This window comes from Enterococcus sp. C46 (assembly GCF_040887565.1).
GTDB lineage: Bacteria > Bacillota > Bacilli > Lactobacillales > Enterococcaceae > Enterococcus_B > Enterococcus_B lactis.
In genome coordinates this window covers 113,900-171,570 of sequence record NZ_JBFOGA010000005.1, presented here as the reverse complement: position 1 = coordinate 171,570, position 57,671 = coordinate 113,900, and the positions used below count along the sequence as shown (strand labels likewise).

Below are 57,671 nucleotides of genomic sequence, written 5' to 3'. Positions count from 1 at the left end.
CAAAGATGACTACACCAAAAATAATGACATACGTATGCGGTGTCGATAATTTAGTGAAGTCACGTTTCGGTTTTCCTGAAGAATTTGTTTTCTTCAAATTTATTTCTTCCTTTCTTTTCTCAGTAATTTTGATGAATAAAAAATGGATAATCAAATGAATTATACAGTAAAAATGTCAATTCCACATGAATAATTTATTAGAAAATCACTTTTTTCTATTTTGCTTTTTTTCTCATATGTATGACTATTTTTTTCTTTTTCCATTTATATTGAGTATTTTATTTCTCTGTTTTTCCTTAACATTCTTTTTTTATTTTTAGATTAGCGGAAATCCCGTCCTGATTTTTTCATTTTATAATCGTGAATAAATTGTATTTCATTGCAAAAAAACAAAAAATAATAATAAATATCCATCTCATATCTTTCATTTTTTGTATATTTTCTTTCTATTAGAAAAAGGAATATTCTTCGACAATTTTGTTATATCAGGTAAACTTCATTGCAATAATGATAACAAATGTACTATAATTACGTTGTAAAGAGTTTTGGGGAAGACTCTTTCATCAACGTGTATTAAGAGACAAGAAAGAATCCGAATGGATTCTTTCTTGTCTCTTTTTCCGCTATTTTTTTGTCTATCTAGCATTACATATTTTTGTAGCTCTTTTTTTCTCATTGTGAAACAACTTATAAAAATAACGCACTTTCGAAAAAAAAGGCTGACCTCTGGAACTAAACAAACTTAAAATAACGAAAAAATAAAAAATGATCATTACTGCTCTTCTTTAAAAATCGTTTTCTTTGTTTCAAACACTCCATATTTACGTGGAACACCATTTTTTTTAAGAAAATTTGGTCATTATGTGGAAAACTATTTTCCTCTTGTTTCCTGAACTAGCTGTTTTGCTGTAAAATACAAAACTTGTTGAAGCAAAAAGATCGTTGCAAGAGAGGCTGTTCCACAGATTGCTGGATCTAAATTCGGCAAAGTCAAGACTGCATCATGCAGATTGGCATGGTTATCCAAAACTAAATCAGCAAATTCAAATAATCTCAAACCACTGCTATGCTGGGACTTGATGCTTCGTGACAAATCAAACCCAGTAACAATGATCAAAGGATGTCCATTTTCTTTGATCCATTGAGCCAACTCAATGATTGCTGGATTTCTTCCTTCATTCGAAAGAAGAAGAAAAATGTCTTCTGGTTTGACAGAAAGCTCATCAATAATCGCTTGTCCTGCCCCTTCTAGCGTTTCATAGACACCTCCGGCTGGGTTTTCAATCAATATACTTGGCACAAGGTCCGGTGTTTGATCCCAAAATTCAAATGCTACACCACTTAGTGTGCGGCTAGCATATATCTGCAATCTGCCGCCTTGATTGTTTTGTTTCGCAATCCAAGTTCCTGCTTGAACCATCAACGGCTCTTCTATCCTTAATTTCTCTTCCAATTGGTAATAATAGTCAAAATAACATAAACTCATTTTTCTCTCCCGCCTAGCTATACTTGACATGAATAGAAACAGCTGCCTAATCTAAGGAACTACATAAAAAACAGAAGATAAACAGTAACACATGCGGTCTTTGCTGTTTCAAACGCAAAAAAGGTATTGAACGAATACGCCCAATACCTTGACATAGCAAATAAAACAACGTGCAGACCATAGAAAATCTCTACATAGGGGTAGAATTTTCCCCTTAGATTAGGTACAATAAATAAGGTCGATGCACTGCATTGACTATGGCAAAATGATCGGTCAGGGTGTATGAGTGTGACTGGTCATTCCCTGATTCTTAGCGCCAACTAAGGGTCAGGGAGCCTTTTTTTATTCAGCTGTTTCTATCTGAACTCATTGTAAGTAATCTCTTATTCAAGTGCAAGTACGAAAATACAAAAAAACATTGGTATGATTTTTTTACAAATAAATAACATAAAAAAAAGGAATGACTTGTCCCTATGTAGCAAGCATTCCTTTTTGAAAAGATTCTTTTAAATAAGTAAAAAAAGTTTTTTTTCACCAATTAAATAAATCTCTCAACTCAATAATTTATCCATTCTTTTATCTTTTTTTGCGTATACATACTAAATATTACCGTCTTCTTCTCGCTCTTCTGCTTTGTTCTGGAGAATCTGTACTAGAAAAAGTAGCGGCATGTCTACCTTTTTTTCCGATCCGAGACTTTCTTTTCCTATAAGGAATATAAATGATCAGATACAATACAGCAAAAAATAAGGCAAATATGCAAGCTTCCCAACTACCTAACGCCAGTTCAATCATCAAGCTAGCAACTGCAACAGACGCTGCATACCAGATAAAAATCAGGAATCTTTCTTTTTTTCTGACCATTTTGAACATGATAAATAGACTAATGAGCAATAGCGGTAACACAAATACCCAATTACTTCCTTCCATCAGCCACTTGAGTATATCAAGTAGCGACTGCGCAACAGCGACTAATTTTCCCATAGTGGACACACACCTTTTTTATAATTAAAAAAATTCGCCTTTTTATTCTACTATGAATCTTCTGGATTGGCTTTCATTTCTCTTATGTAATCATTTTCTTTTATGTAACTTAAAAAAAAATTAAACCATTAGCAGAAAATTTCCTAAATATATTCACGAAAGTCTTTTTTTATCTTTCATTTTTCCTCGTCTTCATTCACTTAACGTCAAAAAATAAAAACGACAGTTGCGCAAATGACGCACAAGCTGCCGCTTTAACACCCATTTGATTTTTATTCTCAGCAGGTCACTTATTTCCAGTTAATTTTCTGTTCTTAGCTCTTTGCCCAACTGGATAATATATGCGCTTAACGATGCACCGATTTCCGGATGATGAAGTCCATATTCAATATTTGTCTTCATATATCCTAGCTTATCGCCTACATCATATCTTTTTCCTTTAAATTCTCTCGCATAGACCGCTTCTGTTTGGTTAAGGGTCTGGAGCGCATCCGTTAGTTGTATCTCGTTCCCTGCTCCTGGTTCTTGAGTTGCTAATATCTCAAATATTTTGGGAGTCAGCAGATAACGTCCGATAATGGCTAAATTGCTTGGTGCTTTTCCAAGTTCAGGTTTTTCTACAAAACCATTTACTCTGCAACGTCCCTTTTCGTTATCCGTTTTAGGATTAATAATTCCATATTTAGAGGTTTCATTTTCTGGTACACGCATGACGGCAACAGCAGAAGATTGTGTTTCTTCATAATCCATCATCAATTGTTGAGTCAGTGGGATATCATCTTTCATCAAATCATCCCCGAGCATGACAACAAATGGTTCATTCCCTATGAATGCTTTTGCTTGAAGAACGGCATCCCCCAGTCCTCTTGGATGAGATTGACGGATGAAGTGAAGATTGACATGAGTCGTTTCTTCAACTAAAGCGAGTAGTTCTGTTTTTTCCTTTTCTCGCAAATTGTTTTCCAATTCGATATTTGCATCAAAATGATCTTCGATGGGTCTCTTTTCTTTTCCCGTTACGATCAAGATATCTTCAATTCCCGAATTCAATGCTTCTTCCACAATAAATTGGATCGTTGGCTTATCCACGATTGGAAGCATTTCTTTTGCCATGGCTTTTGTTGCCGGCAAAAAACGTGTTCCTAGCCCAGCGGCAGGAATAACTGCTTTTTTGACCTTCACTTGCTGTTCCTCCTAAACGACGATTACCTGTTAATCATCTATTTAACGAAGAGAAAATTCATTCTCCATTTTTCCGTCACGTAGCATGATTTCTTTTGCGGCTTTTTTAATATCTTCTCCATTATACAAAACATTATAGATGGTTTGAGTAATTGGCATCTCAACACCTAGCTGTTGTGCTAGCTCGACTGCTGCTTTTGTCGTTGCCACACCTTCAACGACCATTCCCATGTTTTCCAAAACTTCTTCCAGTTTATGCCCTTGTCCTAGTAAGTTACCGGCACGCCAATTACGGGAATGAACACTTGTACAAGTAACAATCAAATCCCCAACGCCGCTCAAACCGATAAACGTCAGCGGATTGGCACCCATTGCTACACCAAGACGACTAATTTCTGCTAATCCGCGAGTCATGATTGCCGCTTTTGCATCGTCTCCGAACCCTAGCCCATGGATAGCACCGGCACCAATAGCAATGATATTTTTTAATGCTGCGCCAGTTTCTACACCAATCACATCATTATTTGTATAAATCCTGAAATAATCATTCATGAATAATTCTTGTACATAAGCAGCTGCTTTTTGATCAATACTTGCAGCTGTAATCGTTGTGATATCATGAACTGCTACTTCTTCCGCATGACTAGGGCCAGATAATACGACGATTGCCTGTCGTTTTTCTTCTGGAATTTCTTCAGCCAAAACTTCTGAGATTCGTTTATGCGTATCTTGTTCTAGGCCTTTACTTGCATGGATAATGACGGGCTTAGTATTCATTTTACCAATAAGTTCCTGAGCGACTGAACGGATCGCTTTTGTCGGAACGACAAATAAAATAGCATCTGCGTCATCCACTGCTTCTGCCAATTCTTTATATCCGATAATCGATTCTGGAATCGTCAAATCAGGTAAAAAATGTTGGTTTGTATGATACGTATTGATTTCGTCAATCTGTTCAGGTACATTTCCCCAAATACGGACATCATGCCCGTTTTCTGCCAATGTCTGTGCTAAAGCAGTGCCCCATGATCCAGGACCAAGAACTGCGATTTTTTGTTTCATGGATATTCCTCCAAATAAATAATTGATAATTTCCATTATAGTATACATTTCTTAAAGTTTGGACTAATTTCCATTGTTTTTAAGTGTTTGTTTAATTCTTTTATCGACTTTCACTTAAAATAATCTATTTAATGTTGCAATAGCGTACATTTTAATTTTTTTCTTTTTACACTTGTTATACTTTATTTGTCACTAAGAGAAAGGAGGTTTGACTATGTTTCCATTACCATTACCATTGGGAGGCTGGGAAGTTTCTCCTAACAACCCTTAATTGAAGCTACATACAAGAAGAGGCTGGGACAGAAGCGTTTAACTCTAAGAAATAAGAAGGAATTCACGAAAATTACTTTTCAAATTTTTGTGAATTTCAGCTTATTTCCGAAGGAGTTGCTTCTGCTTCCGCCGGTTATACGTGTTTAGAGCGTGAGACAAAAGTAAAGAACACTTTTGTCTCACGCTCTTTGTTTAAGTCAACACATGGTAGAAATTTTGATAACAGTCGTATCCTCCTTATTCCGAGTAAATGATGTGACATGCAGTTATACATCAGGCTTATCGTTTCTTGATACACAGTGTTCAATCAGCTCACCCTCGATATTAGATTAAAAAACGGCAAAATATGAAAAACTATTTTGCCGTTTTGTTTCTGTAATATTTAGGTCAAAATACTGATTCCACAACCGCTTGATATAAACGGTGTTACAGAAGTAGCCTCTATCACGACCTCATCATCAACTTATTTTTTGCCATAAAGAGAAGGCCGTATCTGGTGCCCAATGTGCGGCTGCAATATGCGCTTGCACGCAACGATATTGAATACCATTATATGTGACTATGTCTCCTACTTGATAAAAAGTACCGACTGTCCAAGAATTTCCTTGGCCGTTCTCGTCTAGGGTTCTTGCCGTGACAGACTGGCTTAGTAAAGAAGCGCCTGTCTGATTGACTGCACGAACTTGATAGCGATACGCAGTAGAAGCTGTCAAATTTTGATCTTCAAATACAGCGGTTTGTGAGGTAGCGATCTTCTTGCCATCTCTGTATATTTCATAATAAAGTACTTCTTCCAATAAGCTGTTTTCTTGCCATACCAAACGAACTGTTGATTGTGTCACATGATTGATGCTCAACCCGTTTGGTATAGAAGGTGCTGGTAAAACTGCTGCTTCTTGAGTGCGAATGTTCAAATCATCAGAACGTGCAGAAATATTTCCTGATGTATCGACAGCTTCAATCGTATAAGAATAAGTCGTTTCTGGTTGTAAACCTGTATGTATATAATTCGTAGTGTTGCTTGTTCCTACTAATCGATTGTTTTCATAAATATTATAATGTGACACACGGACATTATCTGTTGATTCAGTCCAAGACAATGTGACCGTCGTACTTGTTGCTGTTCCTCGAAGATTGGTCGGTTTAGAAGGTTTCTCTGTATCTGGTTCTTGTTCCTTAAATAGATTTTGATAAGCTTTCGCAAATGATTCATTATAAGAAATACCAGCTGAGTTTACCCCTTCGTCCCAGTTCACGCTCCAAGTCATCAAACCTTTTAAAGGTGTACGTTCTTTTTCCATTTGTTCGAATACTTGATAGACAACGGATGGATCTTGCACATAACCGTTGGCTGCCGCATCGTTATTTGCTGGAATCCCCAAAGCCAGACGATCTGCTGGTATCCGAATGTATCCACTCTCTCCGTTATGCAAGGCTTTTGACATACCATATAAGAAATCATATTTTCGACTGTCATTGTTCTGAGCAATCCATTCGTCGCCCACGCTTAATTCGTCGCCCGCCTGATTATATAGTTGTGGTGCAATAAAATCGTACTCATTTTCTAATGCAGTGATATATGGGACATAGCCTCCCGCTGTTCTCAAATAAGGGAATTCAGGTGCCATAGAAATAATAAAGTGTTTTCCTTGCTTTTTATAATGATCTCGCACGATTTTCAACGCTTCTGGAATCACTTGCTGGTTATCACCTGCCGTAATGGCGCTTTGTTCTAAATCAATGTCTAACCCATCAAATCCATAGGTTTCTACCAATCGAATCACTTCATCTGCAAATGCTTGTTCTTGCCCTCGATACAATTCGATATGGGAATCCGCTCCGCCTAGAGAAATGATAACTGAGCGTTCTTCTTCATTCAGGGCAGCCACTTTGCTTCTGAATTCTTCATCACTCATATTAAATGGCTCAAATGTAGGAATCCCTTCGCCTTTCATAAAAGATACTGCGATGACATTATAAAACCGGATTGATCTTTCCTAAGTCTGTCTCTGCTGGTTTCCCACCTCTATATCCCGCACCTTGCTTTGGTACCCAATTATGATAATAACCAACAGCAATTTGCTTTTCTGAGATATCCGGCATCAATGCCGCAGAATCTTGTGCAGCATATATAGTTTGTCCACCTCCAGCGAAACAGCCGATTGCTGCCAATGACAGCCACAAAATTTTTTTCATTCATCATACCTCCTAATATTTGGTAACTATAGTTTATTTTAACAACGACTGTTTTTCATTTTTTGTATGTTATTACAACATAAATAAAAATTGCTTTTAAAGAATGAGCACTTTTTATCAAAAATAGTGCATAATTGACATTTTCGTCCTTAGATAACAGCCTTGTGTTATCTTATATTCATAAAAAACGTATGGAGGTAACTTACATGATAAAACATGCTTCTTTAATTCGAAAACTAAGAAAAGAACGTGGACTGACACAAGCTCAATTAACAGAGGGGCTTTCTCAGCGAGGGACATTAGCTGCTTTTGAATCTAGAGGAACAAAAATCAGTTTTGAATTGTTAGTGGATTACCTTGAACGGATGAATGTTACACTTGAAGAATATCAATTTTTGCTGAACAACAATACTCTTACAGGTAAACAAAAACTTTCTAATTACCTGATCACAACAAAATATTTAACAAAAGAGCAAGAGAATGAACTACTAAAAGAATATAAAAAAACTGGGAATATTTATTATCGCCTGCTATATACGCAACGTATACTAATTGATCAATATCTGGGAAACCGAAAACTCACTCGTTCGGAAACTTTGACAGAAGTTTCTATTATCAAAAAGTACTTGGAAGGTATCGATACATGGGGACACTATGAACTTTCTATTTTTTCCAATTGTTTATTTATATTCGATGACGAGTATATTTATCATTCTTTTCAGCGTAGTGTCACAAAAATGAAAGCATACGTCGATACTGCTCATTATTCCGAATTATTATCAAATTTTCTTTTGAACGGGATACATCTATCTTTTCATCGTTCTTCTGTTTTTCTTAGAAAACTATTTTTAGGAGAATGGAAAAAAGTAAGTGACCGTTATAAACATACGTTAGACTTAGCCCGTTACAAAGCATTCACTGCTTTAGCTCTATTAGCAGATGGCAATGAACGAGCACTAGAAGAAATTGACGAAGCAATCCATTTCTTTGAATGGCTAGGACTAGAGGAAGTGAAAGAAGAGATTATTGAATTGAGAGATTCTCTTTTGAAAAAAACTATACATAAAAATGATAAGGCTATTTATCAATAGTCATTCTTCTAGTTTTTTATTTTTGTTGCAATACCATACAAAAAAATAACATTCAGATAATACATTTTATACTATCTTATGAAAAGGAAACCCTTTCTTAAAATATTTTATCTAACTGGAGGAATCATCAAATGAAAAAAAGTACTTTATTGGGATTAGGAATGTTACTTGCTACAACAGGAATCGCCGCTTTGTCTTCTGTAGATGTCTCGGCTCATGGCTATGTTTCACAACCTATCAGCCGTGGCTATCAAGGTGCTCTAGATAGTAGGAATAATTGGCAAAGTGCTTTTGAAAAGTATGGTCGTATCATCAACGAACCCCAATCTTTAGAAGCACCAAAAGGATTCCCTTCGGCTGGACCTGCAAATGGTCGGATTGCTTCTGCTAATGGTGCAGTAGGTGACTTTGTTTTGGATAAACAAACAGCTACGTTATGGACAAAAAACAACTTAACTACTGGGGCAAACCGATTCACTTGGCATTTCACAGCTGACCACGCAACGACGAAATGGCACTATTACATGACTAAAAATGGTTGGAATCCAAATGCCCCATTGAATAGAAATGACCTGGAATTCATTGGTGAAGTAAATAATCGTGGCAATATGTCTAATACTAATCCGACTCATACAATCAATATTCCTAGCAATCGTCTGGGGTATCATGTCATTTTAGCAGTTTGGGATGTAGCTGACACAGATAACGCATTTTATAATGTGATCGATGTCAATGTTCAAAATCGTAATGCATTAACTGACTTGGAAAACAACTAAAAAATAAAGGGAGCAGTTGTCGCTGCTCTCTTTATTTTTTATATTCTTTTCATCCAATCGATCCTAATAATCAAACTGACGATAGTAGCGGCGTATCTCTAATGGATGACAATTCATCTGTTCGACATGTGCATCGATACGCTGTGTCACTGCATGCATCAATAAGAAAGACAACACACGTCCGCGATATTTTTCGCTGATACCTTCTACTGGATAGTCTTTTGTATCTATCAATGTATAATTACTACAAATTTTTGGCAAAAGTTTAGCTACACGTTCAGATAACACTCTCTGTTCATCTTCGCCTAAAAATAAAGTGACTGGGGTCGTTTCTTCAACGATCTCTAACGTCCCGTGAAGAAACTCGGCAGCATGGATAGATTTCGATGGGAGCCAGCTTTGTTCTTCCCAATAACACATGGCATATGAATAAACAGCTCCCCATTGATTCCCTGCTCCGATAAAATAATGCATGCTATCACGTCGATGCTTTTCTGCAAATGATAAGCCAAATGCATCTGCTTTTTTCTCTGCTTCAACTAACCCTGTTGGCAAATAATGTTCGAGCTGTTCATAGTACTCTGAGTAATCTTCGAATTCCCCATGCAAATACATCAATCGATCTGCTACCATAAAAAATTTGATTTGTTCTGTTCCGGGAGCTGGATAAGTAACCACAAAATCGCATAGTTGAGACAACTTACTCTCCGCTTTATCGATAAATCCAATCAGTGTCGCTCCTACTTTCTTGATTTCTTCTACTGCTTTCACTACTTCTTGGGTTGTCCCAGTAACAGAGGACACGACAACGATAGAATCTTTTGTTAATCTTTTGTTCCCAGTAGTGTAATATTCTGCAGCATGCTGTACAAAGACAGGCAAGTTGCTTTTCCCATTCATATAAGTGACAGCTTGCATCGAAGAAGCATACGTTCCACCGATTCCTAAATAATAGACAGCATCGAATTTTTTCGTATAAAGTTTATCGATGATTTTTTCTACTTGCGGACGTAAAGCTAGTGCCCCTTTTATTGCTTTGATTTGTTCTTCTTCATTGAATTTCAACATGATTTCCACCTCTTATAATTTACTTTTCAAGACTGTATCAAAGTCTTCAAAGATTTTTTTGTTCAAGTCGATTCCTTTAGCTGCTGCGATTTTATAAGCGAATAGTTGAAATGGAACGACAAGTGCTAATATAGACAGATATTCATTACATTCTATTGCTAATCCAAGTGTTTTTTCGTCTCTTGCTTTTTTTGTGGTAATTGTGAGAGTCTCTCCAACATACTGACTCATATATCTCCGCAACTTTTGTGAACGTTCCTTATTTTCATTGTCACCTTCAATAAAGAACAACAAATGGGAAGCATCAGCCTCTAGATATGGGCCATGCATGTAAGCTTCTAACTCAAATCCTTGTGACGGGACACGGATTGTTTCCGTCAATTTCGTTTCTGCTTCTTTCGCTGTTCCCCAGTTTGGACCATAACCAATAGTGATGAAGCGTTGTGTTAAACGAAACAAACTTTGATGTTCATCAAAAAATTCTTCCGTTTTTTGAATAATCACTGGTAAATGATTGATTATTTTGTGTAACTGTTGCATGTAGTTTTGTTCTATTTCTTTGCTGATATTATTTTTACTTATCCCAATTCCTAGCCCTAAGAGTAGTAACTGTAAGACAGTAGCAGAATAGCCTTTTGTAACGAAGCCAACTGTTTCTATCCCAGCACCTAAATCAATAATCTGTGTAGCTTCTAAAGCAAGTGGACTTTGTACGTCATTTGTGACAACAATAATCGGTATTTCTTGTTTTTGGATCATTTTTACTGCTTCAACAGTAGAAGCACTTTTCCCACTTTGTGACACAGCAATCACAGTATCGATTGATGGCGAAAGTTTTCCATAATGAGCAAAATGAAAAGGTTCTTGAATATCGACAGTTAGCTCGCCATAAGATTCCAATGCCGGCTTCGCTGCTAAACAAGCGTTGTAAGAAGAACCCGTTGCTAGCATCAGCAGATTCGTTGTTTTTTTCATTTGTTTTCTTGTCGAAAAATCATTCTTTTTCAAGATCGTACTTAGTACTTCCTTTTCTTCATAAATATAATCTTGCATCGTAACCATTTTCTCTGCTCCTTTTCTAAAAAATCCCTATCCACGAACCAAAAATCCCAAAGAAAGCTAGTCCGATCAAAATCGTTAATGGTTTTACTTCTTTTTTCAATAGATAAAACACTACACCAAATGCACCCAGACATAAGATATTTGGGACAATATCATCAAAAATACTTTGAACAGTCACAGCATTTTCTCCTGAACCGATTTTTAAAGGAATATTGATGGTAATCATCGTGGCAGTCATTGCTCCGACGACCATCAACCCAATGATAGACGCGCCTAATGTCAAACTTTCCATCATCCCGTTTGCCTGAATCTTTTTCAAAAAACCCGTTCCTAAGCGATAACCCCAACCTGTTGCTAGATAGCGGAACAGAATGTGCGGAATATTGAAAATCAAAATGAACAAGATAGGTCCTAAAATATTTCCTTGCATGGCTAAAGAGGTGCCCACACCTGTGGCAATCAATCGCAAAGTTCCCCAAAAGAAAGAATCCCCTAACCCTGCAAGGGGTCCCATCAAAGATGTTTTGATACTGTCGATCGCGGTCACATCAAATTCAGGATCATCCTTATTTTCTTCCTCCATTGCAGCCGTGATCCCTAAAATCAATGTAACGATATGTGGGGTCGTATTGAAAAACTCTAGATGCCGTTTCAAAGCTGCTGCCATTTCTTCTTTCGACTGATATAACTTTTTCAAAATCGGAATCATTGCGTAAACATAAGCCATATTCATCTGTCGTTCATAGTTCCAAGAAAACTCCATTTGAAAAGAACGCCAGAATACATGATTCAGTTCTTTTTTCGTTATTTTGCTATTTTTACTCTCAGAATTCTTCATCTTCTTCGACCTCCCCTACAGTGGTTTGAAGTGGCAGTTGACGGACATTCATGATATTGACTACCACAACGGCTAAAATTGCACCAAAAATAGCTACTCCGGTCACAGGAATCTTTAAGTAAGAAGCTATAGCGAAACCTAAGAAAAAGTATGGTGCAACTTGTTTGTTAATCAGCAAGCGAGCGAGCATCGCGAAACCAAGAGCTGGAATCAACCCTGTAGCTACTGACAAGCCATTCTGAACGAAGTCAGGAATCTTATTGAGTAGATTCCCGATCTTATTGCTTCCCACCATATACGAAACCATTACTACAACACCAAGCATCAAGGAAAGACCGAACCCGGCAAGCAAGTGCATATGCTCGACTCCTTTATAGTTTCCTTCTTCTGCATAACTGTCCGCTTTATGGTTCATAATTGGAATCAAAAGACCTAAGTAAATATTTTTCAATATCAATGTCAACGTAGCAATTGGTAAACCTAGTAAAAGTGCCGTTTCCGTACCAGCTCCAGCTGTGATAGCAAAAGCCGTGCCTAAAATTCCTCCGGTCACCACATCAGGGGGGATCGAAGCACCTACTGAGAATGATCCGATAAATGCTAACTCCAAAGTGGCGCCCATGATGATCCCAGTTTTTACATCACCCAACACGATTCCTGTAAACAGTCCCGTCACAATTGGACGAGAAAGCAGTGATGTCCCTAATGCATATTCTGATTGTGCGATAAATGCAACGATTCCTAATAAGACTGCTTGTACAATCATTGAGTTTCTTCCTTTCTTACAAAACTTCCCTTACGTCCACTTTTTTATCTGCCGGTACTTGACGGATCTCCACTTCTATTTGTTTGTCAATCAATCTTTTCAATCGTTCCTCCTCTTCTGGTAAAATATTCACCGCTTTTCCAATACTGCGAGTACTAGGTTTCGCCTTGATTCCTCCTAAGTTGATGGTTTTGATTTCTGGATACGCTTCTGCCAGCTTATATGCGTCCTCGATTGATTCCACTACGATGAATAGCTTATATTTATCTGTCACCCCGCTTTTCAATGCGGCAATCGAGTCATCAATGGATTTGATTACTAGTTTGACTCCTTGCGGCTTGGCTAATTTGATCGTTGTCTTTCGTATCTCATTAGTAGGCACATCATCATTCGCAATCAAAATACAATCTGCACCTATTGTTTGTGTCCAAGAAAAAGCTACTTGTCCGTGTAATAACCGATGGTCAACTCTTGTCAATACAATCATTCTTCTTCCTCCTAAAATTCATCTTCTTCTATTTCCTGATTGATCCGTTCGTTACAAAACTGGATCATTTTTTTTGAATCAGTTAGCACCTGCTGGATCAAAACAGTTGTCTGTACTTCAGCGTCCAACCGAGATACTAGCTCAATCAAGAGTGGCAAATTCAATCCGGCAACAAGATAGACATGATCCTGATTGATATATTGTAAGAATTCATTGTTGACACTTCCGCCAAAAAGATCCGTCAGAACAATGATTTCTTTATCTTTGTACCTCATAAACAGCTGACTTACTGATTCCGTTAAATCAAAATTCTCATCAGTATAGCAGTCCAATGCAGTAATAGAATGATTTTTCCCATAGATTAGCTCTAATGAATCTAGTATCCCTGAAGCAAATTTACCATGGGAAGCTAAGATAATTTCTCTGTCCACTTTTTCATCTCCTCTTTTTACTTACACATACTAAAAAAGCAAGTTGTGTGCCAAAGTTAGTGGCCACAACTTGCTTATGTTCAAAATTCTTCTTCTATCGAGAGTAACTCTGTACTTTCACTCAAAATATCACAGATATAGGCAATCTCAGAACGAGGGATCATGACACTATAATGCTCTTCAATGACACTAAATGCAGATTTAATGGCAAATATCTCTTCTTTTTGACACTGTTCCCATTTCTCTAATCCTTGATAGGTTTCAATTGGCATTTGTCGAATCAAACGTTCGATTAGACAACTCACATGGACATATAACGCTAGTTTTTTGGGATTACTGATTCTTCGATTCAACTGCACCTCTAATTCTCGCATAAAATGATCGATTTCCTCCATCACCTTTTCTGTATCTAGAATAGTCACAGAGTCCAGTACTTTCTCCAATGAAAAATTGCGAATGATGTTCTGGTTGAATGTTTCCTTATCTGAAACATTCATAGCAGAATCCAACCATTCTGCCAGTACAGACATCTTCTCTCCTGAGATGAGGTCTTCTAATGAAAGATAGTCGATATCGGTGATAGCAGGATCTGCGGTACCTATGATCCCTACGATTTCGTATATGGAAAACAGTGGGTCCCTGTTTTTCTTATCTTTTAATCGCTGATATTCATATGGGATGATTTTCAACTGACAAGTCGTAGGCAAGCTTTTCTCTAGCAGTGCACTTAGGTGAGCCGCCGTGCCGATTCCAGTGAAGCAGGTAGTAATGAGTGCTTTGGGTTTATTTTCTTGTGGATAGAGGAGCCGCCATTCTGGTTTGGTTTGACGAACAGCCTCTTCTGCTATTTCTTCTAATGCTGCATTTTTTTGCAAGCATTCCCCTACTGTGATGGCTAAAGGTGTCGTCACATTATTTAAAATCAAAAGTGGTACAGATAGTTGTTTTTTAAAAAACTGATGGATTTCTTTCAGAGATCCCATATCTACTAATATGATCAATCCATTTGAAACATCGCTGTTTTCGCAATAATCCACAATTTCTGAAGCAATCTGCTGTGGAGTGACATCTAGCGGCATATCAAATGATTCAAATAGATCTTCTTGTAATAAACGATTGACCACATTTGCCATACTGCTAGCAGTTGCATAACCGTGCGCAGCAATCATTGCTTTTGGCAGTCGTTTTTCTTTTGACCATTTTGCTTTTTTTAGATAGATCGTCAGTAAAATCCGATCCATACTAGTGACTTCAATATCTAATTTAATCTTACTCAGTTCTAAGATTCGCTGGACATAATGATAGCTAGATGGATAAGATTGAGAAACCTGTTTTTCTAATTCTTTGATTAGTTGGATAATCGCATGTTCTTCCGGTAACCATTTGACAGTGCTTCGCTGATAAAGATAGTAACTCAAGGCATAGACACTGTTTCCATCGAACTTGATTTGATAGGCAGACTCCATTTGTCGAAAGGTCTCACGGATAGATTGAGTCCAATAAACCAACAGCTCGTGTTTTTCTTGTCTACTGGTCTCAAACAGCAAAAAATCAAATAATTGGATCACTTCTTGTTTTAGTTTTCCTTCGCAAGAATATAGAAGACACTCATTTTTTTTGAAATCAAGCAGGATCTGCTCAAAACTTTTAACGATTCGTTGCTGTTCTGGTTGTTGCTTTTCCATCAATTGTTCTAAGGTCTGGTCTTGCGTGATATAGATTCCTTGCTGTGCTGTATTTTTGGTAATGGGCTCAGCGAGTAGTTCTTTTTGCAAATGATGGATGGTGACATGGATCTCCGACTGTTCACGTTGTTCAGCATACGCTTTTGCCGCTGAAACTTTGACAATATTTTTCAGCTCTCCTATGTTTCCAGATAAGTTTTGACCTGCTAGAAGTGACAAAACTGGGCCACTGACTGACAAAGGGCTCCCCATTTTTCTTTGTTCCTCGATAAAAAAAGAGTAAACCAGTTCTAGCCGTTCATTTCGACTACGCTGATTGAGTGCAGGTAGTTCGATTCGGATAGGTATTCTTCGAATGAAAGTGGTTAAGAAATGACTAGTGGTCTCCTCTGTTGTGGCAAAAAAAAGACGTGTTTTGATCCGCCGTGACACATTAGGTTCTCCCATACGATAAATCACACCTTGATCAAGATAGGTGAATAGTTTTTCCTGCCCTTCTGGTGTTAAGCGATGTACCTCGTCTAAAAACAAGATTCCACCATCTGCTGCTTCGAAAGCCCCTTTTTTATTTTCTTCTGCTCCAGTGTAAGCTCCTTTGACATGTCCAAACAAATTGCTAGTCAACAGTTCAGGATTATCTGCATATTGTGCACAATTGAAAGTGATGAATGGTGCAGAGTCCTCTAGTAAATCATGAAGTAGACAATACTGATAGACTAAATGGACTAAATAACTTTTACCTGTGCCGCTTTCGCCTGTGATCAAAAGTGGCAGTCCGCCATCTGGATAGTAAAGAGCTGTTTTGATTTGTTCGATACTTTCTTTCAAACTGGCGTCGTGTCCGATCATAAAAGAGAATAAATCTTTTGGTTGTGCGAAAAAAGGCTGTTCTTCTTTAAGATCATTGATAGAAAAATAAAAATTCGTACGTAACTGAAAAAATTGTTTTTCAAAAGCTTCTTTGTGGAAATAAACCACTGGACGAGAATTGATTTTGACTAGTAGTTTCTCCTCGTTCAACTGGTTCAAATAATGACTGACTGTGTTTCTTTTTACCCCAAAATGTTCAGCCAATCTTTGTGCTGTAAAGACCTCGTTCATATGGTTGAGATCGAAAAAGGCTGTCTGGTTCTCTAAGTAGCATAAAATTTCGTTTTTTAACAACTTATTCACCCCTACTCCATCATAGAAAACGGATTCATTTTGTCAATAAAATCTTTAATAAAGAGTTGAAAAATATGTCTTGTTATAGACAGCAGCTTACTTATCCCTTATAATTTTTATTCTAAAAACGAACAGTTCCTTCCGGTTTTTATACTGGAATTTCCAAACAATAAAGAAAGAACAAGGAGGCTATGACTATTCAATGAAATCGGATAAATCTAAAAAGAGGAAGTATACTTCTTGGAAAACTTTTCGCGAAATCATCGGATCTTATCTCGCTGTGGTTGTGTTTTTACCTTTGCTTTATATGGCTATGACAGAACAAACCCGTTTTATCGATGTAGATACGCAATATATAGCCGAAACAGGATTTTTATTTATCTTTATCTTGATTTTTGCGTTCTATAAATCCTTCCACACAAAATAGGAGGCACAGCTCTCAATTTTTCTGTCTGCTTTTTGTTATTACAAATCCTTATATCTGGTATAACAACAATTTATTGGCGTAACGAGGAAAAACGAGTTATGATGCTTTCAGAGAGTAAAGAGGTACTGTTGTCACCATCCTTTTTATTGATTACGTACACCACTCTTAGTTTTTTCCCATTGATTAAGAAAACAAGGTAGAAACATCACTGTTCCTGCCTTGTTTTCTTTTTCGTGTGCTGTTTTGATATCAAAATCGCAAACGGCTTTCTACATAGCGATATTGATAATGAGAGGTTGTATTCGTTACACCAAACTTAATAGAAGCGTTTCTTCCTACTCCGATGTTCACCCCTGCATTCCAAGTTGTTGAACCATTATTGAAGAAGTCGCCATTTACAATGTAAAAAATACGGTTAGCATCTTCTAAATGAACATAAACAGTTCCACCAAATTGTTTCGACAAACCATTATATCCGCGGATCATTTCAACTCGTAGGATTCTTTTGATAGCCCTAAAATTTCCACTTTCACTGGTCTCGCAATAAAAGCGCATCGTGGGTCTATAACTAGCATTGACTGTGAAAGATTGCGATAATGTTCTGTATGTTGCTCTTGCTGTACGTGCTTGTCTTGCACTTTCATCTGTGAATCCAAGCTCTTGTTGTGCTTGGATAATAGGGATGCCGTTTTCTTTTGCTACTTCTCGCACCATTTCATCAAAAGTGAGTACGGGACTTATGTTTATCTCTTTCTTTTCATTTGATATGTCGATCACTGATTCATCCACTTCTACAGCAAACACAGGCTGTCCGATATTACTTACCCCCCCCTAAAGTTGCCACACATAATAAACCAATCAACGATTTTTTCATTCTCATATCCCTTCTTTCAACATTAATTAGCTTTCCCACAAACAATTTGTTACAATAACTTCATAGCACAAAAAGAAAACGATTTCAACAACTTTTAAAAAAGGAGAATAAACTATGAAAACAAAGCTTTTATTATATTTAATAACATCGTTACTTTTAATTTTTTCGCCAAAAATAACGATGGTTTTTATGGAAAATGAAGCTTCGCCCTCCCCATTTTATGAGATTTTATTCATTACTAAGATCATTTGCTTTATACTCGCTGTTTTTTACTTAAATCATGGAATCACTACTTTTTTATTTTCAAAAAATAAATAGCGCTCCATTGATGATTCTGTACCTGATCCACCTTTTGCACACGATTCATTTATAAAAAAATCGGACAAAATAGACGTTTGGAGGAATGAAGAGACCGGGATGAATTTCCCGTTCTCTTTCTTTTTTTCTAAAAAATACTCTATTCAATCTCTAAAATCTCTTCATAATAAAACTTTCATTTATGAAAAGGCTTGTTCTCTTTTCATTCTAAATTTCCTAAGCTACAATGTGGTAGTACTTGTTTTTTCAATTGTAGACAAATAAATAATAGGAGGAATCATATGATTCAGTTATTACGTTATGCAAAAGATTATCGTAAGCAAATCATTTTGGGTCCGTTCTTCAAGTTTCTTGAGGCTGTCTTCGAACTTGTCCTACCTTTAATGATGGCTTCCTTGATCGATAATGGACTAAAAATGAATGACCGAGGAAAAATCATTGAAATGGGCTTATGGATGGTCGCTATGTCTGTGATTGGTCTGATTTGTGCTATCATTTGCCAATATTATGCTTCAGTAGCTTCACAAGGATTTGGTACAGAGTTGCGAAATCAGCTGATCAAAAAAATCAATACTTTCTCTCACAACGAGTTGAATCATTTTGGAACAGATACCTTGATCACTCGAATGACAAACGACATCAATCAGCTTCAACTAGCTTTAGCAATGGTCATTCGTTTATTGATTAGAGCACCATTTTTAAGCATCGGTTCAGTAGTCATGGCTTTTGTGATCGACTGGGAAGTAGGTCTGTTTTTCTTAGCATTATTGCCTATTTTCTCCATCATTTTATTTTTTATCATCAGAAAAACTGTTCCTCTCTATCAAAAAGTGCAAGAAAAACTAGACCAGCTCAATGAACACGTCAGTCAGAATCTTAGCGGCGTTCGTGTCATACGTGCATTTGCACAGACAAAAAAAGAAACAGAAAAGTTTGATAAAAGCACAAATGATCTAGCGAACAATTATTTACGTGTTTCCAATATCTCTGCCCTTTTATCACCTGCTACGACCTTGATCATGAATGTCGGAATCATTTGTTTGCTAACAGTTGGCGGGATCAAAGTAAACATTGGGAGTTTGCAACAAGGACAAGTTCTTGCTTTGATCAATTATATGAATCAAATGCTTTTGGCACTGATCGTTGTTTCAAACCTCGTCGTGATCTTCACACGTGCCGAAGCTTCAGGTAATCGAGTAAAAGAGGTTCTAGACACAGAGAATTCGATTCTTGAAGCCGAGATCAGTACTACTCCCGATTTTTCTTCTGAATCGATTCTCGCTTTTGATCACGTTGACTTCCGTTATACTCCTGATTCTGGGCTTTCTCTTCAAGGGATTACATTTCAGCTGAAGCGAAATACGGTCCTTGGAATCATTGGTCCAACGGGAAGCGGGAAAACGACTTTGACTCAATTGATTCCGCGCTTCTATGATGTCAGTTCCGGTACAGTCATAATGGATGGAATGGACGTTCGTTCTTGGCAGCTGGATCATCTTCGTCAGCAAATCGCCCTTGTTCCCCAAACTTCCGTGTTATTTACTGGGACTATTCGTGAAAACCTTCAATGGGGTAAGCAAGATGCCACAGAAGATGAGTGTTGGGAAGCCCTGAAAATCGCTCAGGCAAAAGAATTTGTACGTCAGCTTCCAAATGGTTTAGATACAAAAGTCATGGAAAACGGAAAAAATTTCTCCGGCGGTCAAAAACAGCGACTAACGATTGCAAGAGCTTTGATTGCCAAGCCAGAATTACTGATTTTAGATGACTCTTTGAGTGCGTTGGATTATCAGACTGACTTGGATTTGCGTAAGGCGCTGCAGACTTATCTTGGCAGTACAGTGATCATTATCTCCCAACGTGTCCGCTCCATTCAAGAAGCCCACCATATCTTAGTGATGGATCAAGGAAAGATCGCTGCTCAAGGTACGCATGAAGAATTACTTGCTCAATCAGCGGAATATCAGGAAATCGTCGCATCACAGGAGGAAGAATAGTTATGAAAGTAAAAAAATTATCCTTGCAGACACTCCGTCGCTTCATCCCTTATCTTACTGCTTATGCGAAAGACATTTGGCTAGCTGTATTACTAGGGATCATCAACGGGATCGCAACAGTTGTGATGACGTTACAAATTGGCCAAAGTATCGATCAAATGATCGGAGAAGGACAAGTTCGCTTCAATCGACTATTCCATTTACTGATTCTGTTCGGTGGGATCGTTTTGATCAACGTAGTCAGTCAATGGCTCATCCAAGTATTAAGCAATCGGTTAGCTTACTTGTCCGTTGCAACATTAAGAAAAGATGCTTTTGCCCATTTAAATCGATTGCCACTTCGTTATTATGATCAAAATTCTCATGGAAATATCGTCAGTCGATTTACAAATGATATGGACAACATTTCTATTGCGATTTCTGCAGCCTTCAATCAATTGTTTTCCGGAGTTGCGATTATCCTTCTTTCGTTTATTTTTATGATGCGTCTAAGTCCACTTCTGACATTGGTCGTTCTTTGTTCCACACCGATTATTTTCCTTGTGAGTTGGATCGTTGCTCGTGCTTCGCAAACAAATTTCGATAGACAGCAAAGAATCATTGGGGAGATTTCGGGCTTTGTGACCGAACGAATCGGTAATCAGAAAATCGTGAAAGCTTTTCAGCAAGAAGAAGCTAGTCAACAGCAATTTGAACTGTTAAATGCTGATCTATATCAAAAAGGACAACGGGCACAATTTTCTTCTTCCTTGACAAACCCGTCTTCTCGTTTTGTAGATCACCTTGCTTATTTATCGATTGGTTTGGTTGGCGGCCTATTGGCATTGAAGAGTGGTTCGTCAATCACTGTTGGTGTGATTTCCAGCTTTACGATCTACTCAAGTCAGTTTTCTAAACCATTTATCGAACTTTCTGGAATCACGACACAACTGCAAACCGCTTTTTCTGGTCTAGAACGAGCATTTGATTTGATCGATCAACCAGAAGAAACGCCTGATTTGCCAGATGCCTATGCCTTGGAACCCAAAAATATCAAAGGAAAAGTCTCTTTTGATCATGTTTCTTTTTCTTATGACCCCAAACAGCGTTTGATCGAAGATTTCAATTTTACTGCTTATCCAGGTCAAACCATTGCTATAGTAGGAAAAACAGGAGCCGGAAAATCCACACTTGTTAATTTGCTGATGCGTTTTTATGACACAACAAAAGGAACGATTACAATCGATGACCATGACATCCGCTCTATCCAACGTGATACATTACGTAAAAGTTTTGGAATGGTGTTACAAGATACTTGGCTATTTGACAGTACATTGCGAGAAAATCTTCGTTTTGGGAATCCGGAAGCAAGTGACGCAGAAATCAATGATGCCCTAAAAGCTTCTTATATGTATGAATTTGTTGAACGTTTGCCGGAAAAATTAGATACTAAGATTGGCGGTCAAGGGTTAAAGATATCAGATGGACAACGCCAACTGTTGACGATTGCTCGAACGATGATCAGTAATCCGCCTATGCTGATCTTAGATGAGGCTACTAGCTCAGTCGATACATTGACAGAGAAAAAAATCCAACAAGCCTTCTTAGCAATGATGGAAGGTAAAACCAGTTTTGTTATTGCCCATCGCCTGTCCACAATCAAAAATGCGGACCAGATATTAGTGATGGATCAGGGAGCCATTGTCGAAATGGGCACCCATGATGAGTTGCTTCAAAAAGATGGTTATTACCGACGGCTCTATCAAGCACAATTCACAGCACAATAAAAACAAGCAGTCTTCTGGGATGGGAAGACTGCTTGTTTTTTATTTAGCGTGGATCGCTAAACTTCTTAAAATTTTTTTGTAAGGAATACTACGTCCTACGTAATAAATGGCAATTGATTGAATCGGTAACCATATCACTGTTTTTAACAGGCGGGGCGCCCAAACGACCCAGCTGAACAATGGTACATGGTACATCAACGCAAGCCATAATGGTGTCAAAAATAAGTTTATGATCAGCGTGACACTAAGCGTAGCCAAAATCGCATTTTTCCAAGTGATTTCTTTTCGATAGAAAAAGAATCCGTAGATTGCTCCTTCAATAAATGCATTCAATGTAAATCCAATAAAAAATGTAGATTTTGAGAAGAGAGCCATTCCTACTAAATCAGCTAAAACTGCGCCTATCCCTGACCAAAAAGGACCAAAAAGAATGCCCATGATCACTTGTGGAATAAATGTGACACTGATTTTAATAAATGGGGTCTCGATTGCTACCAGACGGGACAACGTGACCATCAATGCAATCAGTAAGCCCATAATAGCAATCATACGTGCGTCTAACCGGTGTTTCTTCATTTTTAGCATCTCCTTTAAGAGCTGCTACATCGTATCATGCAGCGAATGCGAAAATAAAACCGCGAACATTACGTCCTTCGTCCAAGAGGCAACATCCCATCCTCTTAGCACTTAACGCTTTATTTTCTACTCTGTATTATTTTTGGGATCTTTTCCCACAGAAACTATAGCATATTTTCACATTTACTGCAAACACGAAAAACTAATATTATTGGTTATATTATACAATACGTTCGTATTATATTGCATATTTTCAGTTTGTTTAGCTTTTATAGCTACATATAGACGAACATTAAACGTTATTTTTCCATACACTTGTCCATCAAAATGAAAGTGGACGTTTGTCTATTTCATGGACGATTCTTCGAAAATCTAGGAAGCCGGCTTCCAGTCCTCTTAGCAGCACCTCAGCTGTTCCGATATTCGTAGCCAACGGAATCTCATAAACGTCAGATAAACGGATAAGTGCTGTTACATCTGGTTCATGCGGCTGTGCAGCCAACGGGTCTCGAAGAAAAATCACCAAATCTAACTGGTCCTCCGAGATCATTGCTCCAATTTGCTGATCTCCGCCTAACGGTCCGGATTTAAACCGATGAATGGGCAAGCCGGTCGCTTCCGTGATACGTTGTCCAGTCGTCCCGGTAGCAAAAAGTTCATGTTTTTCCAATATTGTTTTATACGCTGTTGCTAATTTCACCATCATAGATTTTTTTCGGTCATGAGCGATCAAAGCGATTTTCATAAGAGACACTCCTTTTGATATGGTTAACATACTTATTTACTCCAGTGTATCAGTTTTTATTTCTTATGGATATTTATTGAAGCTTAAAACTAGCACATTGACAAAAAAAAAGAAAAAATTCTTGTTCAACATGACATTGAACTTAGTTAACGCTTTCATTTATACTTAAATCAGTTAATAAAACTAAAAAAGAAAGTGTGGAACGTATTATGGTAGAAATGGCTCTGAAAAACGTATATAAAAAATATGATAATGCAGAAAATTATTCTGTGACTGATTTTAATCTATCAATCAAAGACCGTGAATTTATCGTTTTTGTTGGTCCTTCCGGTTGTGGAAAGTCAACTACTTTGCGAATGATTGCGGGACTGGAAGATATCTCTGAAGGAGAACTAAATATTGGCGGAAAAGTCATGAATGACGTGGCACCTAAAGACCGTGATATTGCCATGGTTTTCCAAAACTATGCATTGTATCCTCACATGACTGTTTATGATAATATGGCTTTTGGTTTGAAATTACGTAAATATGATAAAGCAGACATTAAAAAGCGTGTGGACAATGCAGCAGAGATCCTCGGACTGACAGAATACTTGAAACGAAAACCAGCTGCTTTATCTGGTGGACAACGACAACGTGTAGCATTAGGACGTGCAATCGTTCGGGATGCCAAAGTCTTCTTGATGGATGAACCATTGTCAAACTTAGATGCTAAATTACGTGTAGCCATGCGTGCTGAGATTGCCAAACTTCACCAACGTCTTGAAACAACGACAATCTATGTTACTCATGATCAGACAGAAGCGATGACTATGGCTGACCGAATCGTTATCATGAAAGACGGATTTATCCAGCAAATCGGTACACCGAAAGAAGTTTATGATACACCAGTCAATATGTTCGTTGCCGGCTTTATTGGATCTCCTGCCATGAACTTCTTTAATGTGACATTGAAAAACGGTGTCATCACAGATGGACATGGGCTTAAGCTTCGTATTCCTGAAGGGAAAAACAAAGTATTAGTTGAAAAAGGTTATGAAGGAAAAGAAGTTATCTTCGGTATTCGTCCAGAAGACATCCACAGTGAACAAGTAGCCCTTGAAGCTTCACCTGAAGCCGTAGTCAAATCAGAAGTTGTCGTTTCCGAATTACTTGGTGCTGAAACGATGCTTTACACAAAAACTGGTTCTACTGAGTTCATCTCAAAAGTAGATGCAAGAGATTTCCATAAACCAGGCGAAATAGTCGAGCTTGCCTTCAACATCAGCAAAGGCCACTTCTTTGATAAAGAAACCGAACAAGTCATCAAACTTCCCTAATCTGCCCCCTTTAGAGCTACGCCAGAAAATAGTGGTGTGGCTCTTTTTAGGACAAAAAACTCTCCTCTTAGCGGATTTATTATCCGTTAGCAGATGAGAGTTTTTCTTTGATAGTTCATTAGTATATCGTTTTCTTCGCGTACCCTTGAATCGATTCTTTCCGATTTCCTTTTTTTGCTGCCGTAAATACCGGGATATCAAAATATTTGCTGAGTGTTCCTGCTATAAAATAAGCAATATTATAATCAACCAAACTGTGGATGAGTCCACCAATTCCCATCAAGATGAACACTGTATAAAAATACCCTTGAGAGTAATACGTGTCAGGCATATTACCGATGAAGTAAAAGATGCTGACTACTAGCATTTCTACTAAAGAATGAATCACACCTATCACAAAATTGAACCCTTGAAAACGCCAATTAGTAAAAGTAAACTGTCCATTCTTTAAAACGATACTCGGATGCTTCTGCAAGTACCATGCCCCAATCAATGCAAATACAAGATGTGACAATGCGCGCAATGCAATGATAACTGGCGTTGTCAAAAAGAAACCGAATGTCGTACCTAGCGCAACAGCCACTGCAACTCCTGGTGTAAAAAACATCGCAATAAATAATGGCACATGAGACGCTAATGTAAAAGAAGCAGGTGGAATCATGATTTTAGGCATAACCATTGGGATAATGACCCCCATCCCAATCAATAAAGCAGAAATCGTTAGTTTTCGAACTGAATTTTTTCTCATTTTTTCTCTCTCCTAATATGTCTTGACACTTAAATGTCGACTTAGTATAACTTACTTACTAATAACTGTCAAGACACATATTCTTTTCTAAATCCATACAAAATGAGTGTGAGTATCAAGTATAAGAATTTTTGATCAAGAGACAAAAATAGGAGATGTGACAAAATTTGTGTCACATCTCCTTGTTCATAATGGGAATCAAAAGCTTGCCTCAGCGGCGATAAGACCAACCAAATCAAAAATAGGAGAAGCTGTTTTTTGAAATTGCTCCTTGTACCTCAGAGTTAAATGGCAGGCTCACAACCTCTTTTTTTACTGCTTATTTTCTGACATCGCATTGCTTAATGCGGCAAATTCTTGTAATGACAACGTCTCTCCACGACGTTTTGGATCGATTCCAGCCGTTTCCAAGCTTTTTGATAACCATGTTTTTGTCTGATCATCTTTGCCATACGAATGCTGCAAATTATTCCAAAGCGTTTTTCTTCTTTGCTGAAATGCAGCTTTTGTCAATCGGAAAAATGCTTTTTCGTCCGTCACTTCTACTGCCGGTGTATCTCTTCTTGTCAGTTTCAAAATCGCTGAATCTACATTTGGCTGAGGGACAAATACTGTTTTTGGTACGATGAAGGCTAAACTGGCTTCCATATAATATTGAACAGCAATCGATAATGAACCGTATGCTTTCGTTCCTGGTTCAGCAGAGATTCGATCAGCTACTTCTTTTTGCATCATGACGACTAATTCATCTACGACCAAATCCGATTCAAGAAAATGCATCATGATGGGCGTCGTAATATAATAAGGTAAATTTGCTACGACTTTTAACGGAAGCTCTTCATGAAATGTTTCTCTTACGGCTGTTGATAAATCCGTCTTCAGAATATCTTGATGTATGATGGTCACATTGTCATAGGGTTGCATCGTATCAGCCAATACAGGGATCAAACGATCATCAATCTCAAATGCTACGACTTGCTTTGCATGCATCGCTAATTGTTCTGTCAATGCGCCGATTCCTGGCCCAACTTCGATCACGTTCGTTCGTTCATCTATTTGCGCAGTTTCTACGATTTTTCTTAAAATATTTGGTTCAGTGAGAAAATTTTGTCCTAAACTTTTTTTAAATGAAAAACCATGTTTCAATAAAATCTCTTTTGTTCTAGAGGGTGTCGCGATTTCACGATATTCACTCATGTTGTTCCTCCACTATTTTCATTGCTTGTGCGAGCTCTTTCGGCGTGATACGAAACATCTTCAAACGTTTTTTCAATTGTTTGCCATTCGTATAACCGATACGCAACTCATCACCTAGTTTTTCTCGTTTTTCTTTTGCTTGTGCTCCAGCTATTAAACCATAGTCTAAAAGGTCTTGTCTAGTGATTTCAGAAACAGCCGTTTGGGAAATATCTGGCGTCACAACCTTTTTCAATGCTTCTAAAATAGCAGCATCACTTGCATGCTCAACACCAAGACTTCCCTTTTTCTTTGGTTTAGCTTGTGTACGCGGTAAAAAAGCATGTTTTGCTTGGGGAACAGCTTCCATAATGATTTTTCTTATTTTTTCTCCTGAAAAATCAGGGTCGGTAAAAACGATCACCCCTCGAGTCTCTTGGGCATGTTCAATTTGCATCAGGATATCTTCATTGATAGCAGAACCAATCGTTTCTATCGTATCTGCATCAACTACTTCCCGAAGCCTTCTTGTATCGTCTTTTCCTTCAACGACTATAATCTCTTGAATCTTCATCTTATCCATGTTCGCTTAGACCAAATAATCGGTGCGCATTTGACCATGTTTGGGCAGCCACTTCTTCTGTTGGCAGATTCCGAAGTTCAGCAATCTTTTCTACTGTATAACGAGTATAGCCTGGTTCATTTCGCTTTCCTCTAAAAGGAACTGGTGCCAGATAAGGGGCATCTGTTTCCACAAGTAATCGTTCGATTGGTACATTTGTTGCAGCCTCTTGGACGTCTAATGCTTTTTTGAAAGTGACGACACCGCTAAATGATATATGCATCCCTAAGTCAAGAAATCGTTTTGCCCATTCATAATCACCGCTGAAACTATGCATGATTCCACCAATATCTCGAACATCTTCTTCTTTTAGGATTTGATACGTGTCTTCAAGTGCTTCTCTAGTATGGATACTGATTGGAAGGTTCATTTCTTTTGCGATAGCAATCTGTCTGCGAAATACTTTATCTTGGACTTCTTTCGGGTCTTCCATCCAATGATAATCCAAGCCAATTTCCCCTAATGCTACAACCTTTGGCAAAGTCAATTGTTCTTGTAATTTATTTTCGATTTCTTTCGTATAACTGCCAGCCTCTGTCGGATGCCAGCCGATAATACTGTAAATATTTGGATAGTCATGGCTTAATTGCAAAGACTTTTCAATCGTTGGCGTATCGAATCCCACGACCGCCATTTTCGTTACCCCCATTTCTTGTGCTCGCTGAATCGTTTCTGGAATATCTTCATTGAACTGCTCAGCATTTAAATGGGTATGAGAATCAAATATCATGTTTATCTCTCCTTTTCATTCTTACTTTAGCACATAAGCACTGCTTGCAGAAGTAGCAAAAATCAAAATAGAAGAACTTGTTTTGTTGAAATAGAAAAAGCACGAAGATCCAGAGGACTTAGTTCGTACTTTTTCTGTCTGTTGTTGAAATATTTTACTCTTCTGAGCGTTTTTTCTTTTTTTGATAATAGACTGGAATACCAATCAAGGTAACACCTATACCGATCAATGCTAATTTCGTTTGCGTCATCATCGTCATACCTAAAATGAAAATAGCACCGAGAATCGCAATAATCGGAACGATTGGATAAAGTGGTACTTTATATGGGCGTGGCAATTCCGGCGCTTTTTTTCTTAAAATAAAGACACCGATAAAAATCAGTAAACTGAATAGCCACATCACAAAAATCAACATGTCGGTTAAAAAGTCGAAAGAACCAAGGCTCATCATAATACAAGCTACTGCTAACTGGAAAATCGCAGGAACATAAGGTACCGTAAATTTCTTTGAAAGCTTTGTCAGCTGTTTGCTGAAAGGTAGCTCGTCTTCCAAAGCCATCGCATAAGGCACACGAATCCCAGTTAAGGTATACCCATTCAATGCCCCGTATACCGAAATCAAAATCCCAATAGTGACCAGTTTTCCGCCGATTTCTCCAAAAATGACGTCTGATGCTTCAGAAGCTGCGTTCAAATTACCGGCAAGATGATCAATCGGCAGAGTTTTCAAGAAAACAAAATTGATCAATAAATAAACGACAGTGACAAAACTCAGCCCTAGTATAATCGCTTTAGGCAAATCTTTTTCCGGCCGTTTCAATTCACCAGCCATTGCGCCGACGCCTAACCAGCCGTCATAAGCAAACAATGTTGCTAGCAACGCACTGCTCAAGCCTTCGACAAAAGTAACCTCTTTTCCAGCTTCGATTGGAAATAGCTGAACAGTTCCTTGTCCTGGTGTCAATAATCCCCATACGACAATCACGGCAATTGGTATCAATTTAACAATCAGCGTCACTGATTGTACAGACGCACCGACTTTTGTTCCTAATAAATTCAATCCTGTCACAGAAACAGCGGTAATCACTGCAATCAACAAAAGATAGTCGGTAGATAATTGTAATAAGTTCGTCAATTGTGTCGCAAAGATAATCGATAATGCAGCAATATTAGCGGGGAAATAAATCAAGCTTTGCGCCCACCCTAATAAAAAGCTGGGCAGCTTTCCATAAGCTGCTTCAATATATTTGACAGCTCCACCAGTTTCTGGGATCGCTGTAGCTAATTCAGCCACTGTCAATCCAGCACAGATCGTTAAGAAACCACCCAAAAGCCAAGCTAGTAATGTCAAACTTGTAGACTGCGTGCTTGCAGTAACAGCAGCGGTTTTAAAGAAGACCCCTGCGCCGATCACGGTTCCCATAACGGTAGCTAATGCGCCAAACAGATTGATTTCTCGTTTTAGTTTGCCTTTCATTCCCATCCTCTTTCTTCTTTGAAATTTGGTATAATTTTCAGTATAACTGAGAATATTTTAATTTACCATTCTTTTTTCTCCACTTTCAATGAAAAACTCCCTCTTAAGACGGATGTATTTCCTCTTTATTTTGCGTATACTAAACCTACCTTTTCCACGAAGGAGGAACAGTTTATGGATTTTAAGCGTTCTTATCCGAAATTAGCAGATTATTTATCCAACCGAATCGATTTTTCTCGTAAAGAACAGCAGCAGTCCTGTTGGCATTGGTTCACGTTGATTTTATTTGGATTATTGACCATTGCGACATTATCACAAAAATTGATATTGCTGACGGTGTTCATCGCAATTGTTGCATTGATCAAAGGTCCCGTGATGATTTTGTGGGGGATGTTGTATTCCTTTCTAGTGGGGCTATTCCCACCTATCGGTATTTTGCTTTCAGCGATTTTCTTTTTGTTGAACATTGGAACATTTACAAAGAATTGGCGGATGACCTTAGTAGGAATCTATTTTTATTTTTATCCCTTCGGAGTGATGGCACTTCGTGAAATCATGCATTGGAATAATCATTGGTTTTCAGCTGGTGCCTTGCTTTTAGGATTGATCTTGCTTCATGTGATGTTGACGAAACTGTATCAGCGTTATGGTATTGGAAGAACGATTTTCTGGTACGTCTTTTCGATTCCATTTGCACTGCTTACTGCTCTCTTGCCAAGCCGTTTGAAGACAAAAATAAAAGGTTATCATAAAATCAAATAATAGGATTTTTACAAAATAAAGAAAACAATCATCGATTTTGACCTCGATGATTGTTTTCTTTATTTTGAATACTATTAGTAGATGTAAACAAATTATTGCTTTCAAAATCCTTGGATGTAAGAGACAATAAAATAAAAAGGAGTATCCAGATGAATCAATTAAAAACCGCCCGTCCACTTATCATTATGTTGCTTCTTTCTGTCTTTACGATTCCTATTAGCCTTTTTCTTAATTGGCAGACAGATGAAAGGATCACAAATATTTTATTCAACTATTCGCAGCCACTTTTTCTTTTGTTTTTAGGAAGCTGCAGATTCCATCGGTGGGTAAAGCTCGTCCTTCTTTTTATAGGATACAGTTTATATGGTTATATGTGTCTTTATTATATGATTGGCTTCCATAATCACCATTGGGGCAATTGACAGGAACAAAAAAAACTCGCAAGCAGCATTGTCTTGCGAGTTTTTCTTATGATTTTATGCGATCTCTGAGCCATTCGGCATGGATTTTGGTGCTTCAATCACTTGTAAAGAGCCATCTGGTGCTTCTGCGGAAAGGATCATTCCTTGACTGATCTGTCCACGCATCTTTCGTGGTTTCAGATTTGCGACGATCACTACTTTTTTCCCAATCAGTTCGCTTGGATCAGGATAGAATTCAGCGATTCCTGACAAAATTTGACGATCTTGGCTGTCTCCAGCATCTAGTCGGAATTGCAACAACTTATCTGCCCCTTCTACTTTTTGGCAGTTGATGACTTCTGCTACTTTTAGTTCTACTTTTTCAAATACATCAAATTTGATTTGTTTTTCTTTCGTTGAAACAAGTTCTGTTTCTTCTGGATCCCATTTGACTGTATCTTCGTTTGTTTGAGTACCTTCAGACATTTTTTCTTGGATAAAAGCAACTTCTTCTTCCATATCCAAACGTGGGAAGATTGGTGTACCTTTTGCAACTACTTTTGTTCCTGAAGGGAATTCGCCAAAATGCAGTCCTTCAAGATTCATCGTTTCAGAGTCCAATCCTAGTTGATTGAAGATCTTCTCTGGCGTTTCTGTCATGATTGGTTGAAGTAAAATCGCGGCGATACGCAAGGATTCAGCTAAATGGATCATGACACTATTCAATTCAGCTTTCTTTTCTTCGTCTTTTGCTAATACCCATGGTTCTGTTTCGTCAATGTATTTGTTTGCACGAGAAATCAGCACCCAGATTTCAGCTAACGCTGTATTGAATTCCATTTTTTCCATTGCATCATGGTAACGTCCGACAACGTTAGCAGCCGTCGTAGACAGTTCACTGTCAAATGGAGTGACAAGTGAGGCATAATCAGGAACGAGACCATCACAATATTTGTTGATCATAGCAATCGTACGATTCAATAAGTTCCCTAGATCATTTGCCAGATCATAATTGACACGAGAAACAAAATCTTCTGGTGTAAAGACGCCATCTGACCCAAATGGCACAGCACGAAGCAAATAATAACGGAGTGCATCTAAACCATAACGTTCCACAAGCATTTCAGGATAAACGACATTTCCTTTTGATTTAGACATTTTTCCATCTTTCATCAATAACCAGCCATGACCAAATACTTTTTTAGGTAGAGGCAAATCAAGAGCCATCAGCATGATTGGCCAATAAATCGTATGGAAGCGAACGATTTCTTTACCGACCATCTGAACATCTGCAGGCCAGTATTTTTCGAATAGACTTTCATCCTCGGACCCGTAGCCTAGTGCAGTGATGTAATTGGACAATGCATCGATCCATACGTACACCACATGTTTCGGATCACTCTTGACTGGTACCCCCCAAGTAAAGGTTGTTCGTGAAACTGCAAGATCTTCTAATCCTGGTTTGATAAAGTTGTTGATCATTTCATTTTTACGAGATTCTGGTTGGATGAATTCGGGATGTTCTTCATAGTATTCCAACAGACGATCTGCGTATTTGCTCATGCGGAAGAAGTAAGATTCTTCTTTTACCAATTCTACTTCGTGTCCGCTTGGCGCTTTACCGCCGATCACATTACCTTCATCATCTTTGTACACTTCTGCAAGTTGTGTTTCTGTAAAGAATTCTTCGTCAGAAACAGAGTACCAGCCTTCATATTCACCTAAGTAAATATCTCCCTGTTCTAATAAACGATCAAATATTTTTTGAACAGCTGCTTTATGGTAATCATCTGTCGTACGAATGAATTTGTCATAACTGATATCAAGCGTTTTCCATAATTTTTTGACATCAGCCGCCATTTTATCTACGTATTCTTGCGGTTTTACACCTAATTCTTCTGCTTTTGTTTCGATTTTTTGACCATGTTCATCCACTCCAGTGAGATAAAACACATCAAAGCCCATCAACCGTTTATAACGAGCAATTGCGTCACATGCAATTGTAGTATATGAGTTGCCGATATGAAGTTTGCCGCTTGGATAATAGATTGGCGTAGTGATATAAAAAGTTTCCTTTTCTGCCACGGGGCTCTTCCTCCTTTATCGCATGATGCGAATTCGTTTCCTTGCTAGTATACCATAAAAAAAGCATGCTGTTAGCTTTTTTTCAAAATGAAAAAGTCTGGATAAATGACTTGTTCTCTACGATGACTCCCTCCTTCAAAAGGAAGGACAGAGGGAATAAATGCTATTTTTCATCTTGTTTCATGTTTAGTCGGAAACGGCTTTTTATTTCTTTCCTGACTCGTGGTATAATAAAGACTATCTATTTTAGTAAGGGACTGGAACGATCATGCAGAAGAAACATCTTTTTTTTACACTTAGTATTGCTTTTCTTTCATTAGCACATTTGATATTCAGCTATTTTTATATTCGTATGTATGGTTATTTTAACCTTCATGGGCATTTGAACAGTTTCATGACAGTCGCATGGCTTTTACGTTTTGTCATTGACGCATATATCGTTATTTGCGGCTTCTTTGCCGTTCGTGAAGAGCGGTATAAAGTATTGCCGTTTTATCTGCTTTTCTTTTTATTCAATCTAGTACTTCCATTTATTTTTCATATTTAAGGAAGAACCAAGGATTTTTCAAGTAAATCCTTGGTTTTTTTTCAGAGTCTGCTACAATAAGGTAAAAAGTACTTTTAATGTCAACGGAGGTGGTCTGATGAACCGATTTGCTTCTAAAGAAGAAGAAAAATTATATTATGAACATGAAGCAAGTGAAGAAGATTTTCTTAACTGGTATCAAAAACAGGAACGTCCAGAATATGACAAGCCCTCTTTGACTGTTGATATCGTACTGATGTGCTATAACAAAGAAGAAGATCAGCTGAAAGTATTGCTGATCCAAAGAAAAGGGCATCCTTATCGAAATTCATGGGCATTACCTGGTGGTTTTGTTCAAAAGGATGAGTCAACTGGAGAAAGTGTCTTAAGAGAAACAAAGGAAGAAACTGGTGTAGTTATCTCTAAAGAAAACATTGAACAACTGCATACATTCAGCACGCCTAATCGAGATCCGCGCGGTTGGGTCGTCACAGTCAGCTACTTAGCTTTCATTGGAGAAGAACCGCTGATCGCCGGAGATGATGCTAAGGAAGTACGCTGGTTCACATTGGAACGTCACGGCAACAAGATCAATTTATCGAGCGGAGAAGTGGCTATCTCACTTGACTTAGTCACTGGAGAGTCTTCTGGCAAAGATACTTTAGCTTTTGACCATAGTCAAATCATTTTGAAAGCATTCAACCGTGTAGTCAATAAAATGGAACACGAACCGCAAGTTTTGCAAGTTTTAGGTAAAGATTTCACGATTACAGAAGCTCGAAAAGTATTTGCAAAGTTCTTAGGAATCGATTATAAAACGATCGATCATTCCAATTTTAAGAAAGCTATGCTCCAATATTTCGACGAGATTGGCGAACGTCCTGTAGGAATCGGTCGCCCTTCAAAAATCTATCAGCTCAAGCCGGGACATCATGAGTAAGGATTGTGAAGAAAGGGCTCCGTTCTGAACACTCAAGATAAATGGAAAGCCGCTCTTTGTGTTTTGCGTTTTTCGCTCCATACTTTGGCATATCAGTAAAATTCTTCGAATAAAAAAATAACAATAGCAGAAAAAACTCGTACGAATTTTTTCTGCTATTGTTTTATTGGTTTGTCATAATTAGTGAGCTTTTCTTCAAAAGAAAATTCCTAGAAACAAAAGTCAATCAGACTTTTTATTAACAAGGCGAACCCTAACGCTCCTGTCAGTTTCATTCATTTTTTATTCCTTAATGACCGAATGCCTGCCTAGTTGTTCTAACACTTGGCTCTTTCTTACAAAATTGCTTTCTTCTGCTCCGTCGGTATTGATCAAAAGAAATTTTTTATTATACCATTGGGACTTATAACGCAATTTTGTTATTAATTTATGCCAGTCATGAATAGAAAAATCAGCATGTGCATCTTCTTTTGGAAAAGATTCTACAAATAAGTAGTCATATTGTTTGACCAATTTCCCAGATAATTGTTCAAGATAATCTTCTCGCTGGTTCTTTTGTTTCAGATAAAGATCCATTACTTTTCTCTTTTGTTTCTGATAATTGCTTGCCTGATCTAACCTGGTCTTTCTATGGTGAGCGGAGCGGACTTTTACGCTTAATTTCCGCTGTGCATGCTGAAGTTTTTCTTCTGTCTGGTCAAATTTTGGTAAAGTTACTTCTATGGGATGCGATGTTTCGATCAATGTTTTTGGATGATAGGCAATCCCAATCCATTTAGCTGACGATTCTTTTTTTATTGATGAAACATCACAAAGTAGTGCGACATAGAACTCTTCATTATATCGAGCAGAAATCGTAGCGGAACGAATCGTGCCTTCGACTGGACGGTGCTGGTTTATCTTGATTAGTTCTTTTTGTTTTGGTAATTTTAAGTGGCCGTTTTTCAGATAGACCGTATGAGTTTGATTATTCGTCGTATAAGATTGCCACATACTTTTTTTCGTTTTAAGCTTTGGGAAGCTGGCACGTCCCTTGAAATAATTGCGAAAAGCTCGGTCCAAATTAAGCTGTGCATTTGCTAAAGCAAGACTGTCTACCTCTTTTAAGAATGGGTATTCTTTTTTTAACGTAGCAGGCGTGAGCGAAAAATCGACCACTCCTGTTTGTTGCCAACTTTTCTGCCGTTCTTTCAGCAAATGGTTATAGGTAAATCGAACACAGCCAAAAGTACGGATCAATTGCTGTTTTTGTTCTTCTGTCGGATACATACGGAATTTAAAAGCTTTTAGCATCTATGTCCCTCCTAGTTAGCAACCAGAAGAGATTCCTTTTGTCGTTTTAATTTTTTTGCGTAATATGGGACTTCCTGCTCAGTTGCATAGACAAAATGTTCTGGTGCGATTTCACGAAGCTGACGTACTTGTCCGTCATCTGGTTCGGGTTGATATTTGATTCTTCTGCGCTTTCTCTCATGATCTGGATCTGGCAGAGGAATAGCAGATAACAAACTTTCTGTATAAGGATGGACACCGTGATTATAGATTTCATCACTTTTTCCCATTTCTAATAACAAACCGTTATGCATTACACCGATTCGGTCGCTGATATGTTTAACCATTGATAAATCATGCGCAATAAATAGATAGGTCAATTGATGTTCTCGTTGGAGATCTTGCAATAAATTGACAACTTGGGCTTGGATGGAAACATCTAATGCAGAAATCGGTTCATCGCAAATGATAAATCGCGGTTTTACTGCTAATGCTCGTGCAATACCAATACGCTGGCGCTGTCCGCCTGAAAATTCATGGGGATAACGAGTGCCGTGGCTCGGATTCAATCCAACGGTTCTTAATAGATCATCGACTTTTTTGGCACGTTCCTCTGGTGATTTAGCTAACCCATTGACATCAATTCCTTCCGCAATGATATCTCTGACTTTCATCCGAGGATTCAACGAAGCGTATGGATCTTGAAAGATCATCTGAACATCATGTCGGAATTTCGTCAATCCTTTTTTGTCTTTGATCTTCGTTACATCTTGACCGTCGAATAATATCTCACCGTCAGTAGGTTCATTCAAACGAATGATCGTTCGGCCAGTAGTGGATTTTCCGCTTCCAGATTCGCCTACTAAACCAAATGTTTCTCCTTCATAGATGTGAAAGCTGATGTCATTTACAGCATGTACTTCATTCTTTTTTCCTACATTGAAATACTGTTTCAGTCCTTTAACTTCAAGTAGTTTATTTGGCATCAGCAATTCCTCCTTGACCATAAGTATGTTTTTGTTTCTCTTTAAAAATAGCCCAGCGACGTTGGATTTCTCCTGGCGGCGTCACTTTAGGCGCTTGTGGAGCAAGTAGCCAAGTTGCTGCCTTGTGTGTTTTTGATAGTTCAAAAAATGGCGGTTCTTGTTCTGCATCGATTTTCATCGCGAATTCATTTCTTGGGTAGAATGCGTCTCCTTTTGGTGGATTCAGTAAATCCGGTGGAGAACCAGGAATGGCATACAATCGGTCGTTCGCACTGTCTAATGTCGGCATTGACCCAAGCAGTCCCCAAGTATAGGGATGTTGCGGGTTGTAGAAAATTTCTTCGGATGTTCCAACTTCAACGATTCTTCCCCCATACATAACAGCTACACGGTCAGCAACGTTCGCTACTACACCAAGGTCATGAGTGATAAAGATGATTGATGTATCGATTTTTGTCTGAATTTCTTTCAGTAGTTCCAATATTTGTGCTTGGATAGTCACATCAAGTGCTGTTGTAGGTTCATCAGCAATCAGAATTTCCGGATAACATACCAGTGCGATCGCAATCACGATCCGTTGGCGTTGACCTCCTGAAAACTGATGGGGATAACTATTGATACGTTTCTCAGCTTCAGGTATACCAACTAATTTAAGCAGTTCTAACGCAGCTTTTTGTCCCTCTTTTTTCGAAACTTTATTATGCTTTCTAAGTGACTCAGCAACTTGTTTCCCAATAGGCATCGTTGGATCTAAAGAGGTCATTGGATCTTGGAAAATCATTGCTATTTCTTTTCCGCGGATTTTTTGCATCTCTCTTTCTGTCTTTTCAACGATGTCTTTACCTTTAAAAAGGATTTGCCCAGCATCTATATTGGCATTGCTCGACAGCAAGCGCATGATGCTTCTGGTTGTCACTGATTTTCCGCTTCCAGATTCCCCAACGATCGCCAATGTTTCTCCTTTATTTAAATGAAAATTGACACCGCGAATCGCTCGTACCTTTCCAGCATACGTATCAAAAGAGATTTCTAAGTCTTTCACTTCTAAAATTTTCGTCATCGTCCTCACTCTTTCATTTTAGGATCAAAGGCATCACGCAATCCATCAGCAAGTAAGTTAAAGCCAATCATGATAACCGATAAAGTTACTGCCGGAATCCATAATAGATAAGGCAGATACAGGAATGTCTTGTACCCTTCGCTCAACATCGTTCCTAATGAAGCTGACGGAGGCGTAAGACCTAAACCGATAAAACTTAAAAAGGCTTCGAAGAAAATAGCAGATGGGATGCTAAACATCATTTGAATAATAATGACACTGGAGATATTCGGCAAAATATGTTTGAATGCAATTTTCATTCTTGACTCACCTAATGTCAATCCAGCTAGAACATATTCTTGATCTTTTAATTTCATTGTTTGTGCACGAACGATACGTGCCATTGGTATCCAGTTTGTGATGGCCATAGCAGCCACGATGGAAAAAATTCCTGGTTCGAAGACGACCAACATCAAAATCATGACAACGAGGTTTGGAATTCCTGACAAGATTTCCAAAAAACGTTGCATCGCATTATCGACACGTCCGCCTAACAAACCAGATATTAACCCGTAAGCTACCCCAATCGTTACATCTAGTAATGCAGCAATAAATGCGATCAGCAACGAGATTCTCGTTCCCATAAATAAACGGCTTAATACATCACGGCCCAAACCGTCTGTTCCTAAAAAGAAACTTACGTTTGAAGGAACGTTTGCTTGAGCATATTTATCAACCAGTTCTCCGCCGACCATTGCTTTTCCATTCAATCCATCGATATTGATTCCCGGAATACGAGGAGGCAAATTGATATAAGCCACGTTTTGGGCAGTTGGATCATGTGGCGAAACAAAGATCGTGACCACAGAGATCAAAATGATGACCAACAGTAAAAACATTGAAATAACGGCAGCTTTGTTTTTCTTTAAACGGCGCCATGAATCTTGGATAAAATTCAAAGAAGGTGCAGTAATCTGCTCACGTTCTTCTTCGGTATTTTTTTGTAATGGAAGAAACTCATCCGCAGGAATATCTGCGACTGTTTCATAACGCTTGGGTGTCATTTCCATTTATCCTCGGCTCCCTTCTGAAACACGAATTCTTGGATCAACTAGACCGTACAGCAGATCAACGATCAAAATAACAAAAATCAACATAAATGAGTAAAGAATCGTTACAGCCATGATCGTAGGATAATCATTTGTTGTGATCGACTTAACGAATTGTTCACCGATACCAGGAATAGCAAAGATATTTTCTACCACCAGTGATCCGGTCATCAATGCGACAGCCAAGGGTCCTAATAAAGTCATCAATGGGATCAAACTATTTCGAAGACCATGTTTAAAGGCGATTTCCCAACGGCTCAATCCTTTTGCTTTTGCTAATTCCACGTAATCACTATGCAGTACTTCCACCATTTCCGTCCGGATAAATCGAGCAGAATCAGCAAGCGGCGACATGGCCAATGCAATTGTCGGCAAGATCGTGTACACAAATCCATCCCATTTTGCGATTGGTAAAACTTGTAATTTGATTGCAAAGATATATTGTAGTAAAACAGCAAATACAAAGTTTGGAATGGAACGACCTAATATTGCTACAAGTGTAGAAGATGTATCTGCCCATGTATTTTGCTTCATGGCAGAAATCGTTCCTAAAATCGTTCCTAGGACTGTTCCAAAGATAATTGCCTGTAACCCTAATTGCAAAGACGGTCCGATTCTTCCAGCTAACAAATGTGCGACTGGCTGGTTTTTAAATTGGAAGGAAATTCCAAAATCTCCTTGAAGCAAATTAGAAAGATAAATCCCATATTGTACGATAACTGGTTTATCCAAACCGACTTGTTTATTTAGCATCTCGATTGTTTCAGGACTCAAACGTTCCTGATTCGTATATGGCGTGCCCGGCAGCAATTGCATCAAGAAAAAGGTGATTGTTGCAATTAACCAAAGCGTGATGATCATGAAAAAGACACGTTTTAATACATATTTGATATAACTATTCACTAATGTTTCCCCCTAGCTTTTGACTTCTGACAGATGTTTCGCTACATTATTAGATAATGAACCAAAAATAAAGGAGCAATCAAATGAAAAAAAAATCTATCCCCTACGCAGTAGCTTTTCTACTGATTCTGGTTATTTTAATAAAAAACGTCATCAACCATTCCTTTACACTCATTCAATTATCTAATGATCTATTCTTATGGTCATTGCCGTTTCTGATTATCGGCGGTTTTTTATGGGTCTTTTCTTCGGGTTTCTTCGATCATTTTCAGCGATCGGTCCATCTTGCACGAACAAGGAACCGAAAGAAAAAACCAGAATTTTCCTTGCTCTCGTCTGCCAGCTACGGTATGTACAGCTTTTGGCTGATCATTGCCGGAATACTAATTGCTCTTTCTGCTATTTTCATGCTTTTTTCTTTGTTAGGATAAGTGAATATGAGAACGAGGTTGCGACATTTGCCGCAGCCTCGTTTTTTCTCATGCTCACGGTATTAACGATTATTCTTCAACGTATGTCCATTTGTAATCCCATGAAGCGCCTGCAGCATGGTGAACGATACCTTTGATTTTTTCATTCACTAGGTGACCTTCTGCTTTTTGGTACACCGGAACGACACCCATATCATCAGAGATGATCTTGATTGCTTTTTGGAAATCATCCCAACGGGCTTGTTCATCGCCAGCATCTGTTGATGAAGCTGCTTTAACTGCTTCGTCATATTCTGCATTGCTCCAACGACCACGGTTGTATGAATTACCTGTGACAAACAAATCAGTAAAGCTGCTTGGGTCTGCATAGTCAGCAGCCCATCCGCCTAGTACTGCGTCAAAGTCACCCGAAGTTGAGCGGTCAAGACGCACAGAGAATGGAACAGGTGTTGGTTTGACTGTTACGCCATCCAAGTTTTCTTGGATTGAGTTTTGAACATATTCGATTACTTTTTTCGATGAATCATCATCAGAAGCCATCAAATCAAATTCTAAAGAATCAACGCCCAATTCTTTTTTCGCTTTTTCCCAATATTCTTTTGCCTTATCTTTGTCATAAGAAACTAATTTTCCAGCTTCTTTTGCAAAGTCTTCGTTCGTTGTTGGACTTTTTACCATATCTGATGGGATCAATCCTGTAGAGACAACTGATCCGTCACCTAGTACTTGTTTTACTAAAGCTTCACGATCGATTGAATAAGAAATAGCTTTTCTTAGGTTCACATTGTTGAATGGTGAATTCTTTTCACGTTGGTTGAATTCGATATAGCTTGTCCGTGCTTCTTTAACAGAAGTATAAGCTGGATCGTTTGCGTTTTGCTGTGCTAATTCACCAGACAAGATCACATCATCTGCTTGGCCATCTTTGAATAAGTTCAACGCAGTAGAAGATTCTTTTACTACACTGACTTTGATTTCAGAAAGTTTTACTGTGTCTTTGTCCCAGTAATGGTCATTTTTCTTATAAGTCCATTCTGTATCTGTTCCTGGTCCATCGAAATCTTCTAATGTGAATGGTCCATTATAAACAGCTTTATCACTTGCAGATGCATAGGCATCCCCATTTTCTTCCACTACGGATTGTTTTTGTGGGAAAAATGATGGGAAAGCAAGCAGGTATTGGAAATATGGTGTTTGTTTCGTCAATTTGATTTCTAATTCATAGTCGCCAACTGCTTTGATCCCTAGTTCTGATTTATCTTTCTTTCCAGCTGTGATGTCTTCTGCGTTTTCAACTGGCGCATACAGGTAAGCATATTCAGAAGCTGTAGCTGGGTCTACTGTTCGTTGCCAGCCATAAACATAATCCGCTGCTGTAACAGGATCACCGTTTGACCATTTTGCATCTTCTCGTAATTTGATTTTGTAAGTTAATCCGTCTTCACTGACTTCTGCCAACTCGCTAGCTCCTGCCGGCTGTGGTTTGCTGTCTTCATCAAGACGGTAAATTCCTTCATAAACGTTATTCAATGCTGTAAAACTGATTGTATCTGTTGCAACTGATAAGTCAGCTGTAGGCATTTCTTGAGGCACGACTAAGTTAAATACGCCTCCTCCATCTGCAGAACCGCTTTTTGCTGAACTACTGCTTGTGGCTGAACTGCCGCCATAACATCCAGCAAGTACAAGGCCGCATACCGCAACCAAACCAAATGTAAATTTCTTTTTCATTTTACGTACCCCTTTATTGGAATTTTCAGAATAATTAATATTTTCTGAAGTTGTTTAAGAGTTTAATGAATAATTATTAAAAAATCAACACTTTTTTTTTGTCTTTTACATAAAATAATGATTTTTTCGTGAGGTTTCAAGGAATTTTTCAGAAAAAATAGCTTTGTACAAGGTTTTCTATTGCCTTTCAGTAGCCATTAAATAATTTTTGTTATATTGTCTATTATTGCCATACAAAGATAAAAAAGAATAAAAAAAAGGAACTGTGACAAAAGTCTTTTCACAGTTCCTTATCCGAATAAACGGTGTTCTCCTGCCAACTCCTCGGTCACAAGTCACAATAGTCATCAAACATGAGAAGCTGTTTTTTGAAATTGTTCCTTGTGACTCAGAGTGAAACGGCAAGTTCCCGACCTCTGGGTAAACGGTGTTCAATCAGCTGACCCTCGATATTCGCTCAACAAACGGCAAAATATGAAGAACTATTTTTCCGTTTGTTGAGCTAATACTCAGGTCAGGACGCTGATTTCACAACCTCTTTTTATTATTGAGAATCTGGTCGAGGAATAATCGTTTTTGCCATCCAAATATCCGGTTTGTCCCAACCATTTGCATTTGGTAAGACACCTACGATTTTATAACCTAATTTTTCATAGAACTCATACGGATGTTCACGAAGGTTCTGGATGGAAGCCACTTTATCAAACGTATGCTCATACAGGTCCGTTTGACTTAACGTTGTTCCATGGTCTAAATCATCCGTACCTAAATAAATCGTTATTCCTCCTCTGGAAGCTACTTCTTTTTCTAAGTAATTGACTAATCGAGTACCTATTTGGTTCTTTCGTCGAGAGCTTTCTACAACTAATGGATGCAATTCCCAACCTGTGATACCGTATTGAGGGATTGCACCAATAAATCCTACTAACTCATCTTGGTCTACCGCTGCTACCGCGATTCGTTCTGGATTCATCATTTCTTCTACTTCTTCTGCCGAGCTGTCTCCATATTCTTCCGGCCAAGTCAGTCTCAGTAAATCAGAAAGCTGGTCTTTCAATACTGGATTATTACGGTCAAATTCACTGATTATCATACGTCTTCCCCCTTGTTCTTGCTTATTCTAACAGTCCTTTTGAAAAAACGAAATGTTCTCGCTCAAATTCTTTAGCAGTCAATTATTTCTCTAGCAAACTAATCGGCTGCCCTGCTTATAAAGCAAAAAAAACTCCAGAAATACTATTTCTGCTAAGGTACACATATTCTATTGCAGTACGACCTCTAAAAAAAATGGAGGGATACCTTCACGGAGCATCTGTCAGTTATGGTGTACTGACCTTATTGATGATGGATCAGCAGTTCGATTTGTTTGATAAAATCTATGTGTTTATGAAAAAAACAACTTCCAGTATCGTTAACCGACATGAATCTCAATATCACGACCGATTTAGAAGCAATCTTAGATAAAGCCATGACCACAAATGATATCAAACACGTGCCTTATGAAATCTCCCGAGAAAAATTTAAACAGGCCATTCTTGACGTAGAAACTTATCATGCTACACAAGAAAGCCAGCAAGGATATAAGAAAATCAGTTAAATAATTGCTAAAACCCCCATCAAGCAGGCTGTCATCAAATTGACGACATTTCTTTGCTTGATGAGGGCTTTTCTTGTCAAAAAACGCTTTATAACTTTCGCTATAGAATCTTTTCACTTATTTAAGTTGGACAGTTCCTTAATTAATAAAACTGCTCCTTTTATGGTAATTGAAAAAACAAAGCAGGCTACGATTATTTGGCAGCTGTTTTTTTCATTTGCTTGCTTCGCAATTGTCCGCAAGCTGCATCAATATCTGTACCATGTTCTTTACGTATCACACAGTTTACGCCGTTTTTCTTCAATACATCATAAAATCTCAATACATCAGCTTTTGGACTGCGAGAATATTGATCATGTTCACTGACTGGATTATATGGAATCAAGTTGACATATGCTAACTTTTTCTTATCTTTTAATAGATCTGCTAATTGTTGCGCATGCTCTGGTCTATCATTTACTTGATTCAACATGATATATTCAAACGTGATTCGACGGTTTGTTTTCTCTAAATACTCATCCACAGCTTCCATCAATTTCTCAATTGGGAAACTTCGATTGATCCGCATAATCGATGTTCGCACCTCATTATTCGGCGCGTGCAAGGAAATAGCCAGATTTACTTGCAAGCCGTTATTAGCGAATTCCTTGATTTTGTGTGCTAAGCCACTAGTAGAAACTGTAATATGTCGCGCACCAATCGCCAATCCTTTGGCATCATTAATAATATGCAAAAAGTCCATTACATTGTCGTAATTATCAAATGGCTCACCGATTCCCATTACGACGACATGGGAAACACGTTCGCCAAAATTGCGCTCATCAAAATAATGTTGAACCATCATGATCTGCGCGACGATTTCTCCAGCGGTCAAATCACGGTTCTTTTTAAGCAACCCGCTTGCACAAAATGTACAGCCGATATTACATCCTACTTGTGTGGTCACGCAAACGGACAAGCCGTATTCTTGTCTCATTAGTACGGTCTCGATCATATTTTTATCAGGAAGTTCAAACAAATATTTTACTGTACCGTCCGAAGCTTCTTGGACGACCATTTGTTTCAGAGGATTGATGATAAAATGTGCCGATAATTTTTCTATCAATTGTTTTGATAGATTCGTCATTTCTGTGAAGTTACTTACACGTTTTTGATACAACCATTCCCAAACTTGGGCAGCTCGGAATTTTTTCTCACCGTTTTCTATAAACCAATTGATTAATTCTTCATTCGTCAAGCCATAGATGGATTGTTTTTCCAAAGTATTTTCCCTCTTTTTCTCAAAGTTTCGCTACATACTATACATGATTCGTTTAGTTAATGCAATACTTCACAAATAAATCGAATAGAACTTTCATCTCATAAAAATCAAAAAAGACAAAACATCGTACCGTATTAGAAAAGATGGGAAAAAAGCCATTTTTTCTCTTGGTATCATCATGTCTTGTCTTTTTTATATAGTTATTCGTTTTTCAACCGTTCATTGAACAAGTTTTACATATCATTATCTTCCGGCAGTGGTTCTGATGTTTCCTCTTGATCAATGAATACTTTCCGAGGCTTACTTCCTTCTGATGGGCCAACAACTCCATGAGCTTCCAGTTCATCTACGAGTCGAGCGGCTCGGTTGTAACCGATTCGAAATCTTCTTTGGAGAAGGGAGATACTTGCTGTTTGCATTTCAACAACAAGTGCTTTTGCTTCCTCAAACAGCTCATCTTGTGGCTGTTCTGGGGCACCTGCCGTTTCAACTTCATCTGTCGGCATCATTTTCTCTTCATAATGAGCTTCTTGCTGATCTGTAACAAATTGAACGATCCGCTCCACTTCATGGTCAGAGATGAACGCTCCTTGCACACGGATAGGTTTATTCTCACCCATTGGCAAGAACAGCATATCTCCTCGCCCTAAGAGCTTTTCTGCTCCATTAGAGTCGATGATCGTCCGAGAATCTGTACCACTTGATACAGCAAATGCCATTCTAGAAGGTACATTTGCTTTGATGATCCCTGTGATAACATCCACACTTGGACGTTGAGTAGCTAGGATCATGTGGATGCCCGCTGCCCGAGCCATTTGCGCTAAACGAATAATCGCATCTTCGACTTCGTTGCTAGCTACCATCATCAAGTCAGCTAATTCATCTACGATTACTACGATGAATGGTAAGGTTGGATGTTTCGTTCCGTTTTCTAAGTTTTTCTGCTGAACAAATTCATTGTAACCAGAAATATTTCTTACACCAGTTGCCGCAAATTTTTCATATCGTTCTTCCATTTCTTGTACTACTTTTTGTAAGGCTTGTGCCGCTTTTCTAGGGTTCGTTACGACCGGCGTCAACAGATGAGGTATCCCGTTGTACATATTTAATTCAACCATTTTCGGATCGATCATCATCAGTTTTACTTCATGGGGCTTAGCACGCATCAATATACTTGTAATGATCCCATTGATTGCTACTGACTTCCCACTACCAGTCGAACCAGCTACAAGTAAGTGAGGCATTTTCGAAAGATCAGCCGTTTGTACTCGTCCAGAAACATCACGTCCTAAGGGTACTTCCAGTAATTTATCTGGATGGTTTGGCTGAGCTTCGATGATTTCTCTAAAGGAAACCATACTGATCTTTCCATTTGGTACTTCAATACCAATCAGTGATTTACCTGGGATCGGCGCTTCCATCCGAACATCTTTCGCTGCTAAAGCAAGTGCGATATCATCTGTTAAGTTCACGATTTTACTTACTTTTACCCCTACAGCTGGTTGGACTTCGAATTTTGTGACGGATGGGCCTAAACTAGCTTTGACGACCTTAGCATCCACACCGAAACTTTGGAAAGTTTGTTCCAATACACCGATATTTTTTTCAATTTTTTTATACTCATCACTTTGATCCACAGTTGGTATAGAATCAAGCAAGTCAACTGTCGGCAATTCATAATCTTGATTTTCCTGTTCTGCTTCGATCTCAAATTCTAATGAGGTACCGTCATCCTCTGGCAACTCATTAGCATAACCTTCTGCTGTATTGGTCTGTTTTGGTGTATCTGGGACTGGTTTTTCTAGATTCGCAGGATGGATATTTTCTTGAAAACTGTCAATTGGAACAAAACTTAACTGCTCAGGTTCGGCATTTTCTTGTTCCTGCCATTCATCAGGAGTATTTTTCCTTTGCTGGTTCACAGCTTTTTTCTTCTCATATTCTACTGCTTCTTTTTCTGCTGCTTCTTGTGCCGCTAAGCGTCTCGCTTCTTTCGCTTCTGCACGCTGTTTCATTCTTTCTTCCTTTGCCGCTTGCTTTTGAGCTTGCTTGGCAGGATCACCTTCCAATAATTCCTGTACCCGTTCTCCAATTGATTGGATACCATTCAGCAGCTGATAGCCTTCCAAATTACTGAACAAGAATGCTCCACCCGCCAGTAATAGAATGGCTACTAAATAACTTCCAGGCTGTGCAATCAAGAAATAAGTGAAATGATAAAGAATTGCTCCAATCATCCCTCCGCCAACGTTATTATCTACTTGACTTTGTTTTATATCGCTAGCCAATAAGTCCCATGTCGTCCCCATGATATTTGGTTCCCCAGTATGGAGTTTGCCGAATAAATGGGCATGTAGCAATAATAAGATACCGAAATAAAAGAGTATACCGCCAAACCAGCGTCGGTTTTTGCCAATTGAAAACTCTGTATTCTTAATGACAATCCAAAATCCTAATACGGCTAATAAAAGACAGAGGATTTGGTAAGTATTTCCTGCAATGATCCGAAAGCCGTTTGCAATCAATATTCCTAAAAAACCTAATTTTAAAAAGCCGAATACAGCAAATAGAATCAAGGCAAATCCAACACCAATCGTCAGCATTTGTTCTTGCTGCTGTTTTTGCTTTTTCGTTTTTTTCGTCTTTTTCCTTTTCTTAGTAGGCCGTTTCTTTTGTGCCATTTATTATCCCTCATTTCATCAAGTTTCATTATACAAAAAAAAGCAAGGGAACTAAAGTTTTGTTTGAAAGAACTGACGCTTTCTTTCATTTTTCAGCTTATTTTACAGTTTTTCTTAATTTCTAAATGATTTTATCAAAAAAAGGCACGGCCATATCCAGCCGTACCTTCTTGTTTTAAGCATGAGAACTAAAGGTTCTCTCCATTTTCTTCAATCAGTTTTTGGTACCAGTAATAACTGTCTTTCTTATATCGTTCCAAAGATCCTTCTTGTGTTTCATCTTGATCGACATATACAAATCCATATCGCTTTTGATAACCGTTCAGCCAACTCAGCAAATCTGTATAAGACCATGTACAATAGCCTAATACTTCTGCGCCATCCGAAATTGCTTCTTTGATTGCTTTGACATGGCTTTGTAAGTAATGGATTCGATAGTCGTCATGGATTTGTTTGTCTTCTGTCAACTTGTCATATTCTCCTAAGCCATTTTCCGTGATCAGTACCGGCATGCGGTAACGGCTTGTGATACGACGCAATCCGATCCTTAAGCCTTCTGGGTCGATCTCCCAGTCCCAATTTGTTCGTTCGACAAATGGATTCTCAACTTTTTTATACATTCCAGGAACCCCTGTTTCTTCTGATGAACCTTTTTTCCCAGTCGTATTCATTTTTCCTGCTCCAACCCCATCTAATGGATTGAATGCATTCGTCGCTGTTTGATAGTAATTGATCCCAAGGAAATCTGGCTTGGCTGATTCTAGCAATTCTGCATCGCCCGTTACAATCGTTGGCGCCCATCCTTTTTCTTCTAAGAATCTCATAGCAGCAATAGGATATTTACCCCACATGTAGACATCCATCCAATAATTGGCCATCAGATCTTCTGCATTTTCGGCTGCCAGAACATTTTCAGGATTACTGTCGATTGGATAATTTGGCGTATACGCAAAGCTTGGTCCGATTTTTCCAGGCATTTCTAACTCATGGAATTTGTTGATGACAGATGCATTTGCTAGATTTGCGATATGGTTGACTTCATACATTCGTTTTGGATCCGTCACGCCTGGCGGATGTGCTGCTAATAAATAGCCTAATGAAGTAAAGATATTTTGTTCATTCAAACTAATCCAGTAATGGACTTTCCCGCGGAATGCCTCAAATAATGTTTCTGCATAATTAGTGAAATCTTCAATGATTTGACGTGATTCCCAACCATTATATTCATCTTGCAATGCTTGTGGAAGATCCCAATGATACAAAGTCAACATAGGCTCGATACCGTTTTCGATCAATTCGTCGATCAATCTCTCATAAAAAGTGAGCCCTGCTTGATTGACTTCTCCTCGTCCATTAGGAAAAATCCGTGTCCAAGCTACAGAGAAGCGGTAAGCTTTCAGACCTTGTTCTTTCATTAAAGCAATATCTTCTTTATAACGATGATAGTGGTCTACTGCCAGATCACCGTTTGTTCCTTTAAATGTCTTTCCTGGAATCCGAACAAATCGATCCCAGACTGATTCGCCTTTCCCATCTTCTTGCCAAGCTCCTTCTACTTGATACGCTGCAGATGCAGAGCCCCACAGAAAATCTTTTGGAAATGAGGTAAGTTCTTTGTATTCCATTCATCTCTTCCTTTCCTATAACCTTCAATCGTTCCTCTTTTAGAATAACACGAAACCCCTTCCACAACAAAATAAAATTATGTAAAGGAAGTTGTGAAAGAAGTGGTCAGCTTCAAGAAATAAGAAGGAATTTACGAAAATTGCTTCTCAAATTTTTGTGAAATTTCGGCTTATTTTTCGAAGAAGGTACTTCTGGAACACCGTGTATAAGAGGTTGTGAAATCAGCGCTTTGTCCTGAGTATTAGAGAAACAAACGGAAAAATAGTTCCTCATATTTTGCCGTTTGTTGAGCTAATGCCGAGGGTCAGCTGATTGAACACCGTTTAAGAAAAAGGTTGTGAAAAAGTCGCTTAGTTTCGAGTATTAAGAAAAATTTTGTGGAAATGGCTTTCTACATTTTTGCATAAATTTGGCTTAATACCGAGAAACTGGCTTTTGAACACCGTTTAAGGAAGAGGTTGTGAAATCAGCGCTTTGTCCTGAGTATTAGAGAAACAAACGGAAAAATAGTTCCTCATATTTTGCCGTTTGTTGAGCTAATACCGAGGGTCAGCTGATTGAACACCGTTTAAGAAAGAGGTTGTGAAAAAGTCGCTTAGTTTCGAGTATTAAGAAAAATTTTGTGGAAATGGCTTTCTACATTTTTGCATAAATTGGACTTAATACCGAGAAACTGGCTTTTGAACACCGTTTAAGGAAGAGGTTGTGAGCCTGCCGTTCAGCTCCGAGTCACAAGGAGCAATTTCAAAAAACAGTTTCTCATGTTTGTTGAATATCGTGACTTGTGACCGAAGAGTTGGCAGGAGAACACTGTTTATTCGGAAAAAGGGACTGGGACACGTCTTTTGTCACAGTCCCCTATTTGTTAATTTCTCGGCGTGACATCTTCACCAAACCATTTATTGGAGATTTTTTGGAATTCCCCTGTTTTTTCTAATCGATCAAATGCTTCATTTATTTTCTTCACTAACGTATCATCTGACTTACGCACACCAACCGCAAAATCCTCACTTTCGTAAGAGCCTTTTGTCATGTTGAAGTCTTCTAGTTCGTTTCTTTGTTTCAAATAATAGTCCGCATATACTTTATCCATCAGCAAACCATCAATCCGTCCGCTTTTCAGATCAATCAGTGCTTCATTAAAACTATCGTACAAAACAGCATCTTGGTTTTTGACTCTCTCTTTTAACACTTCTGGTTGTTTCGTAAATACATCATAACCAGATGACCCATTTTGCGCACCTAATCTCTTATTTTTCATTTGCTCAAAGCTTGTGATTCCTGATTCTTTAGGTGTGATCAGCACTTGATCATTTTCCATATAAGGTTTTGTAAACTGCACTTTCTTTTCTCTTGCCGGTGTCTTGGAATAGCCATTCCAGATCAAGTCGATTGTTCCATTGTTCAGTTCAAATTCCTTCATCGACCAGTCAATAGGCTGAAAGTCTACCGTAATCCCATATTGTTCAAAGACTGCTTTGGCTAAATCAATATCGAATCCTGTAAGCTTCCCATCTTTATCTCTAAATCCCATAGGAACAAATGTATCGTCCAAACCTATAACGATTTTTTTCTCTTCGTTGATAGCCGCCCAATTATCTGCTGAAGCCTTTTTATTCGAACAGCCTGCAAAAAGAAGAAGACCTACGAGCAAAGCGAATAGAAAACTGATTTTTTTCATCTCTATCTTCTTCCTTTCTTAATGAATTGGGGAAACTTTTAATAGTTGATCACCGACATTTTCTGCAAATACGAGATCATGGGTGACAATGATTTGGGTTACCCCGTCTTCTTTCAATGATAGGATCAAACGCTCGACTTGCTGACGCAACTCAGGGTCTAAAGCACTCGTTGGTTCATCATAAGCCAATACCCGTGGATTCATGGCCAATGCTCTAGCAATCGCTACCCGTTGTTTTTGTCCGCCAGAAAGCTGATAAGGATAGTTATTCAATAAATCGCTAATCCCTAATGAAGCCGCTAATTCTTCTGCTTTTTTGGTGTATTCTTCTTTTGTCTGTTTCAATACCATTTTCGGTGCTAAGGTAATGTTTTCAAAAATATTCAGATGTGGAAATAGCTGGAAGTCTTGGAATACGACTCCTACAACTTGTTCTTTCATTTTAAGTTCGAATGGATTGAACGGTACACCGTCTAAATAAAATTCTCCGCTGTCAGAGCTTTCTAAGCCAGCCAAGATACGTAAAAGTGTGGTTTTACCGCCACCGGAAGGACCTACGATAGCTAATGTTTTCCCATCTGGAATGATTAGATCCAAATCTTTGATTATTTCTTTTTCACCAAATGCTTTGTTCACTTTCTTCAATTCAATCATACTTCTTCCTCCTATCAGTTAGCGGTAATAATTTAATTTTCCTTCAACTTGTTTCATTACGATTGTTAGAATACCAGTCAATGTAAGATAGATGATTGCCACTCCTAGCAAAGGCAGTAAAGTCGCGTCGCGTTCCATCGCGATTTTCCCGGCACGCATTACATCACCCAAACCTAATATATAGATCAAGGAAGAATCTTTGACCAAGTTGATAACTTCATTACCTACAGAAGGTAAAACAATCTTTGTCACTTGCGGGATGACGATTTTCGTTACCGTTTGGAAGGGACTTAATTGCAAAACTTGCGCTGCTTCATATTGACCTTGAGGAATCGATTGTATCCCTCCACGGAAGATCTCTGCAAAATAAGCGGCATAGTTCAAGATAAAAGCAATGAGCGCTGCTTCGAATCGATCAAAAACGATCCCAATCGTCGGCAAACCATAAAAAACAAAAATCAGCTGTAACAATAGTGGCGTTCCCCGCATGATCCATACATATGTTTGAAGAAAGTAGCGTAGCGGCTTAAAATGCAAGGACAATCCTAGTGCTAAAATAATCCCTAATGGCAACGAGCCAATCAAGGTAAATAAAAATAATTTCAATGTTGTGAGTGCTCCTACTAATAATTGCGGCATAACTTCAATTAAATACTCCATCTTCTTTTCCTCCTTTAAAATAAAAAAATCCTCTTGGCAAATGCCAAGAGGACGTATTATACGTGGTTCCACCTCTGTTTATTTTTTCCTTGCAGAAAAAACCTCACACAGTCGTTGCAAATCAGATGAAAACAAAACGTCCTTTGATCCGAAGATCAAAGGACGTTAATCACGTGGTTCCACCTTTTTTTACCGGCTCCTCACGGAAAAGCCAGCCTTACCTGGTCATCTAGCAACGACCGCAGCTGTAACGGGCTCCCCGGATTTTCCTACTATACGCTTCAGAAAATCGACTCCAAGATGTGTTTCACGGTTAACTGTTGTCTCTTTCCACCAACCAGAGACTCTCTAAAAACACCTAACTGCTACTCTTCTTTTCGATGTCATTTGTTTTAACTTTACGTGTAATTTACATGATTATTTTTCATTTGTCAACTCTTGTCAACTCTTTTTTATGATACACTAATAAAAAAAGGAGGGTGATGCGCGATGAATCGTGCAACCGAACAAGAAGCTTATGAACTACTAAGAAAACTAGGTATCTCTTTTCAAAAAGTTGATCATCCTGCGATTACGTCAGTCAAAAATATCCCTTTTTCCCTACCTGGTCCGCAAGTAAAAAATCTATTATTGAAATCAAGAAAAGGAAAAAAAATCTATCTTGTCATCTTGCCTGATGAAAAGCATGCCGATTTAAAACAACTAGCTGAACAATTAAAAGAAAAGCGCTTATCTTTTGTTTCTGAAGAACAGCTTCCTGACCTTCTAGGAATTCCAGCAGGTACAGTGACTCCATTAGCATTGATGCACGACACAGAGAAAAAAATCCAAGTCGTGATCGATTCTGCTATTGATCGTCAAGATACCGTAGGCTTTCATCCAAATATCAATACCACTACGTTGATCATGGATTTTTCCGACTTTGAAAAGATACTTGTTTACTTAGAACATCTGCCAGTTTATGAAAATTTGTAATGATAGAGTAGTTTTCTTAATTCCCAATTCAAGCGTCTTTTTCTTTATTTAGCACAAAATATATCAGAAATTCTTTTAGCCAATCAAACAATGTAACAACTAGTATGAACGCTGAAAACTAGAGTATTCTTCCATAGTTAGCCAAATCCATATTTAATGATTCTACGAAAAGAGGCTGGGACAGAAGCGTTTAACTCCAAGAGATAAGAAGAAATTCACGAAAATTGCTTTTCAAATTTTGTGAATTTCAGCTTATTTCCGAAGGAGTGGCTTCTGCTTCCGCCGTTTATACGTGTTTAGAGCGTGAGACAAAAGTGTTCTTTACTATTGTCCCATGCTCTTTTTGATTATAAAGCGGAATTTTATCCTTTTGCTTTCAGTCATATTTAACAAAAAATATTATATTCTGAATAACAAAAATTATTCTATCTAAACTTTTTTATATTTTTGTAAGAATATCCCTGTACAGATAGTTACTATCAATAAACCAATGATTACAGCAAAACTAGATTTTTTACTACTTGTTTTAGGAAGAATGTTTTTTGATTTATTTGTTATCTGTTTAGGTACAGCTCTCTTACTAATATAATTGGTTCTTTGTTCGCTAGATTCTCCTGTATGAGCAAATATTTGCAATTTTTGAGAGAATAGATTTCTAATTTTCTCTCTCTCTGTCTTCTCTGGAAAATTTTTCCACGGTGTTATATGGCTACCTGGTATAGATATATTTGTTTTGCCCGGTGTATAACTGTTTTTGATGTTATACCCGTCAATTGTCGTACTGTATTCTGGTACGTTGTCTTCCGTTACAGTATAGATGATTTCTTGCCCGTCTTTGTATTTTGGCAGATTTGTGAAACGATAGTGCCAATCATCTTTTTCACTTACTTCTTTATGTTGGATTGGTTGACCGTCGGCTAATAGATTCACTGTGATCGTTGTCGGTCGTTTACCGTCTTGATTCTCATTGTCTTCCCATGTTTTTTGTCCTGAGACCGAAATGACTTCTCTATTCTCATTTGTAACGACTAGCCCGTTTTCAATTTTTTGATAACCTGAAGGGACGTAATCATTTCCGTTTTGGTCTACTTCTTGCACTTTAAACGTATATTCGTTTCCACTATCATCATACTGTTGGATATCTTCCCAAGTCACTGAAGTTATTCCATTATCTAATCGCTTTGTTTCTGCATCAGGAACTGGTTCCCAATTGTTTGTACTTTCTCTGAATAATTTAAAATAAATACTTGGTCTGGGAGTGGTTCCACCGTTCCAAATTTTAGTTGCTGTGATGTTCGTAACCTTTTTCTTGTTATAAATAGGTAAACTGACTCCCTCTGTATCATTTTCATTTATGGAGAATTTGAGTTCATTTGAACTTAGTGGATCAAAATCAATCCAATTGGGTGCTTCTTTTTCTTTTACAACATAATCTCCTACTTGCAGACCTTTGATACTAACTTCTCCCTGTTCATTCGAAGTCAACAGGATACTAGACTGTCCTTGAATAGGCTGTTCATCTGCTCGTCTTAATTCGAAAGTCACATTTGGGATACCAATCTCTGTGCCATTGATATATTTGAAAATCTTCAATTCGCCTCTAACTGTACCGTTGACTCCACCAGAAGCTGAAATATTTTTAACCGTATGATTGAAACCTTCTCCATCAACAGCAGGTTTATTAACTTCTTTAAACCAAGCTTTCGAATGATTCTCAAAACTTGTTTGTTCTGGGGTTTCTATAATCGTCTTATAACTCACCATTATTTTCCTAAGATTGACAAAGTTTTTTGGTATAGTTATTTCAATGTAATTATCATTTACTGAAAAATCAAATGTAGCACCGGGGAAATCTTGTAAAAATTGTTGGATTCCCTCTTCTCCTCTGTAAACTTTCTGTTCACCTAAGTGTATTTGATTAATTTCAAACGTACTTGGATCTAATCTTTGTCCACTTTGGATTTCATCACTGATTTTAACTGGTTGTTCAACGTAAGTGCCGTCATTGTTAATATTCAAAAACCATCGAATGTGCTCAGTATCTTCAGGAAGCATGTCTCCTGTTTTATAATAAAAAACGCTAGAAGAAGAACCAGAAGCTGGCTTTGTCACATTTACAGTAGCCGTTTTGTCACCACTCATCACGGTGAATGGCCCCGTATTTTCTTCACCAGTATCGGTTACGTTTCTGGCCTGGATCTCAAATTGCCCCCACCCTTCTACTGAGTCTATGTTTTTAATATTTTCATTAAATACAACCTGTGCAGAATCTTTTCTGACCGTTAAAGTTCCAACATTTTTATTTTCAATCATTAATGGGATTTCTTTCTGGAATCCTTCACCGCGAATATTTCCTTCACTTGGCCAATTGATCCAAAGATAATCACCTGGCTGGATATCTTGTTTTTTTTCGTCAAACGAGAATTTTACTTTTATGTTTCCTCCATCTGTAATATTCGTTGGGTCCACGGTCAACGAAGTGACGTTACTGCTGATATCTCTGCCTGCATCCGCATAGACATGAACAGGAATCAGTGATGTTATATTAGTAATAATAAATAACATTGATAAAATAATATTTCTACACTTTTTCATTTTTTCTATCTCCCCTATTCTAACTAAAAATAAAACCTACCATATCATCTCTCGAAAATCCTTTCTTCAATTCCTCCCCTACTCATTTCCAATCTTTTAACTAAAAAATTGATAGGTATTTTACAAATATTTATAAAAAATAAATATGCCAAAAAACTGTTTTTACAAGGTTTTTCCTAATGTAAATTATTTTTTCGCATATATTCATTTTATTTTACTTATTGCTTTCATTTTTTCAATCTATATTTCCAATTTTTAACTTACAAAAATGGAACGTGCATAAATAACTATAGTTGCATAAAATATTCTTTTAATTAGCATTATTATTTTATAACAGCTGTTTTTATATTAAATAAAGAATAAAACACAATATAAAAAATACAGACTTTGTTCAAATAAACGAACCTAGCCTGTATTCTGTGATTGACGCTACTTTTTAATTCATTGAGATGAATAATCCATTTTTATAAATGCCCAAAAGTAATCGATGCCGAAGCCATTCCTCGACCTAATTCTTTTTCAAATTTTCCTATTGTTGATATCTCCATATAAAACGGTGAGACTGCTTTAGACAATTCTCCCTTGATTGCTAACGGACGTAAACTACGTTCCAAATTATTCATGACTTTAGGATAATACTGACCTTTTTCTAAGCCTGTTTTTGCTTCTATCAGAAGTATACGTTCCTTTTCATTGATCTCTGGATTTAAAACGAGATCATATAATTTTAGTACCATGTTTTCTATTTCTTCACTTTTAGACATCACGATTTCCTCCCAGAAATATATTTCTCCCCACTACATTCTATACACAAAGTATACGCCATTTTTAGTGGTTTTTAAATCACACAGACATAAAGAAAAAAGACAGATACCCAACCAGGGTATCTGTCTTTTGCTTTATGCCAGCTATAGGGATCGAACCTACGACCTACGCGTTACGAGTGCGTTGCTCTACCAACTGAGCTAAGCTGGCCTTATCCAAAAGAAATTATATACTCTATTTGGCTGATTGTAAAGAGTTCGATGGAAAATTAGTTTAATTTCATGATATTTTTCATAAAACGTGGTATAATTGATGTGAAAGGCAGGTTTTATGAAAATGGCAACTTTTGGAAAATTTGATACAACTATCGTACCATCGGAAATTGGTGAAAAATTCAAGATCAATACTCACGTAATGTTCACGATTCACGGCAAGCCGCAAACTGGAACGATTTCAAAACAATTGAAAAATTCCGCTGTTGTTGAGATTGATGAAACTGCAGAAAATGCGAACTTGATGACGCAAAGCAAAGGTGTAGTAATCGTTAACTACAAAGAACTTAAAAAGATTTGAATTTGACCATCTCTGCATTTTTGGGATGGTTTTTTTATATACAAACGAAAGCTGTGAAAAAGCTGCTCTGCCTCAAACATTAAAAATGACCAAAAAAGGATGTGACAAAAGTTGTGTCACATCCTTTTTCATTTTACTTATTTTGTACCAAACAAACGGTCACCCGCATCCCCTAGTCCAGGAACGATATAACCATGTTCATTCAATTTTTCATCTAGAGAAGCTGTATAGATATCAATATCAGGATGCGCTTCTTGCAAAGCTTTTACTCCCTCAGGTGCTGCTACCAAACAAACAAATTTGATGTTCGACGCGCCACGTTCTTTCAATGCATCGATTGCCATGATTGCTGATCCACCTGTTGCCAACATTGGATCTACTACGAACAACTGACGTGCATCAATGTCTTCTGGAAGTTTGACGAAATATTCATGTGGCTCAAACGTTTCTTCATCTCGATAAAGACCGATATGGCCCACTTTAGCAGCTGGAATCAATTCCAAGATACCATCAACCATTCCGATACCTGCACGCAAGATTGGAATAATCGCTACTTTTTTACCGGACAACGTTTTTTGTGTTGTTTCAGTGATCGGTGTTTCGATCACGATGTCTTCCAACGGCATATCCCGTGATACTTCATATGCCATCAACATAGCGATTTCATCGACTACTTCACGAAAAACCTTTGTTCCGCAGTTTTTGTCCCGAATAATAGTTAGTTTGTGTTGAATCAATGGATGATCGATCACTTGAAATTTGCCCATTTTTTTTAAGCTCTCCTTTGTTCTGTCGTTTCTTTTTAATTGTAAAACAAAATCAAGTGATTGACTAGTCAAACTCGCCATTTTTCCTAAGAAAATCCTTTTTTGAAAAGAAGTTTTCCTGCTGACAAGCAAAGCTTATTCTTTTTCCATGATCCAAGAAGTAGATAATGCCATTGCTGCACGCGTTGCCTTTGTCTGATCCATAGCATTTACCATGACGAAATCATGGATGATTCCTTGGAAGCGTACTTGTGTAACAGGAACCCCTGCATCACGAAGTTTGCGTGCATAAGCCTCGCCTTCCTCTCTTAATACATCCGCTTCT

At 38.0% G+C, this 57,671-nt stretch carries 51 protein-coding genes, 1 tRNA gene, 3 pseudogenes, 1 riboswitch and 1 other annotated feature (2 of these 57 running past the window's edge); of the genes and pseudogenes, 14 read left to right on the top strand and 41 right to left on the bottom strand.

Features of this window, described 5'->3' with window-relative positions:
* The 6 genes and pseudogenes from yfcC to AB3I27_RS09525 all read right to left on the bottom strand — a co-directional run.
* On the bottom strand, positions 1-97 hold the 5' portion of the coding sequence (gene yfcC / locus AB3I27_RS09550; RefSeq protein ID WP_002291032.1) for a putative basic amino acid antiporter YfcC. 1,643 nt of this gene lie to the left of the window's left edge; the window shows 97 of its 1,740 coding nt (coding positions 1-97); the start codon lies at positions 95-97; the stop codon falls past the left edge of the window.
* A gap of 774 nt (positions 98-871) precedes the next feature.
* Entirely contained in the window at positions 872-1,486 is a 615-nt protein-coding gene (locus AB3I27_RS09545) for an SIS domain-containing protein (RefSeq protein WP_104760007.1), read from the bottom strand.
* Between the two features lie 606 nt (positions 1,487-2,092).
* Positions 2,093-2,470, bottom strand: coding sequence for a hypothetical protein (locus tag AB3I27_RS09540; protein ID WP_002291036.1), 378 nt, complete (start codon positions 2,468-2,470; stop codon positions 2,093-2,095).
* Positions 2,471-2,770: 300 nt separating this feature from the next.
* Positions 2,771-3,652, bottom strand: a complete 882-nt coding sequence (gene galU, locus AB3I27_RS09535; RefSeq protein ID WP_002291038.1) for a UTP--glucose-1-phosphate uridylyltransferase GalU — start codon at positions 3,650-3,652, stop codon at positions 2,771-2,773.
* A gap of 42 nt (positions 3,653-3,694) precedes the next feature.
* On the bottom strand, positions 3,695-4,714 hold the full coding sequence (locus tag AB3I27_RS09530; protein WP_002291040.1) for an NAD(P)H-dependent glycerol-3-phosphate dehydrogenase: 1,020 nt from the start codon (positions 4,712-4,714) through the stop codon (positions 3,695-3,697).
* A 731-nt stretch (positions 4,715-5,445) separates the two neighbouring features.
* Positions 5,446-7,183: pseudogene (locus AB3I27_RS09525) on the bottom strand (glycosyl hydrolase family 18 protein).
* A 206-nt stretch (positions 7,184-7,389) separates the two neighbouring features.
* Here AB3I27_RS09525 and AB3I27_RS09520 point away from each other — a divergent pair.
* Together AB3I27_RS09520 and AB3I27_RS09515 are read left to right on the top strand one after the other, a co-directional pair.
* Complete coding sequence (locus AB3I27_RS09520) at positions 7,390-8,274, top strand: helix-turn-helix domain-containing protein (protein ID WP_002310160.1); 885 nt, start codon at positions 7,390-7,392, stop codon at positions 8,272-8,274.
* Between the two features lie 131 nt (positions 8,275-8,405).
* Complete coding sequence (locus tag AB3I27_RS09515; RefSeq protein WP_002335193.1) at positions 8,406-9,050, top strand: lytic polysaccharide monooxygenase; 645 nt, start codon at positions 8,406-8,408, stop codon at positions 9,048-9,050.
* A 63-nt stretch (positions 9,051-9,113) separates the two neighbouring features.
* On the opposite strand, the gene AB3I27_RS09510 is transcribed toward AB3I27_RS09515, so the two are convergent.
* The 7 genes from AB3I27_RS09510 to AB3I27_RS09480 all read right to left on the bottom strand — a co-directional run bounded on the left by AB3I27_RS09510 (position 9,114) and on the right by AB3I27_RS09480 (position 16,560).
* On the bottom strand, positions 9,114-10,118 hold the full coding sequence (locus tag AB3I27_RS09510; RefSeq protein WP_002310158.1) for an SIS domain-containing protein: 1,005 nt from the start codon (positions 10,116-10,118) through the stop codon (positions 9,114-9,116).
* Between the two features lie 12 nt (positions 10,119-10,130).
* Positions 10,131-11,180, bottom strand: a complete 1,050-nt coding sequence (locus tag AB3I27_RS09505) for an SIS domain-containing protein (RefSeq protein ID WP_104760006.1) — start codon at positions 11,178-11,180, stop codon at positions 10,131-10,133.
* Between the two features lie 16 nt (positions 11,181-11,196).
* Positions 11,197-12,018, bottom strand: a complete 822-nt coding sequence (locus AB3I27_RS09500) for a PTS system mannose/fructose/sorbose family transporter subunit IID (RefSeq protein WP_002291048.1) — start codon at positions 12,016-12,018, stop codon at positions 11,197-11,199.
* Positions 12,005-12,784, bottom strand: coding sequence for a PTS sugar transporter subunit IIC (locus AB3I27_RS09495; protein WP_104760005.1), 780 nt, complete (start codon positions 12,782-12,784; stop codon positions 12,005-12,007). The genes AB3I27_RS09500 and AB3I27_RS09495 overlap by 14 nt, the downstream gene beginning before the upstream one ends.
* A gap of 16 nt (positions 12,785-12,800) precedes the next feature.
* Positions 12,801-13,271 (bottom strand): PTS sugar transporter subunit IIB, encoded by a 471-nt coding sequence (locus AB3I27_RS09490; protein ID WP_104760004.1) that lies wholly within the window; start codon positions 13,269-13,271, stop codon positions 12,801-12,803.
* Between the two features lie 11 nt (positions 13,272-13,282).
* Positions 13,283-13,702, bottom strand: a complete 420-nt coding sequence (locus AB3I27_RS09485) for a PTS sugar transporter subunit IIA (RefSeq protein WP_002291050.1) — start codon at positions 13,700-13,702, stop codon at positions 13,283-13,285.
* A gap of 80 nt (positions 13,703-13,782) precedes the next feature.
* Positions 13,783-16,560, bottom strand: a complete 2,778-nt coding sequence (locus tag AB3I27_RS09480) for a sigma 54-interacting transcriptional regulator (RefSeq protein WP_002316780.1) — start codon at positions 16,558-16,560, stop codon at positions 13,783-13,785.
* A gap of 193 nt (positions 16,561-16,753) precedes the next feature.
* Between AB3I27_RS09480 and AB3I27_RS09475 the strand changes: the two genes are divergently transcribed.
* On the top strand, positions 16,754-16,978 hold the full coding sequence (locus tag AB3I27_RS09475) for a hypothetical protein (RefSeq protein ID WP_002315767.1): 225 nt from the start codon (positions 16,754-16,756) through the stop codon (positions 16,976-16,978).
* Positions 16,979-17,227: 249 nt separating this feature from the next.
* Here the strand turns inward: AB3I27_RS09475 and AB3I27_RS09470 are convergent, their stop codons facing one another.
* A complete protein-coding gene (locus AB3I27_RS09470) occupies positions 17,228-17,755 on the bottom strand; it encodes a hypothetical protein (protein WP_227140549.1) in 528 nt (175 codons plus the stop codon).
* A gap of 696 nt (positions 17,756-18,451) precedes the next feature.
* On the opposite strand from AB3I27_RS09470, the gene AB3I27_RS09465 reads away from it, so the two are divergent.
* Entirely contained in the window at positions 18,452-20,167 is a 1,716-nt protein-coding gene (locus AB3I27_RS09465; protein WP_047927888.1) for an ABC transporter ATP-binding protein, read from the top strand.
* Positions 20,168-20,169: 2 nt separating this feature from the next.
* A complete protein-coding gene (locus AB3I27_RS09460; protein ID WP_002310150.1) occupies positions 20,170-21,933 on the top strand; it encodes an ABC transporter ATP-binding protein in 1,764 nt (587 codons plus the stop codon).
* A gap of 39 nt (positions 21,934-21,972) precedes the next feature.
* Here the strand turns inward: AB3I27_RS09460 and AB3I27_RS09455 are convergent, their stop codons facing one another.
* Together AB3I27_RS09455 and mgsA are read right to left on the bottom strand one after the other, a co-directional pair.
* Positions 21,973-22,509 (bottom strand): folate family ECF transporter S component, encoded by a 537-nt coding sequence (locus AB3I27_RS09455; protein WP_002310149.1) that lies wholly within the window; start codon positions 22,507-22,509, stop codon positions 21,973-21,975.
* 37 nt (positions 22,510-22,546) lie between these two features.
* Positions 22,547-22,645: riboswitch (THF riboswitch) on the bottom strand.
* Between the two features lie 186 nt (positions 22,646-22,831).
* Entirely contained in the window at positions 22,832-23,254 is a 423-nt protein-coding gene (gene mgsA / locus AB3I27_RS09450; RefSeq protein ID WP_002310148.1) for a methylglyoxal synthase, read from the bottom strand.
* Between the two features lie 209 nt (positions 23,255-23,463).
* Between mgsA and AB3I27_RS09445 the strand changes: the two genes are divergently transcribed.
* Entirely contained in the window at positions 23,464-24,573 is a 1,110-nt protein-coding gene (locus AB3I27_RS09445; RefSeq protein ID WP_002310147.1) for an ABC transporter ATP-binding protein, read from the top strand.
* A gap of 118 nt (positions 24,574-24,691) precedes the next feature.
* Here the strand turns inward: AB3I27_RS09445 and AB3I27_RS09440 are convergent, their stop codons facing one another.
* From AB3I27_RS09440 to AB3I27_RS09420, 5 genes are all read right to left on the bottom strand, one after another.
* On the bottom strand, positions 24,692-25,321 hold the full coding sequence (locus tag AB3I27_RS09440; protein WP_002314080.1) for a hypothetical protein: 630 nt from the start codon (positions 25,319-25,321) through the stop codon (positions 24,692-24,694).
* A 312-nt stretch (positions 25,322-25,633) separates the two neighbouring features.
* A complete protein-coding gene (rsmA, locus tag AB3I27_RS09435) occupies positions 25,634-26,518 on the bottom strand; it encodes a 16S rRNA (adenine(1518)-N(6)/adenine(1519)-N(6))-dimethyltransferase RsmA (protein ID WP_002310145.1) in 885 nt (294 codons plus the stop codon).
* Entirely contained in the window at positions 26,511-27,080 is a 570-nt protein-coding gene (gene rnmV / locus AB3I27_RS09430; protein ID WP_061086258.1) for a ribonuclease M5, read from the bottom strand. Before rnmV ends, rsmA begins: the two co-directional genes overlap by 8 nt.
* Complete coding sequence (locus AB3I27_RS09425; protein WP_002315759.1) at positions 27,073-27,849, bottom strand: TatD family hydrolase; 777 nt, start codon at positions 27,847-27,849, stop codon at positions 27,073-27,075. Before AB3I27_RS09425 ends, rnmV begins: the two co-directional genes overlap by 8 nt.
* A 154-nt stretch (positions 27,850-28,003) precedes the next feature.
* Positions 28,004-29,326, bottom strand: coding sequence for an APC family permease (locus AB3I27_RS09420; RefSeq protein ID WP_104760002.1), 1,323 nt, complete (start codon positions 29,324-29,326; stop codon positions 28,004-28,006).
* A 174-nt stretch (positions 29,327-29,500) separates the two neighbouring features.
* Between AB3I27_RS09420 and AB3I27_RS09415 the strand changes: the two genes are divergently transcribed.
* Positions 29,501-30,088, top strand: coding sequence for a hypothetical protein (locus AB3I27_RS09415; RefSeq protein WP_061086259.1), 588 nt, complete (start codon positions 29,501-29,503; stop codon positions 30,086-30,088).
* A gap of 149 nt (positions 30,089-30,237) precedes the next feature.
* The gene (locus tag AB3I27_RS09410; protein WP_061086260.1) at positions 30,238-30,510 is read left to right on the top strand and encodes a hypothetical protein; all 273 of its coding nucleotides are present in this window, start codon (positions 30,238-30,240) and stop codon (positions 30,508-30,510) included.
* Positions 30,511-30,564: 54 nt separating this feature from the next.
* On the opposite strand, the gene metG is transcribed toward AB3I27_RS09410, so the two are convergent.
* Complete coding sequence (gene metG / locus AB3I27_RS09405; protein ID WP_002289325.1) at positions 30,565-32,574, bottom strand: methionine--tRNA ligase; 2,010 nt, start codon at positions 32,572-32,574, stop codon at positions 30,565-30,567.
* Between the two features lie 268 nt (positions 32,575-32,842).
* On the opposite strand from metG, the gene AB3I27_RS09400 reads away from it, so the two are divergent.
* Both AB3I27_RS09400 and AB3I27_RS09395 read left to right on the top strand, forming a co-directional pair.
* The gene (locus AB3I27_RS09400; RefSeq protein ID WP_002293582.1) at positions 32,843-33,121 is read left to right on the top strand and encodes a hypothetical protein; all 279 of its coding nucleotides are present in this window, start codon (positions 32,843-32,845) and stop codon (positions 33,119-33,121) included.
* Positions 33,122-33,218: 97 nt separating this feature from the next.
* Complete coding sequence (locus AB3I27_RS09395; RefSeq protein ID WP_002293580.1) at positions 33,219-34,040, top strand: NUDIX hydrolase; 822 nt, start codon at positions 33,219-33,221, stop codon at positions 34,038-34,040.
* 282 nt (positions 34,041-34,322) lie between these two features.
* Here AB3I27_RS09395 and AB3I27_RS09390 read toward each other — a convergent pair whose 3' ends face one another.
* Genes AB3I27_RS09390 through opp3b form a run of 5 tightly spaced genes read right to left on the bottom strand, consistent with a single transcriptional unit; the run spans position 34,323 to position 39,349 of the window.
* The gene (locus AB3I27_RS09390) at positions 34,323-35,333 is read right to left on the bottom strand and encodes an RNA-guided endonuclease TnpB family protein (protein ID WP_002320387.1); all 1,011 of its coding nucleotides are present in this window, start codon (positions 35,331-35,333) and stop codon (positions 34,323-34,325) included.
* A gap of 11 nt (positions 35,334-35,344) precedes the next feature.
* Positions 35,345-36,298, bottom strand: coding sequence for an ABC transporter ATP-binding protein (locus AB3I27_RS09385; RefSeq protein ID WP_002310132.1), 954 nt, complete (start codon positions 36,296-36,298; stop codon positions 35,345-35,347).
* Positions 36,288-37,358, bottom strand: a complete 1,071-nt coding sequence (locus AB3I27_RS09380; RefSeq protein WP_002310131.1) for an ABC transporter ATP-binding protein — start codon at positions 37,356-37,358, stop codon at positions 36,288-36,290. Before AB3I27_RS09380 ends, AB3I27_RS09385 begins: the two co-directional genes overlap by 11 nt.
* Before the next feature lie 5 nt (positions 37,359-37,363).
* The gene (locus AB3I27_RS09375; RefSeq protein WP_002293574.1) at positions 37,364-38,407 is read right to left on the bottom strand and encodes an ABC transporter permease; all 1,044 of its coding nucleotides are present in this window, start codon (positions 38,405-38,407) and stop codon (positions 37,364-37,366) included.
* On the bottom strand, positions 38,408-39,349 hold the full coding sequence (gene opp3b / locus AB3I27_RS09370) for an oligopeptide ABC transporter permease (protein ID WP_002293573.1): 942 nt from the start codon (positions 39,347-39,349) through the stop codon (positions 38,408-38,410).
* 83 nt (positions 39,350-39,432) lie between these two features.
* Here opp3b and AB3I27_RS09365 point away from each other — a divergent pair, with 83 nt between their 5' ends.
* Positions 39,433-39,780, top strand: a complete 348-nt coding sequence (locus AB3I27_RS09365) for a DUF3899 domain-containing protein (protein WP_172921407.1) — start codon at positions 39,433-39,435, stop codon at positions 39,778-39,780.
* Between the two features lie 69 nt (positions 39,781-39,849).
* On the opposite strand, the gene AB3I27_RS09360 is transcribed toward AB3I27_RS09365, so the two are convergent.
* A complete protein-coding gene (locus AB3I27_RS09360) occupies positions 39,850-41,511 on the bottom strand; it encodes a peptide ABC transporter substrate-binding protein (RefSeq protein ID WP_002289796.1) in 1,662 nt (553 codons plus the stop codon).
* A 544-nt stretch (positions 41,512-42,055) separates the two neighbouring features.
* On the bottom strand, positions 42,056-42,604 hold the full coding sequence (aac(6'), locus tag AB3I27_RS09355) for an aminoglycoside N-acetyltransferase AAC(6')-Ii (protein WP_002293989.1): 549 nt from the start codon (positions 42,602-42,604) through the stop codon (positions 42,056-42,058).
* Positions 42,605-42,782: 178 nt separating this feature from the next.
* Between aac(6') and AB3I27_RS09350 the strand changes: the two are divergent.
* Positions 42,783-43,108: pseudogene (locus tag AB3I27_RS09350) on the top strand (glycerol dehydrogenase); the annotation flags it as partial.
* Here AB3I27_RS09350 and AB3I27_RS09345 read toward each other — a convergent pair.
* From AB3I27_RS09345 to AB3I27_RS09315, 7 genes and pseudogenes are all read right to left on the bottom strand, one after another.
* Positions 43,105-43,312: pseudogene (locus AB3I27_RS09345) on the bottom strand (hypothetical protein). The pseudogenes AB3I27_RS09350 and AB3I27_RS09345 sit on opposite strands and share 4 nt — an antisense overlap.
* Positions 43,302-44,369 carry a 23S rRNA (adenine(2503)-C(2))-methyltransferase RlmN gene (gene rlmN / locus AB3I27_RS09340; protein ID WP_104760174.1) on the bottom strand — a complete coding sequence of 356 codons (1,068 nt, stop codon included), beginning with the start codon at positions 44,367-44,369 and terminating at the stop codon, positions 43,302-43,304. Before rlmN ends, AB3I27_RS09345 begins: the two are co-directional and overlap by 11 nt.
* Positions 44,370-44,602: 233 nt before the next feature.
* Positions 44,603-47,050, bottom strand: coding sequence for a DNA translocase FtsK (locus tag AB3I27_RS09335; RefSeq protein WP_002310128.1), 2,448 nt, complete (start codon positions 47,048-47,050; stop codon positions 44,603-44,605).
* 188 nt (positions 47,051-47,238) lie between these two features.
* Positions 47,239-48,675, bottom strand: coding sequence for a glycoside hydrolase family 1 protein (locus tag AB3I27_RS09330; RefSeq protein WP_104760175.1), 1,437 nt, complete (start codon positions 48,673-48,675; stop codon positions 47,239-47,241).
* A gap of 866 nt (positions 48,676-49,541) precedes the next feature.
* Positions 49,542-50,357 (bottom strand): amino acid ABC transporter substrate-binding protein, encoded by an 816-nt coding sequence (locus AB3I27_RS09325; protein ID WP_002310125.1) that lies wholly within the window; start codon positions 50,355-50,357, stop codon positions 49,542-49,544.
* A gap of 18 nt (positions 50,358-50,375) precedes the next feature.
* Positions 50,376-51,011, bottom strand: a complete 636-nt coding sequence (locus tag AB3I27_RS09320) for an amino acid ABC transporter ATP-binding protein (protein WP_002314089.1) — start codon at positions 51,009-51,011, stop codon at positions 50,376-50,378.
* Between the two features lie 18 nt (positions 51,012-51,029).
* Positions 51,030-51,671, bottom strand: a complete 642-nt coding sequence (locus AB3I27_RS09315) for an amino acid ABC transporter permease (protein ID WP_002293344.1) — start codon at positions 51,669-51,671, stop codon at positions 51,030-51,032.
* Positions 51,672-51,715: 44 nt separating this feature from the next.
* Positions 51,716-52,061 (bottom strand) — a binding site (T-box leader).
* A 99-nt stretch (positions 52,062-52,160) separates the two neighbouring features.
* Here AB3I27_RS09315 and AB3I27_RS09310 point away from each other — a divergent pair.
* On the top strand, positions 52,161-52,646 hold the full coding sequence (locus tag AB3I27_RS09310; protein ID WP_002310123.1) for a prolyl-tRNA synthetase associated domain-containing protein: 486 nt from the start codon (positions 52,161-52,163) through the stop codon (positions 52,644-52,646).
* Between the two features lie 429 nt (positions 52,647-53,075).
* Here the strand turns inward: AB3I27_RS09310 and acm are convergent, their stop codons facing one another.
* The 3 genes from acm to AB3I27_RS09295 form a co-directional block, all read right to left on the bottom strand.
* A complete protein-coding gene (acm, locus tag AB3I27_RS09305; RefSeq protein ID WP_181045999.1) occupies positions 53,076-55,241 on the bottom strand; it encodes a collagen-binding MSCRAMM adhesin Acm in 2,166 nt (721 codons plus the stop codon).
* A gap of 464 nt (positions 55,242-55,705) precedes the next feature.
* The gene (locus AB3I27_RS09300) at positions 55,706-56,005 is read right to left on the bottom strand and encodes a bacteriocin immunity protein (protein WP_002310121.1); all 300 of its coding nucleotides are present in this window, start codon (positions 56,003-56,005) and stop codon (positions 55,706-55,708) included.
* Positions 56,006-56,143: 138 nt separating this feature from the next.
* A tRNA-Thr gene (locus AB3I27_RS09295) sits at positions 56,144-56,216 on the bottom strand.
* 120 nt (positions 56,217-56,336) lie between these two features.
* Between AB3I27_RS09295 and AB3I27_RS09290 the strand changes: the two genes are divergently transcribed.
* A complete protein-coding gene (locus tag AB3I27_RS09290) occupies positions 56,337-56,579 on the top strand; it encodes a hypothetical protein (protein WP_002291542.1) in 243 nt (80 codons plus the stop codon).
* 137 nt (positions 56,580-56,716) lie between these two features.
* Here AB3I27_RS09290 and upp read toward each other — a convergent pair whose 3' ends face one another.
* Positions 56,717-57,346, bottom strand: a complete 630-nt coding sequence (gene upp / locus AB3I27_RS09285) for a uracil phosphoribosyltransferase (protein ID WP_002291540.1) — start codon at positions 57,344-57,346, stop codon at positions 56,717-56,719.
* 135 nt (positions 57,347-57,481) lie between these two features.
* Positions 57,482-57,671 carry the final stretch of an alpha/beta hydrolase gene (locus tag AB3I27_RS09280; RefSeq protein WP_368022981.1) on the bottom strand. The gene runs 758 nt beyond the window's last position, so the window shows 190 of its 948 coding nt (coding positions 759-948); its start codon lies off the right edge, out of view — the gene reads right to left on this strand; the stop codon is at positions 57,482-57,484.

Coding starts and splice junctions, on each gene's coding strand:
- AB3I27_RS09475 (WP_002315767.1), top strand. CDS start 16,754: ATGAAATCGGATAAATCTAAAAAGAGGAAGTATACTTCTTGGAAAACT.
- AB3I27_RS09465 (WP_047927888.1), top strand. CDS start 18,452: ATGATTCAGTTATTACGTTATGCAAAAGATTATCGTAAGCAAATCATT.
- AB3I27_RS09335 (WP_002310128.1), bottom strand. CDS start 47,050: ATGGCACAAAAGAAACGGCCTACTAAGAAAAGGAAAAAGACGAAAAAA.
- AB3I27_RS09315 (WP_002293344.1), bottom strand. CDS start 51,671: ATGGAGTATTTAATTGAAGTTATGCCGCAATTATTAGTAGGAGCACTC.
- AB3I27_RS09500 (WP_002291048.1), bottom strand. CDS start 12,018: ATGAAGAATTCTGAGAGTAAAAATAGCAAAATAACGAAAAAAGAACTG.
- AB3I27_RS09290 (WP_002291542.1), top strand. CDS start 56,337: ATGAAAATGGCAACTTTTGGAAAATTTGATACAACTATCGTACCATCG.
- AB3I27_RS09410 (WP_061086260.1), top strand. CDS start 30,238: ATGAATCAATTAAAAACCGCCCGTCCACTTATCATTATGTTGCTTCTT.
- AB3I27_RS09520 (WP_002310160.1), top strand. CDS start 7,390: ATGATAAAACATGCTTCTTTAATTCGAAAACTAAGAAAAGAACGTGGA.
- AB3I27_RS09385 (WP_002310132.1), bottom strand. CDS start 36,298: ATGCCAAATAAACTACTTGAAGTTAAAGGACTGAAACAGTATTTCAAT.
- rnmV (WP_061086258.1), bottom strand. CDS start 27,080: ATGGATAAGATGAAGATTCAAGAGATTATAGTCGTTGAAGGAAAAGAC.
- AB3I27_RS09400 (WP_002293582.1), top strand. CDS start 32,843: ATGCAGAAGAAACATCTTTTTTTTACACTTAGTATTGCTTTTCTTTCA.
- AB3I27_RS09540 (WP_002291036.1), bottom strand. CDS start 2,470: ATGGGAAAATTAGTCGCTGTTGCGCAGTCGCTACTTGATATACTCAAG.
- AB3I27_RS09445 (WP_002310147.1), top strand. CDS start 23,464: ATGGTAGAAATGGCTCTGAAAAACGTATATAAAAAATATGATAATGCA.
- upp (WP_002291540.1), bottom strand. CDS start 57,346: ATGGGCAAATTTCAAGTGATCGATCATCCATTGATTCAACACAAACTA.
- AB3I27_RS09325 (WP_002310125.1), bottom strand. CDS start 50,357: ATGAAAAAAATCAGTTTTCTATTCGCTTTGCTCGTAGGTCTTCTTCTT.
- AB3I27_RS09365 (WP_172921407.1), top strand. CDS start 39,433: ATGAAAAAAAAATCTATCCCCTACGCAGTAGCTTTTCTACTGATTCTG.
- AB3I27_RS09530 (WP_002291040.1), bottom strand. CDS start 4,714: ATGAAACAAAAAATCGCAGTTCTTGGTCCTGGATCATGGGGCACTGCT.
- rsmA (WP_002310145.1), bottom strand. CDS start 26,518: ATGAGTGAATATCGTGAAATCGCGACACCCTCTAGAACAAAAGAGATT.
- AB3I27_RS09495 (WP_104760005.1), bottom strand. CDS start 12,784: ATGATTGTACAAGCAGTCTTATTAGGAATCGTTGCATTTATCGCACAA.
- AB3I27_RS09300 (WP_002310121.1), bottom strand. CDS start 56,005: ATGTCTAAAAGTGAAGAAATAGAAAACATGGTACTAAAATTATATGAT.
- AB3I27_RS09510 (WP_002310158.1), bottom strand. CDS start 10,118: ATGTTGAAATTCAATGAAGAAGAACAAATCAAAGCAATAAAAGGGGCA.
- AB3I27_RS09455 (WP_002310149.1), bottom strand. CDS start 22,509: ATGAAGAAACACCGGTTAGACGCACGTATGATTGCTATTATGGGCTTA.
- AB3I27_RS09505 (WP_104760006.1), bottom strand. CDS start 11,180: ATGGTTACGATGCAAGATTATATTTATGAAGAAAAGGAAGTACTAAGT.
- AB3I27_RS09440 (WP_002314080.1), bottom strand. CDS start 25,321: ATGAGAAAAAATTCAGTTCGAAAACTAACGATTTCTGCTTTATTGATT.
- AB3I27_RS09415 (WP_061086259.1), top strand. CDS start 29,501: ATGGATTTTAAGCGTTCTTATCCGAAATTAGCAGATTATTTATCCAAC.
- AB3I27_RS09515 (WP_002335193.1), top strand. CDS start 8,406: ATGAAAAAAAGTACTTTATTGGGATTAGGAATGTTACTTGCTACAACA.
- mgsA (WP_002310148.1), bottom strand. CDS start 23,254: ATGAAAATCGCTTTGATCGCTCATGACCGAAAAAAATCTATGATGGTG.
- AB3I27_RS09460 (WP_002310150.1), top strand. CDS start 20,170: ATGAAAGTAAAAAAATTATCCTTGCAGACACTCCGTCGCTTCATCCCT.
- acm (WP_181045999.1), bottom strand. CDS start 55,241: ATGAAAAAGTGTAGAAATATTATTTTATCAATGTTATTTATTATTACT.
- AB3I27_RS09310 (WP_002310123.1), top strand. CDS start 52,161: ATGAATCGTGCAACCGAACAAGAAGCTTATGAACTACTAAGAAAACTA.
- AB3I27_RS09425 (WP_002315759.1), bottom strand. CDS start 27,849: ATGATATTTGATTCTCATACCCATTTAAATGCTGAGCAGTTCAATGAA.
- AB3I27_RS09545 (WP_104760007.1), bottom strand. CDS start 1,486: ATGAGTTTATGTTATTTTGACTATTATTACCAATTGGAAGAGAAATTA.
- AB3I27_RS09330 (WP_104760175.1), bottom strand. CDS start 48,675: ATGGAATACAAAGAACTTACCTCATTTCCAAAAGATTTTCTGTGGGGC.
- AB3I27_RS09420 (WP_104760002.1), bottom strand. CDS start 29,326: ATGAAAGGCAAACTAAAACGAGAAATCAATCTGTTTGGCGCATTAGCT.
- AB3I27_RS09490 (WP_104760004.1), bottom strand. CDS start 13,271: ATGATTGTATTGACAAGAGTTGACCATCGGTTATTACACGGACAAGTA.
- AB3I27_RS09380 (WP_002310131.1), bottom strand. CDS start 37,358: ATGACGAAAATTTTAGAAGTGAAAGACTTAGAAATCTCTTTTGATACG.
- AB3I27_RS09395 (WP_002293580.1), top strand. CDS start 33,219: ATGAACCGATTTGCTTCTAAAGAAGAAGAAAAATTATATTATGAACAT.
- AB3I27_RS09360 (WP_002289796.1), bottom strand. CDS start 41,511: ATGAAAAAGAAATTTACATTTGGTTTGGTTGCGGTATGCGGCCTTGTA.
- AB3I27_RS09320 (WP_002314089.1), bottom strand. CDS start 51,011: ATGATTGAATTGAAGAAAGTGAACAAAGCATTTGGTGAAAAAGAAATA.
- AB3I27_RS09375 (WP_002293574.1), bottom strand. CDS start 38,407: ATGGAAATGACACCCAAGCGTTATGAAACAGTCGCAGATATTCCTGCG.
- AB3I27_RS09390 (WP_002320387.1), bottom strand. CDS start 35,333: ATGCTAAAAGCTTTTAAATTCCGTATGTATCCGACAGAAGAACAAAAA.